This is a genomic window from Agrobacterium sp. D14 (assembly GCF_001526505.1).
In the GTDB taxonomy this organism is placed as follows: domain Bacteria; phylum Pseudomonadota; class Alphaproteobacteria; order Rhizobiales; family Rhizobiaceae; genus Agrobacterium; species Agrobacterium leguminum.
In genome coordinates this window covers 57,672-114,909 of the sequence record NZ_ASXX01000068.1, presented here as the reverse complement: position 1 = coordinate 114,909, position 57,238 = coordinate 57,672, and the positions used below count along the sequence as shown (strand labels likewise).

At 61.8% G+C, this 57,238-nt stretch carries 54 protein-coding genes and 1 pseudogene (2 of these 55 only partly in view); 32 read left to right on the top strand and 23 right to left on the bottom strand.

Annotation, left to right across the window (positions count from 1 at the left end):
* Positions 1–81, bottom strand: the 5' portion of a protein-coding gene (locus tag L901_RS24985) for a LysR family transcriptional regulator (protein ID WP_020811089.1). 879 nt of this gene lie to the left of the window's left edge; the window shows 81 of its 960 coding nt (coding positions 1–81); it begins with the start codon at positions 79–81; the stop codon falls past the left edge of the window.
* Between the two features lie 157 nt (positions 82–238).
* Positions 239–634, bottom strand: coding sequence for a cupin domain-containing protein (locus L901_RS24980; protein WP_059761005.1), 396 nt, complete (start codon positions 632–634; stop codon positions 239–241).
* A gap of 304 nt (positions 635–938) precedes the next feature.
* On the opposite strand from L901_RS24980, the gene L901_RS24975 reads away from it, so the two are divergent.
* The 11 genes from L901_RS24975 (at position 939) to L901_RS24925 (ending at position 12,599) form a co-directional block, all read left to right on the top strand.
* Positions 939–1,961: a substrate-binding domain-containing protein gene (locus L901_RS24975; protein WP_003522041.1), complete on the top strand. Its 1,023-nt coding sequence runs from the start codon at positions 939–941 to the stop codon at positions 1,959–1,961.
* A 100-nt stretch (positions 1,962–2,061) separates the two neighbouring features.
* On the top strand, positions 2,062–3,555 hold the full coding sequence (locus L901_RS24970; RefSeq protein WP_059761003.1) for a sugar ABC transporter ATP-binding protein: 1,494 nt from the start codon (positions 2,062–2,064) through the stop codon (positions 3,553–3,555).
* Positions 3,552–4,496 carry an ABC transporter permease gene (locus L901_RS24965; protein ID WP_059761001.1) on the top strand — a complete coding sequence of 315 codons (945 nt, stop codon included), beginning with the start codon at positions 3,552–3,554 and terminating at the stop codon, positions 4,494–4,496. The genes L901_RS24970 and L901_RS24965 overlap by 4 nt, the downstream gene beginning before the upstream one ends.
* 1 nt (position 4,497) lies before the next feature.
* Positions 4,498–5,466 (top strand): ABC transporter permease, encoded by a 969-nt coding sequence (locus L901_RS24960; RefSeq protein WP_059760999.1) that lies wholly within the window; start codon positions 4,498–4,500, stop codon positions 5,464–5,466.
* A 3-nt stretch (positions 5,467–5,469) separates the two neighbouring features.
* Positions 5,470–6,492 (top strand): LacI family DNA-binding transcriptional regulator, encoded by a 1,023-nt coding sequence (locus L901_RS24955; protein ID WP_020811084.1) that lies wholly within the window; start codon positions 5,470–5,472, stop codon positions 6,490–6,492.
* Positions 6,493–6,525: 33 nt separating this feature from the next.
* Entirely contained in the window at positions 6,526–7,575 is a 1,050-nt protein-coding gene (locus L901_RS24950) for a sugar phosphate isomerase/epimerase (protein WP_059760997.1), read from the top strand.
* A 10-nt stretch (positions 7,576–7,585) separates the two neighbouring features.
* Positions 7,586–8,755, top strand: coding sequence for a Gfo/Idh/MocA family protein (locus tag L901_RS24945; protein WP_059761263.1), 1,170 nt, complete (start codon positions 7,586–7,588; stop codon positions 8,753–8,755).
* 129 nt (positions 8,756–8,884) lie between these two features.
* Complete coding sequence (locus L901_RS24940; RefSeq protein WP_059760995.1) at positions 8,885–9,739, top strand: sugar phosphate isomerase/epimerase; 855 nt, start codon at positions 8,885–8,887, stop codon at positions 9,737–9,739.
* Between the two features lie 149 nt (positions 9,740–9,888).
* Positions 9,889–11,574 (top strand): GMC oxidoreductase, encoded by a 1,686-nt coding sequence (locus L901_RS24935; protein ID WP_059760993.1) that lies wholly within the window; start codon positions 9,889–9,891, stop codon positions 11,572–11,574.
* The gene (locus tag L901_RS24930; RefSeq protein WP_059760991.1) at positions 11,574–12,134 is read left to right on the top strand and encodes a gluconate 2-dehydrogenase subunit 3 family protein; all 561 of its coding nucleotides are present in this window, start codon (positions 11,574–11,576) and stop codon (positions 12,132–12,134) included. The genes L901_RS24935 and L901_RS24930 overlap by 1 nt, the downstream gene beginning before the upstream one ends.
* A gap of 69 nt (positions 12,135–12,203) precedes the next feature.
* On the top strand, positions 12,204–12,599 hold the full coding sequence (locus tag L901_RS24925; protein ID WP_059760989.1) for a cytochrome c family protein: 396 nt from the start codon (positions 12,204–12,206) through the stop codon (positions 12,597–12,599).
* A gap of 58 nt (positions 12,600–12,657) precedes the next feature.
* Here L901_RS24925 and L901_RS24920 read toward each other — a convergent pair whose 3' ends face one another.
* From L901_RS24920 to nirK, 3 genes are all read right to left on the bottom strand, one after another.
* A complete protein-coding gene (locus L901_RS24920) occupies positions 12,658–13,359 on the bottom strand; it encodes a Crp/Fnr family transcriptional regulator (RefSeq protein ID WP_003522052.1) in 702 nt (233 codons plus the stop codon).
* A 150-nt stretch (positions 13,360–13,509) separates the two neighbouring features.
* Complete coding sequence (locus L901_RS24915; protein WP_059760988.1) at positions 13,510–14,427, bottom strand: SUMF1/EgtB/PvdO family nonheme iron enzyme; 918 nt, start codon at positions 14,425–14,427, stop codon at positions 13,510–13,512.
* A 109-nt stretch (positions 14,428–14,536) separates the two neighbouring features.
* Complete coding sequence (gene nirK / locus L901_RS24910; RefSeq protein ID WP_059761261.1) at positions 14,537–15,679, bottom strand: copper-containing nitrite reductase; 1,143 nt, start codon at positions 15,677–15,679, stop codon at positions 14,537–14,539.
* Positions 15,680–15,915: 236 nt separating this feature from the next.
* Between nirK and L901_RS24905 the strand changes: the two are divergent.
* Positions 15,916–17,147 (top strand): annotated as a pseudogene (locus L901_RS24905) (NnrS family protein).
* 83 nt (positions 17,148–17,230) lie between these two features.
* Here L901_RS24905 and L901_RS24900 read toward each other — a convergent pair.
* The 8 genes from L901_RS24900 to L901_RS24865 all read right to left on the bottom strand — a co-directional run bounded on the left by L901_RS24900 (position 17,231) and on the right by L901_RS24865 (position 23,902).
* Complete coding sequence (locus L901_RS24900; protein ID WP_059760986.1) at positions 17,231–17,764, bottom strand: DUF2249 domain-containing protein; 534 nt, start codon at positions 17,762–17,764, stop codon at positions 17,231–17,233.
* A gap of 78 nt (positions 17,765–17,842) precedes the next feature.
* Positions 17,843–18,148, bottom strand: coding sequence for a DUF2249 domain-containing protein (locus L901_RS24895; RefSeq protein ID WP_059760983.1), 306 nt, complete (start codon positions 18,146–18,148; stop codon positions 17,843–17,845).
* Positions 18,149–18,291: 143 nt separating this feature from the next.
* Entirely contained in the window at positions 18,292–20,190 is a 1,899-nt protein-coding gene (locus L901_RS24890) for a nitric oxide reductase activation protein NorD (protein WP_059760980.1), read from the bottom strand.
* A gap of 16 nt (positions 20,191–20,206) precedes the next feature.
* Positions 20,207–21,019 (bottom strand): CbbQ/NirQ/NorQ/GpvN family protein, encoded by an 813-nt coding sequence (locus L901_RS24885; protein WP_059761259.1) that lies wholly within the window; start codon positions 21,017–21,019, stop codon positions 20,207–20,209.
* 64 nt (positions 21,020–21,083) lie between these two features.
* A complete protein-coding gene (locus L901_RS24880) occupies positions 21,084–22,430 on the bottom strand; it encodes a nitric-oxide reductase large subunit (protein WP_059760978.1) in 1,347 nt (448 codons plus the stop codon).
* A gap of 24 nt (positions 22,431–22,454) precedes the next feature.
* The gene (locus L901_RS24875) at positions 22,455–22,907 is read right to left on the bottom strand and encodes a cytochrome c (RefSeq protein WP_046800955.1); all 453 of its coding nucleotides are present in this window, start codon (positions 22,905–22,907) and stop codon (positions 22,455–22,457) included.
* Positions 22,908–23,073: 166 nt separating this feature from the next.
* Entirely contained in the window at positions 23,074–23,364 is a 291-nt protein-coding gene (locus L901_RS24870) for a hypothetical protein (RefSeq protein WP_059760976.1), read from the bottom strand.
* A 4-nt stretch (positions 23,365–23,368) separates the two neighbouring features.
* On the bottom strand, positions 23,369–23,902 hold the full coding sequence (locus tag L901_RS24865) for a cytochrome c oxidase subunit 3 (RefSeq protein WP_059760974.1): 534 nt from the start codon (positions 23,900–23,902) through the stop codon (positions 23,369–23,371).
* 137 nt (positions 23,903–24,039) lie between these two features.
* Between L901_RS24865 and L901_RS26760 the strand changes: the two genes are divergently transcribed.
* Entirely contained in the window at positions 24,040–24,195 is a 156-nt protein-coding gene (locus tag L901_RS26760) for a hypothetical protein (RefSeq protein ID WP_003504656.1), read from the top strand.
* 12 nt (positions 24,196–24,207) lie between these two features.
* Complete coding sequence (locus L901_RS24860; protein WP_059760972.1) at positions 24,208–24,885, top strand: NnrU family protein; 678 nt, start codon at positions 24,208–24,210, stop codon at positions 24,883–24,885.
* Positions 24,886–24,889: 4 nt separating this feature from the next.
* Here the strand turns inward: L901_RS24860 and L901_RS24855 are convergent, their stop codons facing one another.
* Genes L901_RS24855 through L901_RS24845 form a run of 3 tightly spaced genes read right to left on the bottom strand, consistent with a single transcriptional unit; the run spans position 24,890 to position 27,397 of the window.
* The gene (locus tag L901_RS24855; RefSeq protein ID WP_059760970.1) at positions 24,890–25,480 is read right to left on the bottom strand and encodes a UbiX family flavin prenyltransferase; all 591 of its coding nucleotides are present in this window, start codon (positions 25,478–25,480) and stop codon (positions 24,890–24,892) included.
* Positions 25,477–26,991: a UbiD family decarboxylase gene (locus tag L901_RS24850; RefSeq protein ID WP_059761257.1), complete on the bottom strand. Its 1,515-nt coding sequence runs from the start codon at positions 26,989–26,991 to the stop codon at positions 25,477–25,479. The genes L901_RS24855 and L901_RS24850 overlap by 4 nt, the downstream gene beginning before the upstream one ends.
* 55 nt (positions 26,992–27,046) lie before the next feature.
* Positions 27,047–27,397, bottom strand: coding sequence for a DUF488 domain-containing protein (locus L901_RS24845; protein ID WP_003520958.1), 351 nt, complete (start codon positions 27,395–27,397; stop codon positions 27,047–27,049).
* A 149-nt stretch (positions 27,398–27,546) separates the two neighbouring features.
* Here L901_RS24845 and L901_RS24840 point away from each other — a divergent pair, with 149 nt between their 5' ends.
* From L901_RS24840 to L901_RS24775, 14 genes are all read left to right on the top strand, one after another.
* Entirely contained in the window at positions 27,547–28,062 is a 516-nt protein-coding gene (locus tag L901_RS24840; protein ID WP_059760968.1) for an SCP2 domain-containing protein, read from the top strand.
* A complete protein-coding gene (locus L901_RS24835; protein ID WP_059760966.1) occupies positions 28,053–29,030 on the top strand; it encodes a peptidase U32 family protein in 978 nt (325 codons plus the stop codon). The genes L901_RS24840 and L901_RS24835 overlap by 10 nt, the downstream gene beginning before the upstream one ends.
* Before the next feature lie 5 nt (positions 29,031–29,035).
* Positions 29,036–29,974, top strand: coding sequence for a U32 family peptidase (locus L901_RS24830; RefSeq protein ID WP_059761255.1), 939 nt, complete (start codon positions 29,036–29,038; stop codon positions 29,972–29,974).
* Positions 29,971–30,354 (top strand): hypothetical protein, encoded by a 384-nt coding sequence (locus tag L901_RS24825; RefSeq protein WP_059760964.1) that lies wholly within the window; start codon positions 29,971–29,973, stop codon positions 30,352–30,354. Before L901_RS24830 ends, L901_RS24825 begins: the two co-directional genes overlap by 4 nt.
* A gap of 147 nt (positions 30,355–30,501) precedes the next feature.
* Positions 30,502–31,485 carry an ABC transporter substrate-binding protein gene (locus L901_RS24820; RefSeq protein WP_059760962.1) on the top strand — a complete coding sequence of 328 codons (984 nt, stop codon included), beginning with the start codon at positions 30,502–30,504 and terminating at the stop codon, positions 31,483–31,485.
* Positions 31,486–31,490: 5 nt separating this feature from the next.
* The gene (locus L901_RS24815; protein ID WP_059760960.1) at positions 31,491–32,300 is read left to right on the top strand and encodes an ABC transporter permease; all 810 of its coding nucleotides are present in this window, start codon (positions 31,491–31,493) and stop codon (positions 32,298–32,300) included.
* Positions 32,297–33,049 carry an ATP-binding cassette domain-containing protein gene (locus L901_RS24810; RefSeq protein ID WP_059760958.1) on the top strand — a complete coding sequence of 251 codons (753 nt, stop codon included), beginning with the start codon at positions 32,297–32,299 and terminating at the stop codon, positions 33,047–33,049. The genes L901_RS24815 and L901_RS24810 overlap by 4 nt, the downstream gene beginning before the upstream one ends.
* A complete protein-coding gene (locus L901_RS24805) occupies positions 33,046–34,233 on the top strand; it encodes an NnrS family protein (RefSeq protein WP_059760956.1) in 1,188 nt (395 codons plus the stop codon). Before L901_RS24810 ends, L901_RS24805 begins: the two co-directional genes overlap by 4 nt.
* Before the next feature lie 201 nt (positions 34,234–34,434).
* The gene (gene napE / locus L901_RS24800; protein WP_031234042.1) at positions 34,435–34,620 is read left to right on the top strand and encodes a periplasmic nitrate reductase, NapE protein; all 186 of its coding nucleotides are present in this window, start codon (positions 34,435–34,437) and stop codon (positions 34,618–34,620) included.
* A 7-nt stretch (positions 34,621–34,627) separates the two neighbouring features.
* Positions 34,628–35,128, top strand: coding sequence for a ferredoxin-type protein NapF (napF, locus tag L901_RS24795; protein WP_059760955.1), 501 nt, complete (start codon positions 34,628–34,630; stop codon positions 35,126–35,128).
* Complete coding sequence (locus tag L901_RS24790; protein ID WP_003520944.1) at positions 35,121–35,408, top strand: chaperone NapD; 288 nt, start codon at positions 35,121–35,123, stop codon at positions 35,406–35,408. The genes napF and L901_RS24790 overlap by 8 nt, the downstream gene beginning before the upstream one ends.
* Complete coding sequence (gene napA / locus L901_RS24785) at positions 35,383–37,887, top strand: periplasmic nitrate reductase subunit alpha (protein ID WP_059760952.1); 2,505 nt, start codon at positions 35,383–35,385, stop codon at positions 37,885–37,887. Before L901_RS24790 ends, napA begins: the two co-directional genes overlap by 26 nt.
* On the top strand, positions 37,857–38,348 hold the full coding sequence (locus tag L901_RS24780; RefSeq protein WP_065655264.1) for a nitrate reductase cytochrome c-type subunit: 492 nt from the start codon (positions 37,857–37,859) through the stop codon (positions 38,346–38,348). The genes napA and L901_RS24780 overlap by 31 nt, the downstream gene beginning before the upstream one ends.
* Positions 38,349–38,350: 2 nt before the next feature.
* Positions 38,351–39,046, top strand: a complete 696-nt coding sequence (locus L901_RS24775) for a cytochrome c3 family protein (RefSeq protein ID WP_283956568.1) — start codon at positions 38,351–38,353, stop codon at positions 39,044–39,046.
* 35 nt (positions 39,047–39,081) lie between these two features.
* On the opposite strand, the gene L901_RS24770 is transcribed toward L901_RS24775, so the two are convergent.
* A complete protein-coding gene (locus L901_RS24770) occupies positions 39,082–39,942 on the bottom strand; it encodes a LysR substrate-binding domain-containing protein (RefSeq protein ID WP_020811049.1) in 861 nt (286 codons plus the stop codon).
* A gap of 255 nt (positions 39,943–40,197) precedes the next feature.
* On the opposite strand from L901_RS24770, the gene L901_RS24765 reads away from it, so the two are divergent.
* From L901_RS24765 to L901_RS24755, 3 genes are all read left to right on the top strand, one after another.
* Entirely contained in the window at positions 40,198–46,128 is a 5,931-nt protein-coding gene (locus L901_RS24765) for an Ig-like domain-containing protein (RefSeq protein WP_059760950.1), read from the top strand.
* 107 nt (positions 46,129–46,235) lie between these two features.
* On the top strand, positions 46,236–47,987 hold the full coding sequence (locus L901_RS24760; RefSeq protein WP_059760948.1) for a type I secretion system permease/ATPase: 1,752 nt from the start codon (positions 46,236–46,238) through the stop codon (positions 47,985–47,987).
* A gap of 2 nt (positions 47,988–47,989) precedes the next feature.
* The gene (locus tag L901_RS24755) at positions 47,990–49,294 is read left to right on the top strand and encodes an HlyD family type I secretion periplasmic adaptor subunit (RefSeq protein WP_059761251.1); all 1,305 of its coding nucleotides are present in this window, start codon (positions 47,990–47,992) and stop codon (positions 49,292–49,294) included.
* 194 nt (positions 49,295–49,488) lie between these two features.
* On the opposite strand, the gene L901_RS24750 is transcribed toward L901_RS24755, so the two are convergent.
* The 6 genes from L901_RS24750 to L901_RS24725 form a co-directional block, all read right to left on the bottom strand.
* The gene (locus tag L901_RS24750; protein WP_059760947.1) at positions 49,489–51,402 is read right to left on the bottom strand and encodes a PhoX family phosphatase; all 1,914 of its coding nucleotides are present in this window, start codon (positions 51,400–51,402) and stop codon (positions 49,489–49,491) included.
* 127 nt (positions 51,403–51,529) lie between these two features.
* Positions 51,530–52,243, bottom strand: coding sequence for a 4'-phosphopantetheinyl transferase (locus L901_RS24745; RefSeq protein ID WP_020811044.1), 714 nt, complete (start codon positions 52,241–52,243; stop codon positions 51,530–51,532).
* Between the two features lie 84 nt (positions 52,244–52,327).
* A complete protein-coding gene (dhbA, locus tag L901_RS24740; protein WP_059760945.1) occupies positions 52,328–53,083 on the bottom strand; it encodes a 2,3-dihydro-2,3-dihydroxybenzoate dehydrogenase in 756 nt (251 codons plus the stop codon).
* A gap of 13 nt (positions 53,084–53,096) precedes the next feature.
* The gene (locus L901_RS24735) at positions 53,097–53,966 is read right to left on the bottom strand and encodes an isochorismatase (RefSeq protein ID WP_059760943.1); all 870 of its coding nucleotides are present in this window, start codon (positions 53,964–53,966) and stop codon (positions 53,097–53,099) included.
* A gap of 95 nt (positions 53,967–54,061) precedes the next feature.
* Complete coding sequence (locus tag L901_RS24730) at positions 54,062–55,687, bottom strand: (2,3-dihydroxybenzoyl)adenylate synthase (protein WP_059760941.1); 1,626 nt, start codon at positions 55,685–55,687, stop codon at positions 54,062–54,064.
* Between the two features lie 18 nt (positions 55,688–55,705).
* Positions 55,706–56,881, bottom strand: coding sequence for an isochorismate synthase MenF (locus L901_RS24725; RefSeq protein ID WP_059760939.1), 1,176 nt, complete (start codon positions 56,879–56,881; stop codon positions 55,706–55,708).
* 81 nt (positions 56,882–56,962) lie between these two features.
* Here L901_RS24725 and L901_RS24720 point away from each other — a divergent pair, with 81 nt between their 5' ends.
* Positions 56,963–57,238 carry the beginning of an amino acid adenylation domain-containing protein gene (locus L901_RS24720; protein WP_082710823.1) on the top strand. 4,173 nt of this gene lie beyond the right edge of the window, so only the first 276 of its 4,449 coding nucleotides appear in the window; the start codon lies at positions 56,963–56,965; its stop codon lies off the right edge, out of view.

The window sequence follows — 57,238 nt, the reverse complement described above, 5'->3', positions numbered from 1 at the left end:
GCTGCCTTCCTCGACAATGACCAGAAAGGTCCGCAGCAGGTTCCAGTTCAGATGCTGGATGCGGGGGGCATAACGTGACAACGATGCGTTCCTCGAATGAATTGCGGTTGCATCTTATAGCTATTTTTGCCGGCGAAAAACGTCCACCGGCTGCAAAGAGTGGCGCTTTTGGCCGGGGACGCGATTTTATTCTCCGGCGGGCCTGCGGAAAGCGGCCCGCCACGTCGGCGCGGCCGCGTCAGCCGCGATATTGGTCATCCGTCACCTGTTCCATCCAGTCCACCACCTTGCCGTCCTTGACCTCCTGGAGTGCAATATGGGTCATGGCGACATCGGGTGCGGCCCCGTGCCAGTGCCTTTCTCCCGGTGCGAACCAGACGGTATCGCCGGGACGGATTTCCTCCACCGGGCCGCCTTCGCGCTGCGCCCGGCCAAAGCCGGAAACCACAATCAGGGTCTGGCCGAGGGGATGGGTGTGCCAGGCGGTGCGGGCGCCGGGTTCGAAGGTGACCTGAGCGCCCTGAACCCGCTCGGCATCAAAGGGGTTGAAGAGGGGATCGATGCGCACCTGCCCCGTGAACCATGCCTCGGGGCCTTTCGCCGATGCCCGTGTTCCTGCGCGCAATATTTCCATTGGTCGTTCTCCTGATGGCTGACTCGAGGCGATTTGAAGCGGGAATCCTCCCATTGTCCACAGTGAAATGAAAACCGACATGATCTGCCGGCCAAGGACGCTTTCCGAAGCTCCGCGCCGCGCTTGTCCCGGCCCATGTCTCGATTTTTCAAGCCTTTTCCGCAGGTCGGAACTGCTCATCCGCCGCCGTTCCACGCCCTTGGATAAAAATCATTCTCGGGATTGACTCATTTATGAAAACGGTTACATTCGCAGATGTAAACGGTTTCATTTGTTAAAAACCGTGCTTGGAGGAGCAAATTTCATGTTTAGACATTTGATGGCTGCTGCCGCGATGGTGCTGGCGGCGGGCACGTCGGCGCATGCCCAGGAGCAGAGCTTCAAGATCGGTCTTTCCAATTCTTTCGTCGGCAGCGAATGGCGCACGCAGATGATCGAAGAGGCTCAGGCTGCCGCCAAAGCGTGGGGCGAAAAGGGCGTCAAGGTTGAGGTTGTCGTTCAGAGCGGCAACGTCGATGTGCAGGGGCAGATCGGCCATATCCGCAATTTCATGAACCAGGGCGTCGATGCGATCCTCATCAATCCCGGCAGCCCGACGGCCTTCGATCCGATCTTCGCGCAGGCCAAGGCGCGCAATATTCTCGTCATCGCAACCGACGCCGAAGTGTCCTCGAAGGATGCGCTCTATGTCGGCATCGACCAGAAGGCATGGGCGGCGCAATCCGCGCAATGGCTTGCGGATGCGCTGAAGGGCAAGGGAAGCGTCGTCGCCATCAATGGCATCGCCGGCAACCCCGCCAACGAAGCCCGCGTCGCCGGTTATCGCGAAGTGTTCAAGAAATATCCTGATATCAAGGTGCTGAACGAAGCCAATGCGAGCTGGGATCAGGCGCAGGGCCAGCAGGCCATGCAGAACCTGCTTGCCACCTATCCCGATATCAGCGGTGTGTGGGTGCAGGACGGCATGGCGGACGGCGCATGGCGCGCCATCGAAGCCGCCGGCAAGACCAAGGACATTGCCGCGACCGGTGAAATCCGCAAGGACTTCATGACCCGCTGGGAAAAGGAAAAGTTCAATTCCGGCGCTTCGGTCAATCCTCCGGGCGTCATGGCCAGCGCGCTCAACGTCGCTGTCCTGAAGCTGCAGGGCAAGGAATTCAAGGACGGCATTTTCGGCGGCACCTATGGTAACGCGATCTATATTCCGATCCCCTTCGTCAGCAATGACAACCTTGCCGACAACATCAAGGCTGCCGATGGCAAGCCGGGCTACTGGTCCGTCACGGCAACCGTGACGCCGGAACAGGCCGGCGAGTTCTTCAAGTAAGAGCCGTTTCGGGTCGGCGAACGCCGGCCCGAACCAGAATTTCGAGTGCGGACCGGGCCTTGGCCGGCCGCCTGTGACAAGCATTATTCGGGGACATGCGATGGCGAACGCTTTGGAAGCGGCCGGCATAACGAAGAATTTTGGCGCCGTGCGCGCGCTTTCCGACGGCAGGCTGACGGTTGGTCGCGGTGAAATTCACGCGCTGCTGGGCGCCAATGGCTGCGGCAAGAGCACGCTTTGCAAGATCGTTGCGGGCGCGGTCGCGCCGACCAGCGGCACGATCCGGTTCAACGGTGCGGAAGTGCGCTTCAAAAGCCCGCGGGACGCCGAAAATGCCGGTATTGCGCTGTTTTATCAGGAACTCAGCCTCGTTCCGCAGCTTTCGGTCGCCGATAATATCTTTCTCGGCCGCGAGCCGAAACGTGGTATCTTTGTCGACGGCAAGGCGCTGAAGGCCGAAGCGGCGAGACTGATCGCGCTGTTTGACGGCGTGGCTGGCGAAGGGCTGGAGCCGGATGCTATCGTCGGCAATCTGCCGCCCGATCAGCGCCAGCTCGTCGAAATCCTCAAGGTCTTCGCCCAGAATGCCAGCCTGATGATCATGGACGAGGCGACGGCGGCGCTCGATGGTCGCCAGTCCCAGCGCTTTTTCGAGATACTCCGGGCCAAGAAAGCCGAAGGTGTCTCCACCATCATGATTTCCCATCGTCTCGATGAGGTTTTTGCCGTCTGCGACCGCATCACGGTCATGCGGAACGGCGCGACGATTTCCGAACTCGATACTGCAGCGACCACCCGCGAAGCCGTCGTGCACGACATGGTCGGCGATGTTCGGGCCGCTCCTGCCCGTCAGAACGGGTGTTCGGCTGCTGCGCCGAGCCTGAAGCTGGCGGATGTGGCGGGTGAGGGCGTTCGCGGTGTCTCTCTGGAAGCCTATTCGGGCGAAATCGTCGGTCTGGCTGGTTTGCAGGGGCAGGGCCAATCGGCCCTGCTGAAAGGCCTCTTCGGCGCGAACCCATTTGCTGCCGGCCAAATCCGGTTTGAGGGTCGTGAAATCACCATCGGCAAGCCTTCGCAGGCGGTTCACAGTGGTTTTGCCTATGTCTCTGGCGACCGTGGCCGTGACGCTTCCCTTCAGGGTCGGTCGATCTTCGAAAATCTCGTCGCGGCGCTGATGGTGCGCGAGAAGATGCGGCTGGTCCGTCCCGCGACGCTGAAGCCGCGCGTGCAGAAGGTCGCGGACGATATGAAGACGAAGTTCGCCGGCCTGGATATGCCGATAGGCACGCTTTCGGGCGGCAACCAGCAGAAAATCTTCATCTCCCGCTGGCTCGCCACCGCGCCGAAACTGCTGCTGCTCGACGATCCGACCAAGGGCATCGATCTCGGCGCGAAGGCCGATCTCTTCGCCCTGATGCGGCAACAGGCCGATGCCGGCGCGACCATCCTTCTTTATTCCTCGGAGGATGCGGAAATCCTCGAATATGCCGACCGCATTCTTGTGTTCAACGGTGGACGCATTTCTGCGGAACTGACCGGAGCCGACATGACATCCGTAAACATGACCCGCGCCGCCTATGGAGATGCCGCATGAGCGCCTCCGGTTTTCTGCGCAGGCAGCCATGGGTCATCACCCTCGTCGTACTGGCGCTTCTCATCGCCGTGAACACGTTTCTGCAGCCTTCCTTCGTTCAGCCCTCCGTGCTGCAATCGAACCTGACGACGTTTCTGCCCCTGATCCTGGTCGCCATCGGCCAGACCTATGTCATTCTGGCGGGCGATATCGATCTGTCGGTCGGCAGCATCGTGGCGCTTGCCAATGTCGTCACCGTCAGCGTCATCGCAGCACTTGGCGGCACGACGGGTGCCGTCTTCGCTGGCATGGCGGCGGGTGTGGCTGTCGGGCTGCTCTGCGGACTGGTCAATGGCCTCTTCATATCCGGCCTGCGCTTTCAGCCGATCGTCACCACCTTCGCAACCGGTATCATCTTTGCCGGGCTGGCGATCTGGGTGCTGCCACAGGCGGGTCTTCCGGTGCCGGAAGCCTATTGGCAGACCTATTCCGGCAGCTTCATCGGCTTGCCCTTCGTGCTGTGGGTGCTGATTGGGGGCATCGCCTTCACCCTCATCGTGTCGCGCATTCCCTTCCACACCCACCTTCTCGGGGTGGGCGGTAATCGCACCGGGGCCTTCCAGACGGGGCTGCGCCTTTCGGGCATCCGTATCGGCGCATATATGATCTCCGGCCTGTTCTCGGCGCTGGCGGCGCTGTGCCTGACGGGGGAGACGGCCTCGGGCGACCCTCTGCTGGGCGCAAGTCTGGCGCTCTCCTCCATCTCTGCCGTGGTTCTGGGCGGCACCGCACTTTCGGGCGGTTTCGGCAGCTCGACAGGGTCGATTGCCGGCGCGCTGGTGCTCGGCATGATCGGCAATGTGATTTTCTTTGCGGGCCTGCCCTTCGAGTACCAGACACTGGTGCAGGGTTTGATCGTGCTGACGGCGCTGGCCGGCGGCGTTCTGGTGACGAGGCGTTGATATGACCAATCCCGGCTTGCAACTCAAAACCCTCCTTACCGATCCCCTGACCATCGCGATTGGCGCATCGGTCTTCCTGCTGCTGATCGGCGAATTGCTGTCGCCCGGCTTCGCGCAAGGGTCGCAGATCGTGCGGCTGCTGACGATTGCAGCCATTCTCGGCATCGTCGCGGCGGGCCAGAACCTCGTCATCCTCGGCGGGCGCGAAGGCATCGACCTTTCCGTCGGCGCGATGATCTCGCTCGGCGCCGTCCTTGCCGGCAATATGATGAACGGCCAGAATGCCGGCATTCCGCTCGCCATTCTCGTTGCGGGCGGCATTCCCTTCCTGATCGGCCTCATCAACGGTCTCGGCATCACCTTTGTGCGCATTCCGCCGCTGGTCATGACGCTCGGCATGACGGCGGTGATCCAGGGCGGGCTGGTTGTCTATTCGCAGGGCGTTCCGTCAGGCGCGGCAGCACCCCTGCTGGCGGGCTTCATCAACCGTCCGCTCATCTTCGGCATCCCCGGCGTGCTTTTCGTCTGGCTTGGCATTGCCGCAATCATGCTGTTCGTGCTGCGCCGCACCGCCTTCGGTTTCGCTATCTATGCCATCGGCTCCAACGAGCGGGCGGCGACGCTCACCGGATTGCCCGTCTCTTTGATCCGCACGCTGCTTTACGGCCTTTCCGGCCTGTTTGCCGGGCTGACCGGCGTCTGCGTGATCGGTTACACCGGCACGTCCTTCATCTCCGTCGGCGACCAATATGTGCTTCCGTCGATTATCGCGGTCGTCATCGGCGGCACCTCGCTTGCCGGCGGCGCGGGCGGATATGTCGGAACCATGGCCGGGGCAGTTGCGCTCACCATTCTGCAAAGCGTACTGATAACGCTCAACCTCGATGTATGGGCACGGCAGATCATATTCGGTGTCACGTTGCTAGCGCTGATGCTGCTTTATGGCCGCCAAAAGCAGTTGCGTGTGTGACAGATGAGCAAAGACCAAGGTTCGAATATCAGGGAAGTTGCAGCTCTCGCGGGCGTTTCCATCGCGACCGTATCGCGGGCGTTGCAGCAACCCGACAAGGTTCGCCCGGAAACCAGAAAGAAGGTTTTCGACGCCGTCCGGCAGGCCAACTTCGTTCCCAATGCGCAGGCGGCAAGCTTCCGCCGCCAATCCAACAACACCGTCATCCTTCTCGTTCGCGATATCGGCAACCCGTTTTATCTCGAAATCTACAAGGGCGTTGAGGAAGCGGCGGGCGAAGCGGGCTTCAAGGTGCTGATGGGCGATGCCCGCAACGACGAGAACCGTGTGGCGACCCATATAGACATGGTACGCCAGAAACATGCCGACGGCCTGATCCTGATGACCGGCCAGTTTCCCGCCGAGCTTCTCGATCAGGGCGACGCGTTGCCGCCGATCGTCATCGCGTCGGAAACGGTGCCCGGCCTCGCGTTGCCGACCGTCAAGGTGGACAACCGCGCCGCCTCCAAAAACGCCATGCGCCACCTCATCGAGGCGGGACATCAAAGGATTGTGCATCTGGCCGGCCCGGTTCCGGAAAGTCTGGCGCAGGAGCGTTTCGATGGTTATCGCGCGGCACTTGCCGAAGCGGGCATCGCTTATGCCGACGAACTTGTGGTGACGGGCGATTACAGCATCGAGGCCGGCCGTCAGGCGATTGGCAGCCTTCTTGAAGGCGGTATTGCCTTCACCGCGATCTTCGCCTCGAGCGACCAGATGGCGATTGGCGCGATCAGCGAGTTGCGGGCGCGTGGCGTTTCGGTTCCGGCCGATGTCTCCGTCATCGGCTTCGACGATATCATTTTCGCCAATGCTTTCGAGCCGCCGCTGACGACGGTGCGCCAGCCCCGCCAGGAAATGGGCCGCAGGGCCATGGCGCTGATGGTGGACCGGCTGAACGGTAAACGCACGGCCGAGACCATCGTGCTGGATACGGAACTGGTGGTGCGCGGCTCGGTCGCGCCCTGCCGCCCGCCGCATCGGTAGCGGCCAGACTGTGAATGCAAGGAGTGTAAGGACATGAAGACGATCAAAGGCCCGGCGATTTTTCTCGCGCAATTTGTCGGGGACAAAGCCCCCTTCGACACGCTCGACAATCTCGGCCAATGGGCGGCTTCCCTCGGTTACAGGGGCATTCAGGTGCCGACCGATCCCAGGCTCTTCGATCTTGAGAAAGCCGCTGCATCCAGGACCTATTGCGACGATATCAAGGGTCGTCTGGCGCAAATGGGTATCGAGATCACCGAGCTTTCGACCCATATTCAGGGCCAGCTCGTCGCCGTTCACCCGGCCTATGACGAAATGTTCGACGGTTTTGCACCCGCCGAACTGCGCGGCAAACCCAGGGCGCGGCAGGAATGGGCGGTCAACCAGCTGAAATATGCGGCGAAAGCCTCGCAGCATCTCGGCCTCAAAAGCCACGCCACCTTCTCCGGCGCACTCGCCTGGCCCTTCGTTTACCCCTGGCCGCAGCGCCCGGCGGGTCTTGTTGAAATGGCATTTGCGGAGCTGGGCAAACGCTGGACCCCCATTCTCGATGCCTTCGAGGAGAATGGCGTCGATCTCTGCTATGAGCTGCATCCGGGTGAGGATCTGCATGACGGCGTCACCTTCGAGCGCTTTCTTGAAGCCACCGGCAATCACCCGCGCGCCAACATCCTCTACGATCCCTCCCACTTCGTCCTTCAGGCGATGGATTATCTCGATTTCATCGACATCTACCACGAGCGTATCCGCGCCTTTCACGTCAAGGATGCCGAGTTCAATCCGACTGGTCGCTCAGGCGTTTATGGCGGCTATCAAGGCTGGGTCGACCGGCCGGGCCGTTTCCGCTCGCTCGGCGACGGGCATGTCGATTTCGGCGCGGTGTTTTCCAAGCTCACCCAATATGACTTCGATGGCTGGGCGGTGCTGGAGTGGGAATGCGCGCTGAAGCATCCGGAAGACGGCGCTCGTGAGGGTGCGGGCTTCATTGAAAACCATATCATCCGCGTGACCGAGCGGGCCTTCGACGATTTCGCCAAAAGCGGTGTCGATGATGCCGCCAACCGCCGCCTTCTCGGTCTCTGAAAGGAACATCATGTCCTCCACGACAGCAAAATTCGATAGTCGCCGCATCCGCCTCGGTATGGTTGGCGGCGGTCAGGGCGCCTTCATCGGGGCGGTGCATCGCATCGCGGCCCGGCTGGATGACCGTTACGAACTGGTGGCCGGTGCGCTTTCTTCCGATCCCGCACGTGCAGCCGCTTCGGCGACCCTGCTCGGCATTGCACCGGAGCGTTCCTATGCCTCGTTCGAGGACATGGCGGCGGCCGAGGCTGGGCGCGAGGACGGTATCGAGGCGGTCGCCATCGTCACCCCGAACCACCTGCATTTCGCCCCGTCCAAGGCCTTTCTCGAAGCCGGCATCCACGTCATCTGCGACAAGCCGGTTACCGCGACGCTGGAGGAAGCGAAGGCGCTGGCCGAGATCGTCAGGGCATCCGACAGCCTGTTCGTCCTGACGCATAATTACACCGGCTACGCGATGCTGCGGCAGATGCGGGAAATGGTGGCGAGTGGCGACATCGGCAAGTTGCGCCACGTTCAGGCCGAATATGCGCAGGACTGGCTGACCGAGGCCGTTGAAAAGACCGGCGCAAAGGGCGCTGAATGGCGCACGGACCCCAACCGTTCCGGCGCGGGCGGGGCAATCGGCGATATCGGCACGCACGCTTTCAACGCCGCCGCCTTTGTGACGGGTGAAATCCCAAGCAGCCTTTATGCCGATCTGACGTCTTTCGTTCCGGGCCGGCAGCTGGATGACAGCGCCAATATTCTGCTTCGTTATGCAAGCGGCGCAAAAGGCATGCTCTGGGCGAGCCAGATCGCCGTCGGCAACGAAAACGCCCTGTCGCTGCGGGTCTACGGCGACAAGGGTGGGCTTGAATGGCACCATCGCGTCCCGGACGAGTTGTGGTTCACACCTTACGGCGAGCCGAAGCGTCTGATCACCCGCAATGGCGCGGGTGCAGGCGATGCCGCCAACCGTGTCAGCCGTGTGCCGTCAGGGCACCCGGAAGGATATCTCGAGGGTTTTGCGACGATCTACCGCGAAGCCGCAGATGCAATCATCGCAAAGAGGGAGGGAAAAACGGCCGCCGGGGATGTGATTTATCCCGGCATAGAGGACGGCCTTGCGGGTCTCGCATTCATCGATGCGGCCGTCCGGTCCAGTCGGACCTCGTCCTGGGTCGGGATCGACATCTAGCTCACCCAATATCGGGGACGGACGACGCAGGGCACAGGAGGCGGTGCCCGGCATGACCCGGCCAGACGGCTGGGAAAGGCGTGGGCACACGTGTCGTCATATTGATCAAACGGAAAGGGAGTTACGCGTTTGAAAACGTTCAAGTCAAAATTCGCTGGCATGGCATTCGTCGTCGGACTGGCGGCCGGTTTCGCAAATCCGGTTTTTGCCGATGACAGCAAGGTGCTGCCGATCGCCGCGCAGATGTACACGCTGCGCAATTCCGGAACGCTGGAGGAACAGCTTGCCATTCTCAACCGCGCCGGCGTTTCCGCCGTGGAAACGGTGGACATGCAGAAGGTCAGCGCCGGCGAACTGAACACATTGCTGGAAAAGCACAAGATCAAGGTCATTTCCTCGCATGTGCCGATCGACAAGCTGCGCGGCAATCTCGATGCGGTCATCACCGAGCAGAAGGCTGTCGGCAACCCGGTCGTGACCGTGCCGTTCCTGAAGCCCGAAGACCGCCCGAAGGACGCCGCCGGCTGGACCGCCTTCGGCAAGGAGCTTGGCGGTTACGCGGACAAGCTTTCCGCGGCGGGCCTCTCCATGGCCTATCACAATCATGATTTCGAGATGGTCAAATTCGACGGCAAGACGGCGCTCGAACTGCTGCTCGACGCGGCAGGCCCGAAGCTGCAGGCCGAAGTCGATGTCGCCTGGGTGGCGCGCAGCGGCAATGATCCGGCCGAATTCCTCGGTACTTTGAAGGGCAAGGTTTTTGCCATCCACGCCAAGGACAACGCGCCTGCGGGCACGGCGGAAAATGAGCGCGGTTTTGCCACACTCGGCACCGGTGTTCTCGACTGGAAAACGATCCTGCCGGCAGCCAAACAGGCCGGCGCAAAATGGTTCATCCTTGAGCATGACCTTCCGCTCGATGCCGAAGCTGTCGTGACCAAGGGCAACGTGTTCCTCAACGAACGCCTGCCGACCATTCAGTAAACACTGCCAGTAAAACCAGAACCGCTCCCCGGCGGCCGGTTTCGGCGGGGAGCATGAGGTTCGACAGACGCATGACCAGTTTCCGCCGCGTCGCGACGGGAAGCGCTTTGCCCTGTCGTTTTTTCCAAGCTCACATCGGAGGAGTTATCATGGCAAACAATCATTATGATGCGATTGTTGTCGGCTCGGGCATCAGTGGAGGCTGGGCCGCAAAGGAACTCACGCAAAAGGGCCTGAAGGTCCTGATGCTGGAGCGCGGCCGCAATATCGAGCACGTCACCGACTATCAGAACGCCGACAAGGAAGCCTGGGATTATCCCCATCGCAACCGCGCCACGCAGGAGATGAAGGCGAAATACCCCGTTCTCAGCCGCGACTACCTGCTGGAGGAGGCAACGCTCGGCATGTGGGCCGATGAGCAGGAAACGCCCTATGTCGAGGAAAAACGTTTCGACTGGTTCCGTGGTTACCATGTCGGTGGTCGCTCGCTGCTCTGGGGCCGCCAGACCTATCGCTGGTCGCAGACCGATTTCGAGGCCAATGCGAAAGACGGCATCGCCGTCGACTGGCCGATCCGCTATGAAGACGTCTCCCCCTGGTATGACTATGTCGAACGCTTTGCCGGCATTTCCGGCAGCCGCGAGGGGCTGGATATTCTCCCCGACGGTGAATTCCTGCCGCCCATTCCGCTCAATTTCGTGGAGCAGGATGTCGCAAGCCGGCTGAAAAAGGCGTTCAAGGGCACGCGCCACCTCATCAATTCGCGCTGCGCCAACATTACCCAGGAACTTCCCGATCAGGAGCGCACGCGCTGTCAGTTCCGCAACAAGTGTCGGCTGGGCTGTCCCTTCGGCGGCTATTTCAGCACGCAGGCCTCGACCCTGCCTGCGGCGGTCGCCACCGGCAATCTGACGCTCAGGCCTTTCTCCATCGTCAAGGAAATCTTGTACGACAAGGACAAGAAGAAGGCGCGCGGTGTCGAGATCATCGATGCTGAAACCAACCTGACCTACGAATACACCGCCGATATCATCTTCCTCAACGCCTCGACGCTGAACTCGACATGGGTGCTGATGAATTCCGCCACCGATGTCTGGGAAGGCGGCCTCGGCAGCAGTTCGGGCGAACTCGGCCATAACGTGATGGACCACCATTTCCGCATGGGCGCGACAGGCCAGGTGGAAGGTTTCGAGGACTTCTATTTCAAGGGCCGCCGTCCGGCGGGCTTCTACATTCCGCGTTTCCGCAATACCGGCGATGACAAGCGAAAATATCTGCGCGGTTTCGGTTATCAGGGCTCCGCCAGCCGTTCGCGCTGGGAGCGGGAGATCGCCGAACTCAATATCGGCGCCGATTACAAGGAGGCCCTGACCGAGCCGGGCGGCTGGACCATCGGCATGACCGCCTTCGGCGAAATGCTTCCCTATCACGACAACCGCGTGAAGCTGGATCATGACAAGAAGGACAAATGGGGCCTGCCGGTCCTCTCCATGAATGTCGAGATGAAGCAGAACGAACTCGACATGCGCGAAGACATGGTCAATGACGCCGTCGAAATGTTCGAGGCGGTCGGCATCAAGAACGTCAAGCCCTCGCGGGGCAGTTACGCCCCCGGCATGGGTATTCACGAAATGGGAACGGCCCGCATGGGGCGCGACCCGAAAACCTCCGTCCTCAACGGCAACAACCAGGTCTGGGATGCACAGAATGTCTTTGTCACTGACGGTGCCTGCATGACCTCGGCCTCCTGCGTCAACCCGTCTTTGACCTACATGGCGCTGACGGCGCGTGCCGCCGATTTTGCCGTTTCCGAACGCAAGAAGGGGAACCTGTGATGAACAGACGCGAACTGCTGAAACTGATAGCCATTGCCACCGGCCTTCCGCTGATCGGCGTGGATGTCCTCACGGCTGCCGAAAACGCCACCAAGCCCGCCGGCGCTACCCATGTCTTCACCCCGGAGGAAATCCGCTTTCTGGACGAGGTGGCGGAAACCATCATTCCCCGCACCTCCACGCCGGGTGCGAAGGATGCTGAAGTGGGAGCATTCATGGCCGTCTATGCGGCCGATTGTTATACCGACGAACAGCGGACGCTCTTCCTTTCGGCGATTTCCGATATCGAGAAGCGCAGTCAGGCCGAACACAAAAAGGCCTTTCTGGAGCTGACGGCAGAACAGCGGCAGGCGCTGCTTGCCGCACTGGACAAGCAGGCCAAGGCGGAACAGACGCCGGCAAAGCCGCACGCCTTCACGCTGGTCAAACAGTTGACACTGCTTGGTTTCTTCACCTCGAAGATCGGCGCCACGGAAGTTCTCGTTTACGACGAGATTCCCGGCGGTTTCGAAGACCGCGTTCCCTACAAGAAGGGCACGCCCGCCTGGGGCACGACCTGAAGAGAGAACTGTTGGCCCGTCCGCATTTGCAGACGGGCCACACTCAAGCGGCAAGACAAGGATGACACGATGCGTAAGACACTCATCATCGCGGCGGCTATGCTGACCGCAAGCACCGTTCCCGCTCTTTCGGAGGGCGATGTTGCCAAGGGAGAGGCGGTGTTCAAACGCTGTTCCGCCTGCCACGCCATAGGCGAGGGCGCGAAAAACAGGGTCGGCCCGCAGCTTAACGGCATCATTGGCCGCGCGGCAGGCGGCGTGCCTGACTATAGTTATTCGGCTGCGATGAAAAAAGCGGGCGAGGACGGTCTCGTCTGGACACCGGAAGAATTGCGGGATTTCCTGAGCGCGCCCAAAAAGAAAATACCCGGCAACAAGATGGCGCTGGCGGGCATCAGCAAGCCGGAAGATCTGGACAATCTCATCTCCTATATCGAAAGCGCCGCTTCGAAGCCGGCTGAGTGAGAGCAGCGCGGTTACACGGTGGAAGTAAAGCTCCTGGCGAAGGTCAGGCGCCTGCGCGCTAGACTTGGCTCGCTTCGCCCTCCGCCAGCTGAGCAAGGCCTGGCAGATTGCAGACCAGAAGCTTCTGCCGCCCGCCCTGCACCAGCCCCTTGCTCTCCCAACTGCTGAGGATGCGGGAAACGGTGTGCAGTGTCGTGCCGGTCATTTCGGCGATATCCTGACGCGAGATCGGAAAGTCGATGCGGATACCGTCCAGCTCCTTGCGGCCCGCCTGTTGGGAGAGGCGCAGCACGGCGTGGGCCACCCGGCGCTCCACTTCCTGCGTCGACATTTCGCGGATGCGCGTATGGGCTTCCTCGAGGCGCTGGCCGATGGTCTGCATGGCGGAGACGGCGAGATGCGGGTTCTGCTCGACGAATTGCGGCCAGAGGTCCGTCTGCCAGGAGAGTATGACGCTTTCGGCAGCCGTCGTGGCGGTGCCGGGATAATCCGACCTTTGCAGCGCCCGGGCAAAACCGAAGAGATCGCCGGGATGCACCACGCGCACGATGATCTGCTGGCCGTCATGGGTCACCTGCGTCACCTTCAGGCGGCCGTGAATGAGCAGGAAGAAATGCGTGGCCGGCTGGCCCTGCTCGAAAATGGCTTCGCCCGGCGGCACCAGCCGGGATGTGGCGTGGGTCAGCAGTCCGTCCAGCTCATCGTCGGCCATCTTGGCAAACAAGGCCAGCGACCGGATGACGCTTCGGTCAATCTTCACTTGCACCCTCTCCGGTGATTGGCCGCCGCCCTGGTTCCCGCAATGGGCACCCCGGGTGTCGGCCTCTTCTGTATCCTCACAATACAGCACTATCACGGGCCGAAGAAGATCAAATGATATGAATCAACCGATTGTTTTTATTGACGATTATCAAGAAAACAGAGTGGTTGCGCCAAGCTTTTCGAGAAGCGGCGCATACCAGCGCGTATCCCTCACCAGCCGGAAGCCGAGATTGTCCGGCGGCACGCCAACGGCGCAGCCGCCGCTTTTCGGGTTTTTGACGAAGGCGCTCATCGCCGCCCGGTGTTTTCCCGAAGTGACGGGAATGCCGCAGGAGGCGACGCTATCGATCGCCTCACCATCCTTGCCGAGCGTCACACGGTGGCTGCAGCTGGAGGTCCATTCCCATACATTGCCGCCGAAATCGGCAAGGCCATATTCGTTTTCGCCGAAGCTGCCATAGGATTGCGGAACGGGGTTGCCCGAGGCCTTGCGGCTGGTCTGCCGCTCATAGTCCGCCAGCCAGCGCAAAGCGGGGTTTTCACTATCCGCAGCCACACCGAGCGTCTCATCCGGGAAAAGCGAGCCGGCGGCGAAGGCCAGTTCAGCATCGCTTGGCAGGCGCCAGACAGTGCCTGTCCGTTCGCTCAGCCACGCCGCATAGGCGCGGGCGTCATCCTGGCTGATGCCGGTTGCCGGTATCGCGCCGCCGACGGGGGCGGCAAAGCCGGGTTCGGGTTGCTGGCAGCTGCCTTCCGCCACGCAGCGCGCATAATCCGCGCTCGATACCTGATATTTCATGATCGTCAGATTTTGCCGCATCGTCACGTCGACCATCGGGCCATCGACGGCATAACCATTGCGGAAATATTCGCCCTCTGCCCGGTAGGTGAAATGTCCGGCGGGCACAGTGACGACCTGCGGTGCCGTCATGGCGGCGCGTGGATCGGCGCCGCTGCGGATGATCCCGGACTGAAAACCGATGGCCGTCGCCAGCAGCGCGGCAAGCGAGAGCGGCAAAAGAAGCGAGACGGCATTTGGGAAATGGCTGTTGCCGGGAATGCCCATGGGAACCTGCCTGCGTCAAGAAGACGCCAAAGTTCGGACCTGCTTTCAGGCCGCATAGCAGAAGGGGGAGCGCGCCGCGACCGCTGGCGGCGGCGCGCTCCCGTTTGTGTCAGATGCTCGAGGGGGCGAGCACCGCCTGCATCAGGTTGTTGTTCCACTCACCCGTCACCTTGAAGTGCGCGGCCGCGCCCAGTTCGAAGGCTTCGATGAGGTTGTGGTTGACATAGGCATAGATGCCGGGCTGTTCGAAGGTATAGAAGGCCGCGCCCGCCGTGCCGCCGGGGATGAACCAGGTTTCCTGGTCGAGATCCGGCGGGTTGCGGAACTTGCCCGTCGCCCAGACATAATCGCCATGGCCACCGATGAGGTGCGGACGGGTATCACGGTTCGCCTGCGAATGGACGATCAGCACCTTCTCGCCAACGGCCGCCTGAAGGGCGTGTTCCCCCGTCAGGGCGCCGACTGCGCCGTTGAAGACGATGTGGCTCGGCGTCAGCTTGCGCATCACCTCCAGCGTGTCGGCCATGGCGTCGCCGGCGCTTTCATATTTCTTGAAATTGCCGTTCTCGTCGCGGGGAATGTAGAAGTCCTGCTCGCCGACATAATAGACCTTATCATAAACAAGCTCCTTGCCGTGGCCGTCCGTCAGGCCCTCGCGCGGCAGCACCATGATCGCGCCATTCATGCCCGAGGTAACGTGCCACGGCACCATGCCGGGAGGTGCGCAGTGATAGACGAAGACGCCGGCCTTGGTGGCCTTGAAGCGCAGGATCGCCTTTTCACCGGGGTTGACGATGGTGAGCCCGCCGCCGCCGAGCGCGCCGGTGGCCGAGTGGAAATCGATATTGTGCTGCAGCTCGTTGCTATCGGGGTTGATGAGGGTCAGTTCGACATAGTCGTCCTGATGCACCACCATCAAGGGGCCGGGAACCGAGCCGTTGAAGGTCATGGCGTGGACCTCGGTGCCCTTGTCGTCGAGAACCATCTTCTGCTCTTTGATCGTCAGCGTGAACTCGACGATCTTCGGTCCGCCTTCGGCTTTCTGCGTGTGGGCATGCACGAAGGGCGGCTTGACGAGATCAACCTTTACGCGAGGAAGCACTGCAATCTCCGCGCTCGTCAATGGCTTGGCTACGGCCTTCTTTTCCTCTGCCGCGCTCGCTGCCGATGGCATGATGACGGGAGCTATAGCCCCTGCAAATGCTGCGCCTGCGAGAATATTACGCCGTGTGATGTGGAAAGTTTCCGTCATCATTTTTCTCCTATCCCTCTTGGGGCAGAGCATGTTTCGCTCTGTCACAGCATTTGTAGCGGAGGGGCGGAAATACAATTTGAGATGGAGCAAACTTCGCTTTCGGCACCCTGCGACATTTTGGCAGGCGGCTGAAGGCCGGTGAGGAAGTGTCGCGCCGCCTCTTTGCCTGTTCGCAAAGAAGCCAGACGGGCTTGGGTCTAGACATATGTCAAGACCAAGCAAGGAGCATTATAATGAGTGGCAGCGAAACCGTTCTCACCGAAGGGCGCAGCCGGCCAAAGGGCGGCATTCCAAGAGGGCTGGCGCGCACCGGCCCGGTTATCTTTTCTTACGGCTTCCGGCCGTTTTTCCTCGGCGGCGCTTTCTGGGCCATCGTGGCGATGGTGTTGTGGATCGCAGCCCTTTCCGGCTTCATCGACCTTGGCGGGGATTACGGCGCGCCGAACTGGCATGCCCATGAGATGCTGTTCGGTTTCGCTTCGGCAGTGCTGGCGGGCTTTCTTCTAACGGCCGTGCCGAACTGGACGGGGCGGCTGCCGGTGTCGGGCAAACCGCTGGTCTGGCTGTTTGCGCTCTGGTGCGCGGGCCGGCTTTTGCTGCTTGTGCCGGATAAGGTGGGCGTGGTCACCGCCGCAGCCGTCGACGGGCTTTTTCTGCCGGCACTTCTGGCGATCTGCGCGCGCGAGGTCATTGCCGGGAGCAAATGGAAGGATCTGAAGGTGCTGTGCGGACTACTGGCGCTTTCCGTCGCCAACATCGTATTCCACGTTGCGGCGATTGGCGGCGATCATAGCCAGATCGCGACCCGCCTTGCGGTCTCGGCCTATACGGTTCTTGTCATCATCGTCGGTGGCCGCATCGTGCCGAGTTTTACCCGCAACTGGCTGAACCGTTTCGGCCGCACGGATTTTCCAGTCCCCTATAACGGTTTCGACACCGCAGCCATCCTGCCGGTATCGCGGCGCTGGCCGTCTGGACAATAGAGCCCGAGAGCATCGTGGCCGTGCCAACGGCGCTTCTGGCGGCTTTCATGCATGCCGTGCGTCTTATCCGCTGGCGCGGCTGGACGACATGGCCGGAGCAGGTGCTGGTGGTGCTGCATGTGGCCTATGCCTTCATTCCCGTCGGTTTCATTACCATAGCGCTGGCGGCTCTTGACGTCATGGACACGCGTTCCGTCCTGCATGTCTTCACCGTCGGCGTCATCGCCTGCATGATGCTTGCGGTGATGACGAGAGCGAGCCTTGGCCATACCGGACGCAAGCTCGCGGCCAGCAGGGTCACCATCGCCGCTTATGTGGCGCTGATCGCTTGTGCGCTGCTGAGACCGGCAGCCGAGTTCTTCCCCGGTGCGATGATGCATCTTTATGCCTGCTCGGCGATCCTCTGGATCGTGGGCTTCGGTCTCTTCTGCGTTGAATATGGACCGATCCTGATGCGCGAGCGCAAACCGTTGAAAGCCTAGAAGGCTTTCATTGCCACACCGCCAAAACGAAACGCCCCGGAAGCAATTTCCGGGGCGTTTCGTTATCTGGGATACCCGATGGTTTAATGTGCGCCCGCACCGGCGCGGATAAATATACGAAACGCCGTGCGCGCCTCGTCGAAATTGCCGGCCCATTGGTGCCCCCGGGCCAGAAGCTCCGGGTAAAGAAAGGTCGGCTCCTGCGGCATCAGCACGAAGATCACGGCGCCCGGCGGAAGACGGTCGAGTGCTGTAAGCGTACGGGTCGCCTGGCCTTCGGTCGTCTCGTCGCTGAGATCGAGATAGATGATCGGGTCGGGCCATATCTGCGGCTCCTCGGCATTGCCCGCAAGCGCCGGCGAAACGGAAATCTGCTCGGCTTCACTGGATTGCGGCGTAAACAGCACTTCCCAGTCGCCGCCGCCGATTTCCCTAACCTGATGGTCGAAACCGCGCTCGGCCATCACCTTGAACAGCGGGACGGGCCGGAAGGTGGCGTATAATCGCAGCGCCTCACCCGGAGCAAGCCCGGCCACGGCTTCCATGATGGCCGGAAAGGGCTCGCCGCCGCTCAGCAAAAGCGGCCGGACATCGAGTTCCCTGATCGTTTCCGTCATTGCATCACCTCATCTGTCGGCTGGCGGCGGCAGGGGCCGGCCGCCAGAGGTCTTTTCACCATGCCGCTGGCGCTGAGGTCAATGCTCGGAACCGCAGCAGCATTCGCAGCCGGACATATCGTCCTCGGAACCTTCGGCCTGTTCTTCAAGCCGGCCGATATCGAGACGCCAGACGTCCGGGCCCTGTTCGAGATATTCCCAGCCGAATTCACCGGGGAAATTGGTGGCGAGCTGGTAAAGCAATGGACGGGGATCGTGATCGCTGGTGATCTGCAGCGATTGCCCTCGAGCCAATGCGCCGAGCGCGCCGAAAATGCGCGGATGGCGTTCGCGATGCGGAATGATGCGCACATCGATATTGGTTGCTGTTTGGGCTTCGGACATAGGCTGGCTCCACGGCCGCGGAAGGAATGATGTCCGGCGGTGCGGCCGGCCGGCGGACTGGAAAAACCTATCCGCCGTGCTGTTGGGAGACATTGTCGCCGCGCAAACAAACCTGAGATTCGTCAGGTCCGTCTGCGCGACAATCAGCCGGCAAGGCTGCGATAGATCGCCGGCAGCGCCGATGGCAGCTTGGCGATCCTGCTGACGATGGCATAACCGTTTTGGCCGAACATGGCCGGAATATAGGATTGCGCCTTGCTGTCGACGGTCACTCCGAAGACACTGACGCCCGAGCGCCGCGCCTCGGAAACCGCGCGGCGGCTGTCCTCGATGGCGAAGCGGCCCTCATAGTGATCGACATCGTTCGGCTTCCCGTCCGTCAGCAGCAGAAGCAGCTTGCGGCGCTCCGGCCTCTCATGCAGCTTGGCGCTGGCGTGGCGGATGGCGGGGCCGATGCGGGTGTAGAAGCCGGGCTTCAGCGCCGCGATGCGCCGCTCGACAGCGTGGCCCATCGGCTCATCGAAATCCTTCACCGTTTCCACCCGCACCCAGGAGCGGCGGCGGGAGGTGAAGGTCAGGATGGCGTGACTGTCGCCGCAGGCGGAAAGCCCGTGGGCAAGCACCAGCAGGGCTTCCTTCTCCACATCGAGAACCCGGCGGTTGTCGAACCAGGCATCGGTCGATAGCGACACATCGACGAGGATCGTTACGGCAAGATCATGCGCCTGCGGGCGGCTTGCCATATGAATGCGGTCGCTGCCCTGTCCTCCGGCGGCGATATCGCTTCTGGCGCGAACCACGGCGTCAAGATCGAGATCATTGCCGTCAAGCTGGGCGCGCAGCATCTCGTGGCGTGGCCGCAGCACCTCGAATTGCCGCCTGACCCGGCGGATGAGGCTTCTGGTGTCCGGGTCGGGTTCCGGTGCCGTCTCGGCGTCTTTCGCCGGACCGGCGATGACCCGGCAATGATCGGCGAGATAGATACCGCTGCGATAATCCCATTCGGGATAGGTCAGCTCCGCTGTCAGCGGGGTATGGTTCAGTGCTTCAGGCGGCAGGTCGAGATCGAAGCGGAAGCGGGCGGAAGGCCGCCCCTTTCTTTCACCCAGCGTCATATCGTCAAGCTCGTCCGCCGCGCTGCCGTCGGCATCGTCGCTATCGTCACCCGGACGGTCGACATTGACCATCTCGGCCATGGCGAGGATTTTTTCGAAACGGTTGAGGATGAAGGGGCTGCGTTCGGTCTGGCGGTTCTCGGTCTTTTCGCGCACGGCGATATGGCGGGCGGCTTCCGCGCCCTGCGGCGCGGCGCCCGCTGCCGGCTGGTCTTCGCTCTGCCTGGCCTCGGATGTTTCGCGCAGCAGCGTGTCCGGCCACAGCGGCACCGGCAACATCGGCAGGTAGCGCGGCGGCGCCTTGGCCGGAAAGCCGGCGGGTGGCGCAAGGCCCTCGATCCCTGCCGCATCGGCGAGCATGGAAAGCACCCGTTGTTCCACCTGTTGCTCCGCCTGCGGCAGCGGACGTTTCTGCCGCACCGCGAGCATGGCGGCGCAAAGCCGGCGATAACGGGTCTTCATTCCGGGGAAGGCATGGATGACGGCTTTTGCCAGTTCTGTGGCGCGGTCGAGCCGGGCAAGATCGTTGCGAAGCGGGTCGGCGGCCATGACTAGTTCAAGCGGCATCATCGCCATGGCGGCGGCGAGCCAGAGATAGAGATCGCGGTTGAGGCAGCGGTCGGGAAACAGATCGAGTACGGGCGGTAGCATCAGCGTGGCATGATCACGTCCGGGCTGGGTCAATTTTTCCTCGCCAAGACCCATGCGCTGGCGCAGCCTCAGCCGGTGCGTGGAGGTGCGGGCGCGGGCCGGGGCGATCTGCACCGCATGTTCACCGCCAAAACCGCGGAAACAGATGGCCAGTACGGCCTGCATATCCTCCAGTTTCACGGCATGATCCGGGAAGCGCAGCCATGTGCCGGTTTCGCCGATCAGTCTGTGCCAGGCGCGGCCGACGGTTTCTTCCAGTTCCAGAAAGTCCAGCATGGTTTATCCTCACTGCCTATCGGATGATCGCATCCGCCACTTGATGCAGCGCGGCCTTCACATCCGGCTCGTCGGTCAGCGGTTCGATCATCGCCGCGCGCACGGCCTGGCGGGCGGGAAGGCCGGTATCGATGAGGCTGGCGCAATAAACGAGCAGGCGGGTGGAAACGCCCTCTTCCAGATCGTGGCCTTTCAGGCCGCGCAGCCGGTGGGCGAGCTCGACGAGCGGCTCGACATCGCGCGCATCCAGCCCGCTTTCATGCGAAACGACGGCGATTTCCTGCTCCTTGGGCAGAAAGTCGAATTCAATGGCGACGAAGCGCTGGCGGGTGCTGGGTTTCAGGCTCTTTAAAAGGTTCTGGTAGCCGGGGTTATAGGACACGACAAGCATGAAGCCGGAGGGCGCTTCCAGCACTTCGCCGGTGCGTTCCAGCGGCAGGATACGGCGGTCGTCGGTGAGCGGATGCAGCACGACGGCCACATCCTTGCGCGCTTCCACAATCTCATCGAGGTAACATATGCCGCCCTGGCGCACGGATCGCGTCAGCGGGCCGTCCATCCACACGGTTTCGCCGCCTTTCAGCAGGTAACGACCGGTCAGGTCGGCGGCGGCAAGATCGTCGTGGCATGAAACGGTGGAAAGCGGCAGGCCGAGTTTCGCCGCCATATGGCTGACGAAACGGGTCTTGCCGCAACCTGTCGGGCCTTTCAGCAGAAGCGGCAATTGCCGCACCCAGGCGCTTTCGAACAGCGCGCATTCATTGCCGAGCGGGGTGTAGAACGGCGTGTCCGGCAAAGGCTGCGGCGCGGGGCGGAAAATCGTATTCATGGTCATCTCCATGGTTGATGGTAAGGACCGGCTCTCCGGGGGAAAAGGAGAGCCGGTCCGTTTCTCATTCGGCGGGCTGCACGAGGCGGGCGACGTCACCCTGTTTCTGCTTGCCCGGCACTAGGGCTGCCCAGATGAACATGATTGCCGAAATGAGAACTGCGAAACCGGAGCCGAGGCGGATCCAGTAGAAGATCGCCAGCTGGTCCTGCACATCCATGAAGCTTTCGCCCATGACCCGCTGAAGCTGGATCTGCACCACGCCGGCAAAGGTCAGCGCGAAGGTCATGACCGACATGGCCGTGCACATCACCCAGAAGCTCGTCATCGAAAGCCACTGGTTGTAGGGCGCGCGTTTCTTCATTTCCGGCACGGCATAGGCCATCATGGCAAGGTTCAGCATCACATAGGCGCCGAAGAAGGCGAGGTGGCCGTGGGCGGCGGTGAGCTGCGTGCCGTGGCTGTAATAGTTCACCGAAGACAGCGTGTGCAGGAAACCCCAGACGCCGGCGCCGAAGAAGGCCATGACCGAGCAGCCGATCGACCAGAGCAATGCCGCGCGGTTCTCATGCTTGCGGCCGGCCTTCCAGGTCATGACGAAGGTGAAAATGACCATGGTGAAGAAGGGGGCCACTTCCAGCGTCGAGAACAGCGAGCCGATCCACTGCCAGTAACCCGGTGCGCCGATCCAGTAATAATGATGGCCGGTGCCGAGGATGCCCGAGAAAAGCGCAAGGCCGACGATGACATAGAGCCATTTTTCCACCACTTCGCGGTCGATGCCGTTGAGCTTGATCATCAGGAAGGCGAGGATCGAGGCCATGATCAGTTCCCACACGCCTTCCACCCAAAGATGGATGACGTACCACCAGTACATCTTGTCGAGCGCGAGGTTCATGGGGTTATAGAAGGCAAACAGGAAGAAGATCGCCAGACCCCAGAGGCCGAAGAGCAGGATGTTGATAACCGTGGTCTTGCGGCCCTTCAGCGCCGTCATGGTGATGTTGAACAGGAACATCAAAACGACAAGCACGATGCCGACCTTGATGGCGAAAGGCTGTTCGAGGAATTCGCGGCCTTCATGGATGCGGAACATATAGCCGACCACGGCGACGGCGGCGGCCACAAGGAAGATCCAGAACTGCGCGATGGCGAGTTTGGGGCTGTAAAGCTCCGTTTCCGTCTCTTCCGGCAGAAGATAGAAGGTCGAGCCCATGAAGCCCATCAACAGCCACACGACCAGCGCATTGGTGTGGATCATGCGCACGATGTTAAAGGGCAGAAGCTCGGAAAGCGTGTTGGGCAGCACGTAGATCGTGGCGGCGACGACGCCGAACAGGATCTGCGCCACGAACAGCCCGATTGCGCCGTAAAAATACAGCATGGCGACTTTTTGCGTCTGGTATTTCATCTCGTCATCTCCTTGCCGTCAACCTCAACCCGCATCGTTCGGCGGCCAGTTCTGCGTCTTGATCCGGCTCGTCCATTCGAGGAAGTCGACGAGGTCATCGAGTTCCTGTTCGGTGAGATTGAACTGCGGCATCTGGCGCCGGCCCTCGATGCCGGTGGGCTGGGCGGCCATCCACGCCTTGATGGAATCGCGCGCCGTCTCCTTGTCTTCCACGCCGCCATAGCGCTTCCAGACATTGCCGAGTTCGGGCGCGAAATACGCGCCTTCGCCGAGCAGCGTGTGACAGTTGATGCAGGAGTTTTTCTCCCACACATGCTTGCCGCGCGCGACGCTTTCCGTCAGCGTGCTTTCATCCGTCGAGGTGGTGCGCATGTAATAATGGCTATGGGCGGTCAGCCCGACGAATATGGCGAAGAAGAAGATGGAGCCGCCGTAAAAGACGTTTCGCGCTCCTGTTTTGGTCAGGCGTTCTGCCATGCCAATGGTCCTTTCCATCCGGAAGACCGCTTATGCGGACTGGCTTGATCGAACCCTCATGCCGGGATTTGCCAGCAGGCTTCGGGTCTCACCCCCTTCTAGTCGTTGGCCGCCGGCGTTCTTTGCCATTTGGCAAACAAGTGGAGAGGTGGTGTGGTCCGTCTCTTCAGAGCGACAAAATGCCCTGCAGGAACGCCCGCAACAGGGCTGCGGCGGCAAAGATGGCCGGCCATGCCAGAAGTGCTGTGCGCAGCAGGCCACGCTCTTCGCGAAAGCCGAGAAAATCGTCGATGACGCGTCTGGATTTCAGGAGCGCGAAAAGCAGCATCAGGCAGGCGGCGGCGACCGGCGGCAGAAGTGCTGCCTTCCAAGATGTCACGACGGCCGTACCGGCGAGGACGAGAATGGCGAGTGCTGCAAAACTGCTTGCAAGCTGGCGGGAGGTGCGGTGGATCATGATGTCAAACCAGATAAATAACGGGGAAAATGACGATCCAGACGAGATCGATCACATGCCACAGCGTCGTCACCAGCGTGACGTTCTCGTTTTTCGGGAAGACTGCGACGAGAAACAGCAGCACGGCCACGAAGACGACATGCAGCAGGTGGAAGCCGGTGAGAAGGAAATAAAGCTCGAAGAACGCGCCATAGGCGGGATCGGAGGCGAAGGCGATTTCGGTGGAATATTCATAGAGTTTTACGCCGACGAAAGCGAAACCCAGCAGGCCGGCAAGGACAAGCGCCCGTCGCTTGCCCGGGAGCGCGGTGTGATGGCTGGCCGCTACGGCCGCCTGCCAACCGCTCGCCAGCAAAATCAAAGTGTTGAGGCCGGCAAGCTGCGGCTGCAGATGCTGACGCGCGGCAGTGAAGGCCTCGGGATTGAGGGCGAAGGCGATGATGAATGCGCCGGTCAAAGCACCGAAGGCGGCAAGTTCGCTCCAGACCAGAATCCACAGGAGCAGGTTTCCGCTTTCCTCTTCCGTATTTATCGCCATGGTCTTGTCCGCAATTGTAAAACAGCAAGCCACGCTTAGGCGTCCTCAAACCCCGCTTCTTTGCGGTCGGTCAAAGAAGGGAGTGCGCAAAGTCCTATTGTCCTGACAAAGCGCAACTCTGGAAAATGGAGCTTCCCATGAACGACGCACAGGTCGGGCTGATTGTCGCAACCCCCGTTATCATTGGCTTTGCGGTGCTGTTGTACCGTATGGGAGTGCTGCAGCGCATGGGCGCGGTTTCCGCCGTGCTTGCCTCCGTGGCCATTGCTTCGGTGCTGTTCCTGAACCAGTGAGAAGACAGTCGCATGCTTGAACTTGTCGCCGCTCTTTCGCTTTTCGTGGCGCTGCATTCCATTCCCGCCGTACCTGCCGTGCGCGGCCGGCTGATCGCGGCCATCGGCAGGCCCGCCTATTTCGGGACTTATTCCGTCGTCTCGCTTCTGACGCTGGGCTGGGTATTTTATGCCGCGCTATCGGTCGATTACATTCCGCTCTGGGATGTCGCGCCCTGGCAGGCGCATGTCACCTTTCTGGTAGCGCCGATTGGCCTGTTTTTCGTGCTGGCCGGCCTTTTCAGCGTCAATCCGCTCTCCATTTCCGTACGGCAGGGGCAAGAGCCCGGGGCAATCGTGCGCATCACGCGGCACCCGGTACTCGTCGGCTTTCTGTTCTGGTCGTTGGGGCATGTCGTGCCGAATGGCGACCTGCGCTCCGTCATCCTGTTCGGCGGCTTTGCACTGTTCTCACTCGGCGGAATGGCCATGACCGAGAAACGCGCCCGGAAAAGGCTGGGGAATGCGTGGAACTTGGCGGCTGCCGGAAGCGCTACGATTCCCTTCGCGGCGGCTCTCACAGGCAAAACCCGCATAGCCGTGGATGGGCCGATGCTGCTTGCGGCAGCGCTGACGGGGTTGACGGTGTGGTGGCTGCTGGCCGGCGGCCATGCCATGGTCTTCGGCGCGGACCCCATGGCCCATCTCTGATCGCTTAGGGCGCCTTCACCATATGCGGTTGCCATATTGGCGCCTGCGGCGCGGAAGCGATGCCGAGCTGATCGATGGCGCGGGCGGCGAGCTGGTCGACAATATCGTCGACGCTTTGCGGTCTGTTGTAAAAGGCCGGCACCGGCGGCATGACGATGGCGCCAGCCTCCGTCACTGTGCACATGTTGCGCAGATGGATGAGATGCAGCGGCGTCTCGCGTGTCATCAGCACAAGTTTCCGGCGCTCCTTCAGATGCACATCGGCGGCCCGGGTAAGGAGATTGTCCGAAAGCCCGGTTGCAATGGCCGCGAGCGTCCGCATGGAGCAGGGGGCGACGATCATGCCGGCCGTCGGGAAAGAGCCGCTTGCAATCGCCGCGCCGATATCGTCGATGGAATGATTGACGCCGGCGAGCGAAAACATCCGCCCCATGGCTTGCGCCCCTTTCTCATGCAACACGGTGCGTCTGGCGGATTGCGACAGGACGAGATGGATTTTGACGCTTTTCATCCCGGCAAGGCGCTCGATAATACGCAGGGCGATGCCGGCGCCCGAAGCGCCGGTGACGCCGACCACGACGCGGCATGGGGTCATGGCTGTTCTCCAAGGCCGAGATCGCGCCACATCAGATCGACTTTCGCGATCACGTCAGGCGTCATGGACAGCACGCGGCCCCATTCGCGCTCCGTCTCCGGCGGTAGCTTGCGGGTGGCGTCCAGCCCCATCTTGCCGCCGAGACCGGCTTTAGGAGAGGCGAAGTCGAGATAATCGATTGGCGTATCGTCGATGATCGTCGTATCGCGCGAAGCATCGAAGCGGGTGGAAAGCGCCCAGATGACATCCGCCCAGTTGCGCACATCAATGTCGGGATCGACCAGAATGATGAGCTTCACATAGTTGAACTGCGGCAGCATTGACCAAAGGCCCATCATCACCCGCTTTGCCTGTCCCGGGTAACGCTTGTCGATGGATGCGACCATAACGCGGTAGGAACACGCCTCCGGCGGCATCCACAGATCGACGATTTCCGCAAACTGCTTTTTCACGAGTGGCAGAAAAATCTCGAGCATGGCTTCGCCGAGAACCGAAGGCTCATCCGGTGGCCGGCCGGTATAGGTGGAAAGATAGATCGGATCGCGGCGCATGGTGATTGCCGAGAGCGTCATGACCGGGAAGGATTCGACCGAATTATAATAGCCGGTATGGTCGCCATAGGGGCCTTCGAGTGCCGTTTCCGTTGCCGAAACGGTGCCCTCCAGCACGATTTCGGCATTGGCCGGCACCGGCATCGGCACGGTTAAAGCTTTTGCGATGCGGCTTTTCGAGCCGCGCAGCAGGCCGGAGAAGCCAAGCTCGCTGATATGGTCGGGAAGCGGCATCACGGCGGCGAGAATGGTGGCAGGATCGGCCCCAATGGCGACGGTAACGGGCATATCCAGCCCGCGCGCCCGCCACAACCGGTGGTGATGCGCGCCGCCGCGATGCGCCAGCCAGCGCATGATCACCCTGTCCGGCCCCAATAGCTGCATGCGGTAGATGCCGACATTGATATCGTCGGGATCGTCAGGCGAACGGGTGATAACCAGCGGCCAGGTGATGAGCGGGGCCGGCTCGCCCGGCCAGCACCATTGCACCGGCAGGCAGGCAAGATCGACCGCATCACCCGTCAGTACCTTTTCCTGCACCGGCGCGCGCGAGACGTTTCGTGGCCGCATGGAAAGTGCTGCTCTCAGAAGAGGTAGCTTACCCCATGCCTCGGCCATGGATTTCGGCGGCTGCGGCTCGCGCAATTCGGCGAGCTTTCGTCCAAGTGCGGGCAGGCCGCCGGTCTCCAGCCCCAACCCCCATTCGATGCGCTGCCGCGTGCCGAACAGATTGGCAAGCAGCGGTATCTCCCGCACCTTGCCCTCATGGTCGACAGGTCGCTCGAACAGCAGCGCGGGTCCGCCATCGGCGAGCACGCGGCGGTGGATTTCGGTGATTTCGTGCACCAGCGATACCGGCTGGCGGATTCGCCGCAGCTGCCCACGCTCTTCCAGCAGCCGGATGAAACCGTGCAGATCGGCGGTGCGGATGGGTCTCGTTTCTGTTTCTTCGTCTCTCATGCCGCCTGTTTGCAGGCGCCAGTGCGGCATGTCCTTGCGCTGCCGCAAATGCGGCTCAGTGCGAACGAAGATAGTCGGCGAGAACCAGGGCGTGGTTGTGTTCGGTATCGTGGGCGGCATAAAGCAGCGTGACCCGGCCCTTCGCCATCAGCTCCTTCATGTGCGCTACGGCATCGGGATTGGCGGAAAGCTCCTCATGATAATGCCGGGTGAATTCCTCAAAGCGAGACGGCATATGGGAGAAGTTCTTGCGCAATTCGTTGCTGGGCGCGATTTCCTTCATCCACAGGGAAAGCTTTGCGTTTTCCTTGCTCATGCCGCGTGGCCAGAGCCTGTCCACCAGAATGCGCGCGCCGTCATCGTCGCTGGCGGGTTCGTAAATCCGTTTGACCCTTAAATCGGACACGGGCGGCCTCCTTCGCTTGGCAAGTGAATGATTTATAGCGGCTTTTGTGAAGGCGCACCCGAAAATTTCCCTGTCTTTGCGTTCGCTCAAACCGCCACCCGCGCGCTGCGGTTAGGTTGCCGCCCGCAACTGAGCCGACAGGACCTTTCATGAGACCTTTTCCCGCCGCCATCGCTCGCCCCATGAATTTTCTGCCCATTGCCGTGGTGCGGCGAGCGACGGCGGCGATGCTGGCGCAGATCATGAAACGGCACCCGGATATGTTCGTCCGGCTCGGCGAACATCGTGGCAAGCGCTACGCCTTTCTGCCCGTCGATCTCCCCTTCGCCTTCATGGTCGAGCCGGCAGGTCCCGTCATCACCGTCAGCCGCAAGGCCCGCCTGCCCAAGACGGACGCGGCGGTCGAGGGACCGCTTTTCATGCTGCTTGCGTTGATGGAGGGGCGGCAGGATGCCGATGCGCTGTTCTTCTCGCGCGATCTGAGCGTCACTGGCGATATGGAGGCGATGCTGGCGCTGCGCAATGCGCTCGATGATAGCGGCATCGATCTGCCGCGCGATCTCGGTGCATTTGCCGGACCTTTCGCGCCAATGGTAACGGGCCTTGCGAACCGCCTGCGCGGCCATGTTCTATCCGAAACACGGGGAGGTGAGGCATGGAACTGATCTGTCCCGCGGGAACGCCCGCCGCCTTCCGCGAGGCCGTGGATGCCGGTGCCGATGCCGTCTATTGCGGGTTTCGGGATGAAACCAATGCCCGCAATTTCCCCGGCCTCAATTTTTCCCGCGAGGAACTCGCCGAGGCCATCGTTTACGCGAAAAAGCACGGCGTCCAGACCTTCGTGGCGCTCAACACCTTCATGCGCGCCGGGCATGAGGATATCTGGTATCGCGGTGCGGCCGATGCCGTGAAGGCGGGAGCGGACGCGCTTATCCTTGCCGATTTCGGCCTGATGGCGCATGTGGCGGAACATCATCCGCAGCAGCGCATCCACGTCTCGGTGCAGGCCTCCGCCTCCAATGCGGACGCGGTGAATTTCCTCGTCGATGCCTTCGGCGCGAAACGCGTGGTGCTGCCGCGCACCCTGACTATCCCCGACATCGCCCGGCTGGCGCGGCAAATCCGCTGCGAGATCGAAATCTTCGTGTTCGGCGGTCTCTGCGTCATGGCGGAGGGGCGCTGCTCGCTATCCTCCTACGCCACAGGCAAGTCACCCAACATGAACGGCGTCTGCTCACCGGCAAGCCATGTCCGCTACCGGCAGGACGGGCAGGAGCTGGTGTCGGAACTTGGCGATTATACCATCAACCGTTTTCCCGCCGGCGAGGCGGCGGGTTACCCGACGCTGTGCAAGGGCCGTTTCGAGATCGCGGATGACAGGTCCTATGCCTTCGAAGATCCGGTGTCGCTTGATGTAATGGACCAGATCGATGCCTTGCGCGAGGCGGGCGTCAGCGCGCTGAAGATCGAGGGCCGCCAGCGCGGCAAGGCCTATGTGGCGGAAGTGGTTTCCACCCTGCACCGGGCGCTTGCCGCCGGTGCTGAGGAGCGCGGCAGGCTGCTTTCCCGCCTCCGGCTCTTGAGCGAAGGCCAGCGTACCACCGTCGGTGCTTATGAGAAACGCTGGAGATGACGGCGATGGCAAAACCCGCAAAAACCACATTGGCGCTCGGCCCGGTCCTCTATCTCTGGCAGGGCGAGAAATGGCGCGATTTCTATTTCCGCATCGCCGATGAAGCGCCCGTCAGCCATGTCTATCTCGGTGAAACCGTCTGCTCCAAACGGTTTCATTTCACCGAGCCGCATCTCGCCGACGTGATCGAGCGGCTGGAGAGTGCGGGAAAACAGGTGATCCTCTCGACGCTTTCGCTGGTGACGCTGGAGCGGGAAAGCCGCCACCTGCGCGGCCTGATCGCCGATAGTCCCTATCCGGTCGAGGCGAACGATCTTTCCGCGCTCGGCATGTTGCACGGCACGCCGCATGTCGTCGGCCCGATGGTGAATGTCTATAATGCCGCGACCGCGCGGTTGCTGTCGTCTCGCGGCGCGAGCGCCATATGCCTGCCGCCGGAACTGCCGATGACCTCGGTGGAGCGCATCGTGGCGGAGACACCTGATGTGGACTTCGAAATCTTCGCCTTCGGCCGCCTGCCGCTCGCCATTTCGGCGCGCTGCGCCCATGCCCGCGCCAAGGGCAATATCAAGGATAATTGCCAGTTCGTCTGCGGGGACGATCCGGATGGATTGCCGGTACGCACGCTCGACCGGCAGTCGTTTCTGGCGCTGAACGGCGTGCAGACCGTGTCGCATACCTGCCAGTCGCTGCTTGGCGAATTGCAGGATCTGGCCGCCGCCGGCATTTCCCGCTTCCGGCTGTCGCCGCAGGACTGCGACATGGTTGCGGTGGCGCAAATCCATGACGATGTTCTGGCCGGCAGGCGGGAGGCGGAGGACGGTCTTGCACGTCTCGGGCAAATCTATCCGGACGTGCCCTTTTCCAATGGTTTTCACCACGGGCAGGAAGGGGCGGCCTGGATCGCCCGCGCCCGCAACACAGCGTATGGGGTGAATGCATGACGACGAACGGGCAAAGTGAGCAAATGCTGCCCGCAGCGGCGCCGGGCGGAGCGGATATCGCGGCGGCAATCCATCTGGTGCGCGACATTGTCTTGCAGAGTGCGCTTGATTGCGGCTGCCGCGACAGGGTGCACGAGGCGCTGCGCGAACTCGAGGATTTCGAGCGCCAGCGCAATATCGTCAAGCTTCTGGCCGCCGCCCGCGAGGAGCGGCGCAAGATCGCGCTCCTGACCGAGATGCTCTGCGATTTCGCAGAAGACGACATGGTGGATCAAGGCGTGGTTGAAACCGCAAGCCTGATGTTTCTCGATATCGCTGCCGCCGCTCAGGAGGGCTCGCGGCTCCTGCGGGACGCGCTCTCACTCAAGAAGGGTGAATAATCCCTGTTTTCGGCTCTGTTTGATCCTGCGCAAAGAGCGGGCGCTTGCAAAATGTCATTTCCGGGGTGGTGACGCGCCGGGACCGGAAAACGGTCTGAGCGAGCGTCAGGTGCATTATGGCGCTTCCGGCGCGAAAGGATCAGGACCATGGCCCATCTCACCCGTCGTCAGGCTCTTTCGGCCTTTTCCGGGCTCGCGGTCGCGACACTTGCCGCACCGCATGTTGCGAAGGCGGAAGCGCCGCTCACCTTTTATGGCCCTCCGGCCGCGCCCTCCGCCGTGCTGGCCCATGCGGTAAAGGGCGGATTCCTGAAGGATGTCGCACCCGGAGCGGTCTTCAAAGCCTGGAAAACGCCGGATGAAATGCGCGCCGCCGTCGCCTCCGGCTCCATGGGGGCGGTGGTGATGCCGAGCTACGGCGTCGCCAATCTCCACAATCGCGGTCTCGGCCTCGGGCTGTTGAACGTGCTGACCACGGGCCTGCTCTATATCGTTTCGAAAGACGGGACGTTGAACTCCCTGCAAAGCCTTTCCGGCAAGACCCTCGCTTTGCCGTTCAAGAACGACATGCCCGATTTCGTGCTGCGCCGCCTTGTTGCCGAAAACGGCCTGAAACCCGGCGACATCAAGCTGGAATATGCCGCTTCGCCGCCGGAAGCCGTACAATTGCTGCTGACGGGACGGGTGGATGCCGCCCTGCTGAGCGAGCCGGCCGCGACCGCCGTGCTCATCAAGGCGAAATCGTTTTTCATGACCGTCCATCGCACCATCGATATTCAGCGGGAATGGGCGAAGGTGGCCGGCAAGGCTGAAATTCCGCAGGCTGGCCTCGCCTTGACATCGGCGGTCCAGCAAAAACTCGGCAGGGCCGGCATCGAGGCTTTGCAGGGCGCCATGGAGACGGCGCTTGCCAGCGCCGCGGCCGATCCAAAGATGGCGGCCGATGCGGCCGCCGATGCCTTGGGTTTCACGCCGGAAATCATCGCCGCCTCCTTTCCGACAAGTCATCTGTGCGCCCTGAAGGCGAGCGCTGCGCGCGCCGATCTCGAGGCGTTTTACGATGAGCTTGCCAAGGCCGACCCGGCAATCATCGGCGGCCGGCGGCCGGATGACGGGTTTTATCTGGTGTAGCAGGCATGAACCGCATTCTCGAAAGTCTTGGCTGGATGGGTCGCTATCTGTGGGCGGGCTGGGCCGGGCTTTCAGGCATTTTCTGTTTTCTCGCCGCCTGGCAGGCCGGGCATGAGATTTATGGCTCCTTCATCCTGCCTTCGCCGGGTGAGACCTTCGCGGCAATGGGGCTTCTGGCGGCGCGGCCGGATTTCTTCGCCATCCTGTCACAGAGCGCCGTCAGGGCCCTGACCGGCTTTGTCATCGCCGCCGGCATCGGCACGGTGGCGGGCGTGCTGGCGGGTTATTCCTTTGCGGCCATGCGGTTGATGAAGCCTGTTGTCACCGTTCTGCTCGGCGTGCCGCCCATCGGCTGGATCGTGCTGGCGCTCATCTGGTTCGGTTCGTCCGGCGGCACGGCTGTCATGACCGTCATCATCGCCTCGGCTCCCGTGTCCTTTGCCGGTGCGCTGGAAGGTGTCGCCAAGCGGGACCGTCAGCTGGAGGTGATGGCGCAGGCCTTCGGCGCTCCATGGTTTTACCGGCTGCGCACCGTCACCATGCCGCATGTGCTCTCCTACCTCTTCCCGGCCTGGACGACGACGGCCGGAAGCGCGTGGAAAGTAACCGTCATGGCCGAGCTCCTTTCGAATTCCGGCGGCATTGGCGGCGAACTGGCCACCGCACGCGCGCTGTTCGACATCGCACAGGTCAGCGCCTGGCTCACCATCACCGTCGCGCTGGCGCTGCTGACCGATTACGGCGTGCTGCATCTGCTGCGGGAGGCGCTGGAACGCTGGCGCGCTGCCGGGCTGCCATGGGGTGTCAAACGATGAGCGACCGTTCCATCCTGCGTTTCGAACATGTCGGCCACGCCTTTCTCGGCCGCAGCCTGTTCGAGAATTTCGATCTCGGCATAGCGCCGGGGGAAACCGTGGCGCTGCTCGGCCCCTCCGGCAGCGGCAAGACAACGATTTTACAGATCGCAGCCGGTATCATCGATCCTGTTCGCGGCCGCGTGCACCGCCATTATCGCCGGCAGGGTCTGGTGTTTCAGGAGCCGAGGCTTTTGCCGTGGATGACATTGATCGACAATATTGCCTACGGCCTTGCGGCGGCCGGCATGCCGAAACGGGAGCGGCGCGAAAGGGCGGGCCTTTTTGCGCTGGAGGTCGGTCTGGAGGTGGCTGATTTCGGCAAATATCCGGTGGAACTCTCCGGCGGCATGCGCCAGCGCGCCGGCGTGGCGCGGGCGCTCGCCGTGGAACCGGACATGCTGTTTCTGGATGAGCCCTTCAGCGCCGTCGATGTCGGCCTGCGCCGTCATTTGCAGGAGCTTCTGGTGAGCGCCGCCCGCCGGCGCGGTTTTTCCACCCTTCTCGTCACCCATGATCTTCATGAAGCGTTGCTGGTGGCCGACAGGCTGATCGTGCTCTCCGGCGTCGATGGCCGAGTCATTGCCGCGCATAAGCCCGCAGGTTCGCCGGGCCGGCGCATGGCGCGTGCGGTTTTCGACGAAGCGGAACGCCTGTCCGAGAGCCCGGCCTTCGCCGAACTGTTTTCGGCAAAGGAGCGGGTGCGATGAAGCAACCCCCCATCCTTTCCGAAGCCCTGCGGCTGTTTTTCCCTCTGGCCGCCCTGCACGGCGCAGGCTGGCCCTTCCTGTGGATCGTCATCGGTGGTTATGCCCTGCCTTTTGCCGATGCGGTGCCTGCATCGCAATGGCACGCCCATGAAATGATCTTCGGCACCTATGGCATGGCGCTTGTCGGTTTCCTTGGCTCGGCGGTGCCGGAATGGACGGATACGAAGCCGGCGCAGGGACGAACGCTGCTTCATCTCGCCGGTCTCTGGCTGCCGGGCCGCCTTATCGGCTTTCTCGGGATGGAGGCAGGGAGCCTGTTTGCAGGTTTTTTCGATCTCGCCTTTCTGCTCGCGCTCTGCGTTCTCATCGGCAGGGCGATGCTGGCGCGGCGCACGGCGAAGCACCTGGCGTTCCTTATCTGGCTTCTTCTGTTTACGGCGGCTGAAGCGGGTGTGCGTTATGCCTGGTGGAGCGGCGATCTCGAACTTGCATCCCGCTTTCTGGAAGCGGCGCTGTGCATTTTCACCGTGCTGTTTTCACTTTCCGCCGCGCGTATCAATGTGGTCGTCATCAATCTGGCGCTCGATCCGGGTGGCGAGACCACGCCTTACCGGCCGCATCCCGGCCGCCAGCATATGGCAGGCGCCATGGTGACGCTTTACATGGCGGCGAAGCTTTTCTTTCCGCAGAGCGATGTCTGCGCCTGGCTTTCGCTTGCGGCCGGTGCCGCCTTTTTCGACCGGCTGGCCGAATGGTTCATCGGGCGCGCCGTCTTCAAGACCGAAGTGCTGTTGCTTGGCCTCGGCAACGCCTTTGCGGGCGCGGGTTTTCTGGCGCTCGGCGCGACACGGCTCGGTTTTCCCGTCACGCCCGCCGCGGGGCTGCATCTGCTGTCGGTCGGGGCGCTGGGATGCGCCATCATGGCCGTCTTCATCATTGCCGGGCTGCGGCATACGGGCCGCAATCTGACGCATCTGCCATGGCAGGCGCATGTGGCCGCCCTTCTGATGGTGATGGCCGGTCTGGTCCGCATCCTGCCGGAATTCGATTTTGCCGCAACATTATCACCCTATCACCATGGCCTCAGCTCCGTTTTGTGGGCGGCGAGCTTCGGGGTCTGGTTGCAGGGTTTCCTGCCTTTCATGCGCGCGCCTGGCATCGATGAGGCGGGCGCATGCGGATGAGAGAGACCTTGTCCAGCCGCGACGACATCACTGTTCCAGCGAATTTGTTTATTTTTTCGGCAAAAGCACACTGTGAAATCAGTGGCTTAGAGGAGGGATATTGATGAATGTTAGTTTTGATAAATAATCAATAAAATCAAATGGTTGAACATATTTTCTTTTTGGTCGATTATCACTCCAACCGAATAGGGAAACGCGAATATGCCTAAAATAGTCGCGCCTCAACACGCAGATGAAAAGCCGAGCCGCACGAAGGAACTTGTGACCTTCGCCGTTCTGGCCTTCGGAATCTGGCCCATTCTGGCGGTCGGATTTGTCGGAGCCTATGGCTTTATCGTCTGGATGTTCCAGATCATTTACGGCCCGCCGGGGCCGCCCGGCCATTGAGGGCGAGATGATGATGGAAGTCTCTCTCAGCCGGCGCGATTTCCTGCGCGGCGGACAAAAAAATAGACCACGCATCTGTCCCCCCGGGGTCGCGTTGAGTGACCTCGCCGCGTGCAGCGGTTGCGCAAAATGCGTCGAGGCCTGTCCCACCGGCATCATTGTCATGGCGGACGGTTTGCCTTCGGTGGATTTCTCCGTCGGGGAATGCACCTTCTGCGGCAAATGCGCGGAGGCCTGTCCCGAACCGGTCTTTGCCGCCCCCGCGGCGCAGCGCTTCGATCATGTCATGGCGATCGGTGAGCGGTGTCTCGCCTTCGGCAATATCGATTGTCAGGCCTGCCGCGATGCCTGCCCGACCGAGGCTATCCGGTTTCGGCCCCGCCGTGGCGGCCCCTTCGTTCCGGAACTGCTGGAAGATGCCTGCACCGGTTGCGGGGCCTGCGTGTCCGTCTGTCCCGCCAGTGTGATCGAGATCAAAGAGAGAGCCACGGAGATGCAATATGCCTGAAAATACAGGCCGGTATCATGTTTCAAGCGCCGTGGTGGCGGTGATGCCGCAGATGCGGGACGCCGTGCTGGCAACGCTTTCAACGCTCGACAATGTCGAGGTTCATGGCGAGGGCAACGGCAAGATCGTCATCGTCATAGACGGCACGAGCACCGGCATGCTGGGCGATACGCTCACTTATATTTCGACACTCGACGGTGTGATTGCCGCCAACATGGTTTTCGAACACGTCGACACAGAGGAGACAAGCGGCGATGAGCAGCGAACTGACGCGGCGTGATCTATTGAAGGCCCATGCCGCCGGCATTGCGGCGGCAACGGCGGGCATTGCGCTGCCGGCCGCCGCCCAGCCGGTGCCGGGCGGGGTTTCCGCATTGCAGATCAAGTGGTCCAAGGCGCCCTGTCGTTTCTGCGGCACGGGCTGCGGCGTCATGGTCGGCGTCAAGGAAGGCAAGGTCGTCGCCACCCATGGCGACATGCAGGCGGAGGTCAATCGCGGCCTCAACTGCATCAAGGGCTATTTCCTGTCCAAGATCATGTATGGCAAGGACCGCCTGCAAACCCCGCTTCTGCGCAAAAAAGGCGGCGTCTACGCCAAGGACGGCGAGTTCGAGCCGGTGAGCTGGGATGAGGCCTTCGACGTGATGGCGCAGCAGTGCAAGCGGGTGCTGAAGGAGAAGGGACCGACGGCCGTGGGCATGTTCGGCTCGGGCCAGTGGACGATCTTCGAGGGCTATGCGGCGACCAAGCTGATGCGCGCCGGCTTCCGCTCCAACAATCTCGATCCCAATGCCCGCCACTGCATGGCGTCCGCCGCTTACGCCTTCATGCGCACCTTTGGCATGGACGAGCCGATGGGCTGTTACGATGATTTCGAACATGCCGATGCCTTCGTGCTCTGGGGTTCGAACATGGCGGAGATGCATCCGATCCTGTGGACGCGCATTGCCGACCGGCGTCTGGGCTTCGACCATGTGAAGGTGGCGGTGCTTTCGACCTTCACCCATCGCAGCATGGACCTTGCCGATATTCCGATGGTCTTCAAGCCGGGTACGGATCTCGTCATCCTCAATTACATTGCCAACCACATCATCAAGACCGGGCGCGTCAACGAAGACTTCGTGAAGAACCACACGAAATTCGTGCGCGGTGTCACCGATATCGGTTATGGCCTGCGGCCCGACAATCCGGTGGAGGTGAATGCCGCCAATTCCGCCGATCCGACCAAGACCGAAGCGATCGATTTCGAGACCTTCAAGGAATTCGTCTCCGAATACACGCTGGAAAAGGCCGCCGCCATGACCGGTGTGGAAGCCGGCTTCCTGGAGGAGCTGGCCGAGCTTTATGCGGACCCGAACCGCAAGGTCATGTCGCTGTGGACCATGGGTTTCAACCAACATGTACGCGGCGTCTGGGCCAACCAGATGGTCTACAACATCCATCTTTTGACCGGAAAGATTTCCGAGCCGGGCAACAGCCCATTCTCGCTCACCGGCCAGCCTTCGGCCTGCGGCACGGCGCGCGAGGTGGGCACCTTCGCCCATCGCCTGCCGGCCGATATGACGGTGACCAACCCGGAACACCGCAAACATGCCGAGGAAATCTGGCGCATCCCGCACGGCATCATCCCGGAAAAGCCGGGTTACCACGCCGTGCAGCAGGACCGCATGCTGCATGACGGCAAGCTGAATTTCTACTGGGTGCAGGTCAACAACAACGTTCAGGCCGGTCCCAACACCAAGAACGAGACCTATCAGGGCTATCGCAACCCGGAAAACTTCATCGTTGTTTCGGATGCCTATCCGACCATCACGGCCATGAGCGCCGACCTCATCCTGCCCGCCGCCATGTGGGTGGAGAAGGAGGGGGCCTATGGCAATGCCGAGCGGCGTACCCATGTCTGGCACCAGCTTGTCGAGGCCTCGGGCGAGGCGCGTTCCGACCTCTGGCAGCTGGTGGAGTTCTCCAAGCGCTTCACCACGGATGAGGTGTGGCCGGCGGAGATACTGGACGCCAATCCCGCCTATCGCGGCAAGACGCTGTACGAGGTGCTCTTCAAGGACAGCGATGTCGGCAAGTTCCCGTTAAGCGAGATCAACGGCGAATACGAAAACCAGGAAGCAAAACACTTCGGCTTCTATCTGCAAAAGGGTCTCTTCGAGGAATATGCCGCCTTCGGGCGCGGCCACGGCCACGATCTGGCGCCCTACGATGCCTATCACGAGGTGCGCGGCATGCGCTGGCCGGTGGTGGACGGCAAGGAAACGCTGTGGCGTTACCGCGAAGGTTACGACCCCTATGTCAAACCGGGCGAGGGCGTGAAATTCTACGGCAACAAGGACGGCAAGGCGGTCATCATCGCTGTGCCCTACGAGCCGCCGGCGGAATCCCCGGATGCGGAATTCGATACCTGGCTGGTGACGGGCCGTGTGCTGGAGCACTGGCATTCCGGCTCCATGACCATGCGCGTGCCGGAACTCTACAAGGCTTTCCCGGGCGCCCGCTGTTTCATGAATGCCGACGATGCGCGCAAGCGCGGGCTCAATCAGGGCGCGGAAATCCGCATCGTTTCGCGCCGTGGCGAAATACGCTCCCGCGTGGAAACACGCGGCCGCAACCGCATGCCGCCCGGCGTCATCTTCGTTCCCTGGTTCGATGCCAGCCAGCTCATCAACAAGGTGACGCTCGACGCAACCGATCCCATCTCCAAGCAGACGGATTTCAAGAAATGCGCAGTCAAGATAGAGCCGGTCGCATGATCAGGAAACACGGATGGATGATCGCCGCTTTCGTTGTTGCGACGGTGGCGACGGGGGCCGTTGCGCAGATGGTGCCGGAATTGTCCGGCCCGCGCGGCGATGCCATGCAGACCGAACCTGCGAAACCCCTGCCGAAATGGGTGATCGACGATTTCAGGCGCATGCGCGCCTATCCGGAGCAGCCGCCGGTCATCCCGCATTCGATCGACGGTTATCAGCTTTCGGTCAATGCCAACCGCTGTCTCTCCTGTCATAAGCGCGAATTCACGCAGGATTCCGGCGCGCCGATGATCAGCGTCACCCATTACATGACGCGCGAAGGCCAGATGCTGGCGGATGTTTCACCGCGCCGCTATTTCTGCACCGCCTGCCATGTGCCGCAGGCCGACACACGGCCGCTCGTGCCCAACACCTTTCAGGACATGAGCGAGATGGGCGTCAAACCGGCGGGTAGCGAATGATGATCGCCCGTGTGAAAAAACTTCTCGCCTGGATATGGGCGGTTCTGACCACGCCGGCCGGCACGCTGAGCCTTGCCTTCCTAACCCTTGGTGGTTTCGTCGGCGGGGTCATGTTCTGGGGCGCCTTCAACACCGCGCTCGAAATGACCAACAAGGAAGCCTTCTGCATTTCCTGCCATGAGATGCGCGCGAATGTTTATGAGGAACTGACGCGGACGGTGCATTTTTCCAACCGTTCCGGCGTGCGCGCCTCCTGTCCGGACTGCCATGTGCCGCATGAGTGGACGGACAAGATCGCCCGCAAGATGCAGGCTTCGAAGGAGGTCTGGGGCAAGATTTTCGGCACCATCGATACGCGCAAGAAGTTCCTCGACAAGCGGCTGGAACTTGCCCAGCACGAATGGTCGCGCCTGAAGGCCAATGACAGCCTGGAATGCCGTAACTGCCATTCCTCCGCCGCCATGGATTTTACCAAACAGACACAGCGCGCCGCCGATATCCATTCCAAATATCTGCTGACGGGCAAGGCCACCTGCATCGATTGCCATAAAGGCATCGCCCATGAATTGCCCAATATGGAAGGCATAGACCCCGGCTGGAAAATGCCGCCGGCACTCAACGACCAGCCGGGGCCGACGGCCTCTGCCGTCGACGACCTGCGGCGCGCGATGACGGATGTGCACCGGAACGTGTTCTGACTATTGCGGCGACGGGGGCCTTCGTCGGGCCGCAATCAGGCCCGGCCGGCTTCTTCGATGAACCGGCGCACCAGCGGCAGATGCCGCCTTTCGGCAAGGCAGATCGCATATTCGTCGATGAGTTCACTGGCGTCGCGCAGCGACACGAAGGAAAGGCGCGCATCATGGCCGAATTCCAGATCGGCGACCACGCCGCATCCGACCCCGTTGGCGATGGCCTCGCGCACGCCCTCGCGGGAGGAAATCTCGATCACCGGCTGGATGGAAATGCCATGATCGGCAAGGTTCTTTTCGAAGATTTCGCGGGTGCGGGATCCCCGCTCGCGCATGACGAAGGATAAGCCTTCCAGTTCGGCCATGAAGACACCCTCACGTTCCGCTAGCGGGTGGGTGGTGGGCACGCACAGGCCAAGCCGCATGCTAAGAAATTTGACGCCATAAAGACGCGGATCGTCCGGTGCGCGGGCGGTGATGGCGACGTCGGCGCGATAGTCGATGATCTGTTCCACTACCCGCGCTGAATTATCGACCGAAAGGGAGAAGGTGAGCTGCGGCCGCTCGGCCTTCAGTCGCGAAAGGATCGGCAGTGGCAGGACGGGACCGTCTGCGGCGACCCGCAAATGTCCGCCGGCAAAACCAGTATCGCCGCGCAGGAAGGCCTTGGCCTCGTTCTCCGCCTGAAACAGGCGCGCGGTAATTTCGAACAGGCGCTCGCCCTGCGGGCTGAGGCTTACCCCGCGCGGTTTTCGTTCCAGAAGGTTGACGCCGCTGATGGCTTCCAGCTCCCGCACATGAGCCGAAAGGGTCGATTGGCTGATCGCCATGTCCCGCGCGGCCTGAGAAAAGCCGCCCGATTGCGCGACGATGTGGAAGGCCTTCAGCTGCGTGGTCGACATGGGATCCTGTTCTGCCGCCGGCCGACATGAAAGGCGCCGGTGCGATTGGACTATCGGCGAAAATGCTGACAATTCCATGACGTTAGCGGGAGAACTTCATTAACCCCGTGACAAAACCGATGGGCGACATCGGAAATCGCTATGGCGCGTTTACGATTTGTTAGGAATTCGTCATCGGGGCGTTAGTCCCGGCCTCTAATCGTGCCGCCCATGGCCCCTTCGGCCACCCCGTTTCACGTTAAAAAGGCCAAAGAGATGACGACCACCCAAAACTCGATCGCCAATCCCATCGAAACCTCTTCCGACTGGCTGCTGACCATTCCACGCCTGTCGCAAAATCAGGGCATTCTCGTTTCGCCGAACGGTACCGGCATGGCGACCTCCTACAGCCTCGTCTACGACGTTTATTTCCCGAAAAACGATTCCACCGGCTGGATGCCCCTGCTGCAGACCGACCTTACCAACCTCAGCGACGGCGATATTTTCGGCAAGGCAAGCGGTGACAGCTATGGCCTCGGCATCAGCAGCGATTATCGCGGCACGGCCAAGCTGGACGCCTGGAACCGTATCGGTCTGACCATTGAAACGGACGCCAGCGGCGCGGTTTCGATGAAGAAGTACATTAACGGCGAATTTATCGCCGACCAGAAGATTGCCGCATCCAGCGCTGGCCGCTTCGCCATCGACATTTCCAAGGGCTTCCTGATCTTCTCCGATGAGGACGGCGAGACCTCGCCCGGCTATCTCAGCAATTTCCTGTTCCTCAAACAGGTTTTGACAAGCGAGGAAATGTCCTATCTCGGCGAGGCCAAGGCCTCCGGCATTTTGCCGGTCGAGATGAAGTCCGAGGCCGAAAAGGTCGGTGTCCTCGAAGTCGGCTTTGCCCAGGGTTCGGCCGCGCCGGTCATGGGTTCCGGCAAAGTTACCGGCAGCGGCACAACACTTGAATTCAAGACTCCGGCCCAGGCCGGCATTCTCGCCATCGGTGAAAAACCCGCCGTCGATCCGGTCGCTGTCGTCAAGACCTCCGCCATCAAGGACATGATGGTGACGCCGGATGCGGCCAATGCGACGATTGACCTGTCGAAGCATTTCTCCGGTGAAAAGCTCACCTTCACCGTCCAGAACAGCAAGAACGAGACGGTCAGCGCGGTGCTGAAGGACGGCAACAAGCTGGTGCTCGATTTTGCGGCTCTCGGCCATTCCGATATCCGCGTGACGGCCACCGACAGCGCCGGCAAGAGCATCACGGATGATTTCCGCGTGCGCGTCGCCGGTCCGAACGCCTATACCATTGCCGTCTTCCCCGACACGCAGGACTATACCTCCAATGACGGCATCAAGCACCTGTTCGGCCAGATGACGCAATGGCTGGTCGACAATCGCGATAGCCACAAAATCGTCTTCATGAGCCATGTCGGTGATATTACCCAGAATAATAAACCCACCGAATGGGACATAGCCGAACCGGCGCTGCGCAAGCTCGACGGCAAGGTGCCTTACGCGCTGCTGCCCGGCAACCACGATCAGGCGAATGGCGGAACTGCCGCCGACCATAGCTCGGTCGAACTGGACCGGCGCTTCTCGGCGGAAAAGCAGGCCGCGACCAATCCCGGTGTCTTCGGCGGCGCCTACGATCAGGAACAGGCCGCCGCGCGCAACACCTACAGCACCTTTACCGCGCCTGATGGCACCAAATGGCTGTCCATCTCGCTCGAATTCGGCCCGCGCGACGACGTGATCCGCTGGGCAGGCGATGTCATCGAGAAATTCCCCGATCACCGCGTCATGCTCGCCACCCATTCGCTGACGAGCTATGCGACGCGTCAGGACAATCTGGCCCTGCCGCTTTACGACGAAGGCGCGGGTTACGACTATGGCATGCGCACCGATCAGCGCGGCGCGAATGACGGCGAATATGTCGCGCGCGCCCTGCTGTCGCGTTATCCAAACATCGTCATGACCTTCTCCGGCCATATTTTCGGCGACGGCGCGGAAACCGACATCACCTACAACCAGTATGGTGAGCCCGTCTTCCAGTTCCTGGTCAACTACCAGAACGGCGTGTCGCGTGAAATCACCGGCAACGGCATCGAATCCCGCGGCAATAATGGCGGCAACGGCGCAATGCGCCTGATCACCATCGATCCGGACAATAACCGCATCACCACCGAAACCTATTTCACCGCCTTCGACGACTATCTCGACGGTTACCGCACCAAGCCGGAACTCGACCGCGACGGTCTCACCGGTTATTATCGCGGCCATCAGGAAGTGTTCGAGAATGTCTACGTCGGCAAGGGCAAGGCGCGCGCCATGGCCGAGGCCGGCGACGATATCCTCGCCGATGCCGTTGCCGGCGCGTCTTCCGCCAGTGTAGCCCTGTCCGGCGCGAAATCCCTGCGGGCAGGCGACATTCAAAGCTTCGTCTGGACCGACAGGAATGGCGATATCGTTGCCGAAGGCAAGGAAGCGGTGGCCGATCTCGCTCTCGGCAAGCACAAGCTGACGCTGACCGCCACGGATGTGAACGGTATCAAGACCAGCGATAAGATCGATGTTCTGGTGCGCGGCGACCGCACCCTGCTCATTGAAAACTTCAACGATGGCAAGGCCGAGGGCTGGGCCACCGATTTCGGCGCTGCCGATGGCAATACCGGCCGCTTCCTGCTGAAGGGCACGGTGTTTTCCCGTCCGACAGCGACCGCCGGTCTTGCCGCCCCCGAGGCAGCACTTTTCGACCAGAGCGATGCTACCGGCAACAAACTCGTCTATATCGGCGCTCAGTCGGCGACATGGAGCGACTACGTATTCGAGGCGACGCTGACGCAGCTCGATAACGATGCGATGGGCGTCTACTTCTACTATAAGGACGCGAACAACTATTACCGTTTCGCCATGGACGGCGAAACGAACCGTCGCCAGCTCGTCAAGGTCGCCGACGGCAAAGCGACCCTGCTTGCCGAGGTCAACGAAGGCACGCCTTACAATATGGAGATTCCGCTGACCGTTGCTGTGGTCGGCGGCGCCATCAACGTCTTCCTCGGCGACAAGAACGTCTTCGGCGGCCCTGTCATGGATGCGAACGCTCCGCTTTCCGGCGGCACTGTCGGCGTCTATTCCAGCGGCCAGCGGGCTTCGGTCTTTGACGATATTGTCGTCACCCGCGCCGTCACGACCGCGAAAGCGGGCATCGACCAGAGAGCCTATGACGTCGATGGCGACGGCAAGGCGTCCGTCACGCTCGACGCGTCGGGTTCTTTCGGGCCGGAGCAATTGACCGGCTTCGTCTGGACGGACCTCAAGGGCAATGTCGTCGCAACCGGCAAGAAGGTCGATGTCGCTCTCGATACGGGCGTTAACAAGCTGCTGCTTAAGGTTACGGCTGCCAATGGTTCCGTTTCGACGGATCGCATCGACGTCACGGTCGTGGACCGGACGAAAATCCTCGTCGCCGAGGATTTTTCGTCGGCCGAGGCGATGGCTCGCTTCAAGATCGTCGACGAGGGTGAATTCGGCGGTATCGGAGCGGATGGCAAGACCTCCGAATGGTTGATCTCCAACGGCAAGCTGCTCCAGACGACGGAACTTGCAAGCCGTGAACTGACCTGGACCGGTGCAACCGCTCCCGACTATTACAAGCGCGGATGGAGCCCGATGGGCGACGGTGTCAACGTGCTGCGTCTCGGCACCTACGCCCTGTTCAACGATCCGGCGGCGCTTGCATGGACGGATTATGCCATAGAGGCGACGTTCCAGACACCGGACAAGGACGGCCTCGGTTTCCTGTTCCGCTACAAGGACAGCAAAAACTACTACAAGCTGGAACTGGATGCCGACGGCATTCTCGACCGTAAACCCGGCAATGGCGCCGGCAGCATCTTCAACCTTGTGCGCATGAAGAACGGTATCGAGGAAATTCTGGCGCAGGTGCCGGGCAAATACGAGTCGGGTCAGGCGATGAAGCTTCGCGCCGAAATCGTCGGCGACAAGATCACCGCCTTCCTCAATGACGAGGCGCTGTTTGCCTATCCGATCGGTGACCGGGGACTCGATGCAGGCACCTTCGGCCTTTATTCCTGGGGCAATGCCGGCCTGACCTTCGATAATCTCACCGTTGTCGATCTTAAATCCGGTCTCGACGCGGGCAAGACCCTGACCGGCACGGCCGGCCACGACATGCTCCTCGGCACAGCCGCCGACGAGACCATCCTCGGCCACGGCGGCAATGACGAGCTTCAGGGTTTTGGCGGCAACGACCGTCTGGATGGCGGCGAGGGTGACGATGCGCTCTCGGGCGGTACGGGCAATGACGCGTTGTCCGGCGGCGCCGGCAATGACGAACTGTGGGGCGATGCCGGCAACGATATGATCTCCGGCGGCCTCGGCGACGATTTCATCGAGGGCGGCAAGGGCAATGACCTCTTGATCGGCGGCGATGGCTCGGACAGATATCGTTATGGACGCGGCGACGGTTCCGACGAGATCCTCGAGACGGCCTCGGCCTCCGGCGCAATCGACCGGCTGTCGCTGCACGATATCACCAGAAGCGAAGCGGTGCTGCGCAAATACGGCCAGTCCGTGGAAATCGAGCTGGCGGATGGCGAAAAGCTGACTTTGCGCAACCAGCTTGCCGATGGCGGCATCGAAAGGCTGTCTTTCGCAGATGGCAAGGTTTTGAACCGCGACGATATCGTCAAGGCTCTCGTCAATCGCGGCCCGGCGGCAGCGAATGATCGGCTGGCGGCGGTGAACGAGGACGCGCCGTCCGTCCTCATCACCTTTGCCACTCTGCTCGGCAACGACCGCGACGCCGATCTCGACGGCCTGACGGTCACCGGCGTCTCGGGGCCGGTCGGCGGCATGGCGGTGCTGGAGGAAACCGGCATCCGCTTCACGCTTGCGGCCGATTTTAACGGTGAGGCGGCCTTCCGCTACAGTATCGCCGATGGCCGCGGCGGCTCCAGCGAAGCGACGGCCGCCTTCACGGTCAAGCCGGTCAACGATGCGCCCGTCGTCTCGGCCGCCGCTGTCGTAACGGATGAGGACAAGGCCGTCAGCGGCAAGCTCGTCGCCGCCGATATCGACGGCGACAGGCTCGCCTTCGCCCTGAAGGGCGATGCCGTCAACGGCGCCGCCCGGATCGATGCGGAAACCGGCGAGTGGACCTATACGCCCAATGAGAATGTCAACGGAACCGGCAGCTTCACCGTCGTCGTTTCCGACGGCAAGGGCGAGGTGACGGAGAGCATCGTCACCGTCACCATCAAGCCGGTCAACGACGCGCCGGTCACGGTCGCCGATGCGGTTAGCGTGGGAGAAAAGGATCGCGGCGTCTTCGATCTCGTGGCCAATGACACCGATGTCGAAGGTGACCGCCTGACCCTGGTCGGCGTTGCGGTGACGGCCGTGGCCGGTCTTGCCCTGACGAAGGAGCAGGCGGCGGCAGCCTTCTCCGTGGTGGACGGCAAGCTCGTGGTCGATCCCTCCTCGGCCTTTGCTAAGCTGGAAGATTATGAGCAGGCAACCGTCTCGCTCACCTATACCGTGCGCGACGCCAATGGCGGTGAATCGACGGGCGCCACCACCGTCACCGTGGATGGTTATACCGAATATAACATTGTCGAAGGCGGCGATGGCGATGACGTGCTGATCGCAACCGGCGGCAAGGATATGATCGAAGGCGGCGCCGGCGATGACAGGCTGTCTGCCGGCGGCGGCAACGACATGGTGGATGCCGGCGACGGCAATGACCGGGTTATCGCCGGCGACGGCCACGACGATGTCTATGGCGGCGAAGGCAATGACGTGCTGATGGGCGGAGCAGGTATCGACGTGCTTTACGGCGACGGCGGCAATGACGAGATGAGCGGCGGGTCTGGCAACGACGTGCTGGCCGGCGGCTCGGGCAACGATGTGCTGACCGGCGGCAGCGGCGCGGATACCTTCGTCTTTACGGCCGGCACCGGCCGGGATGTGGTGACGGACTTCCAGGCCGGCGCAGACGGCAAGGATGTCGTCATGCTCTCCAAGGATGTCTTTGCCGACTATCAGTCGCTGATCGCCTCCGGCGCCTTCACCGACGGTGAAAACGGCGCGGAGATCGCCTTCAAGGACGGCTCGACTGTCACCTTCGATGGCGTGAAGACCGAGCAGTTCGTCATCGACGACTTCCGCTTCGCCTGAACCGCAAAGGGCGCATCCTCCGGGATGCGCCCTTTTCTCGTTCGCGGGCGGTTGTCACGGGCGTGTCATCGCCGGTTGCCGCCGCCACGATCTCAACGGATAGTAAAATGCGTTATCGTTCCGCCAATAATAATGTTCGCCAGGTCAAGGGCGTTTTCGCCGGCTGCGCCGGTGCTTTCATCGGCATCGGCCTGATGAGCGCTCTGGTCAATATTCTTTATCTCACCGGCTCGCTGTTCATGATGGAGGTCTATGACCGCGTCCTGCCGAGCCGCAGCCTGCCGACACTGGTGGCGCTGTTCGCCATCGTGGTGGTGCTTTATGCGTTTCAGGGGCTTTTCGATGCGGTGCGCGGGCGTTTGCTGGTGCGCATCGCCGATCGGCTCGATCAGCTTTTGTCCTCCCGGGTTTACGATGCGGTGATTGGCCTGCAATTGCGCATGCCGGTGAGCGGCCGTCAGGCGCAGCCGCTTCGCGATCTCGACACGATCCGCTCTTTCCTGTCGGGAAGCGGGCCGACCGCGCTGTTCGACCTGCCCTGGCTGCCTTTTTACATTGCCATCTGCTTCGCATTCCATTTCTGGCTCGGCGTCACGGCGCTTGCCGGCGCCGTCATTCTCACCGTGTTCACGCTGATGACCGAGCTGGTCTCCAAGCGTCCCGTGGAAGAGGCCGCACAACATGCTTCCCGGCGCAACAGGTTGATCGAAGCCACCCGCCGCAACGCCGATATCATCGCCGTCATGGGCATGGGCGCGCCGCTACGGGATCGCTGGCAGGCGGATAATCGCGCTTATGTGCGCGAGCAGCGCTCCGCAAGCGATATCGCTTCCGGCTTCGGCGTGGCGAGCAAGGTGCTGCGCATGGTTCTGCAATCCGGCATTCTGGCCGTCGGGGCCTGGCTGGTCATCAACGAGCAGGCGACGCCCGGCATCATCATTGCCGGTTCCATCCTGTCCGCGCGGGCGCTTGCGCCGGTCGATATCGCCATCGCCAACTGGAAAGGTTTCATCGCCGCCCGGCAAAGCCGCCGCCGGCTTGAAAAAACTTTGGCGTTGCTGCCGGAGGCCGCGATGCGCATGGACCTGCCCGCGCCGCAGGCGCTGCTGTCGGTCGAGCGCGTCAGCGCCATTCCACCGGAGACGGCGGAGCCGGTTCTGCAGGATATCGCCTTCACGCTTTCGGCCGGCAGCGGCCTTGGCGTGATCGGGGCGAGCGGTTCCGGCAAGAGTTCGCTGGCGCGCCTGCTTGTCGGCCTGTGGCGGCCGCTCAAAGGCTCCGTCCGGCTGGACGGTGCGACGCTGGAGCAATGGCCGGCCGAGGCGCTGGCGCGCCACATCGGTTATATGCCGCAGGCGATCGAATTGCTGGACGGCACCATTGCCGAAAACATCGCCTCCTTCGACCGGCAGGCAAGTTCGGACAAGATCATCGCGGCGGCGCGCGCGGCGCGCATTCACGATCTCGTCGTCAGCCTGCCGGATGGTTATTCCACCGAAGTGGGCGAGACGGGGCGGCAATTATCGGCGGGGCAAAAGCAGAGGATCGCCCTTGCGCGGGCGCTTTATGGCGACCCTTTCCTCGTCGTGCTCGACGAGCCGAATTCCAACCTGGATTCCGAAGGTGAGGATGCGCTGACGGCGGCGATCCTCGGCATTCGCGAGCGCGGCGGCGTAGCCGTCATCATCGCCCACCGCCCAAGCGCGCTTCTGGCCGTGGACAAGGTGCTGATGCTCGCCGATGGCCGCCAGCAGGCTTTCGGTCCGAAGGAGGAGGTTCTCGCCAAGGTGCTGCGGCCGGTCGGCGGCGCGGCGGGCGCCCTCAAGGTCGTGCAGGCCGTGGAAACAGGAAAGGCATGAAGATGGACGAATGGCAGACACTCAAACGCTCGATCCGCAGCCACCTTCTCGTTGGCGGGCTCGGCTTTCTCACGCTGACGGGCCTGCTTGGCGGCTGGGCGGTTGGCACCGAGATCGTCGGCGCGGTCATCGCGCAGGGTTCGCTGGTGGTGGAAACCAGCCTGAAAAAGGTCCAGCATCCGGTCGGCGGCGTCGTCAGCGAATTGATGGTGCGTGATGGCGACCGGGTGAAGGCCGGGGATGTCGTCATGCGCATCGATGCGACGATGACGCGGGCCAATCTCGCCATCATCGTCAAAAGCCTCGATCAATTCATCGCCCGTAAGGCGCGGCTGGAGAGCGAGCGCGACCGGGCCGGCAAGGTGGTGTTCCCGCAGGTCTTGCTCGACCGGAGCGGCGATGCCGAGATCGTCGCGATGCTGGACGCAGAACAGCGTCTTTTCGAAACCCGCAGGGCTGTTCGCGAAAGCAAAAAACGCCAGCTCGAACAGCGTGTGCAGCAGCTTCGTGATGAGATCGCCGGCATGGACGCCGAACGCGCGGCGAATTTTCGCGAACAGGGCATGGTCGACGAGGAGTTGATCCGCTTTCGTTCCCTGCATGAAAGAGGCCTGATGGAAAAAAGCCGCCTCAGCACGCTGGAGCGTCAGGCCACGGATATTGACGGCGATATCGGCCGGCTGATGGCGGGCATTGCCGGGGTCGAGGCGAAGATAAGCGAAACCGCGCTGCAAATCCTTCAGATCGACGAGCAATGGTCGGAGGAGGTCGGTTCCGATCTGCGTGAGATGGACGCCCGCATCGGCGAATATGTCGAACGACGGGTGGCGGCCGAAGACCAGTTGAAACGTGTCGATATTCTCGCGCCGCAGGATGGCGTGGTGCATCAATTGGCCGTGCACACCGTCGGCGGCGTCATCGCGCCGGGCGAACAGATCATGATGATCGTGCCGGAGGTGGACAAGCTGGTGGTGGAGGCCAAGGTTGCGCCGCAGGATATCGACCAGATCTATTACGGCCAGGCGACAAACCTGCGCTTCTCCGCCTTCAATCAAAAAACGACGCCGGAAATCACCGGAACGGTGGAGCGCATTTCGGCTGACGTGACAGTGGATCAAAAAACAGGCGCCAGCTATTACGTGGTGCGCGTCGCCACCTCGCCGGAGCAGATAAAGCGGCTGGGCGAATTCAGTTTGATGCCCGGCATGCCGGTGGAAGCCTTTATCACGACAGGCGAAAGAAGCGTGCTTTCCTATTTCCTCAAACCGCTGCTGGATCAGGCCAACCGCAGCTTCCGCGAGGTTTGAGCTTCCGGCTTGCCGGTCGCCTAGGCCCGCCCTGTGTTACAGGGCGGGCCGAAATGGGTTTTGCGGCAGGCCGGAACGGCTTTCGAAGCGGCCTTCCATTGAAGCAAAAGAAAACGCCGTGCATCCTAACGCACGGCGTTTTCTTTTATCGAACCGGACCGCGATCTTCCGCGGCCCGGAGCTTTTGCGAGAGATCAGCCGATCTTCACATTGTCATCGCGCTTGATGGCGATGAGGGCCGAGCGCGGCAGCTTGCCTTCGCCATCCGGGAAGGGAGCGTCGGGGTGCTGGATGCCGACGAAGTGGGTGCGCTTGTCGCCGGACCATGTCTGGCCGGTGACTTCGGAACCCTTCGGGGCGGTGAGGAAGCGCTCGATACGGCCGGTGGCCGGGTCACCCGCCAGCATCTGGTTGTTGCCCTGGCCGGCGAAGTTGCCTTCATTGCTGTCTTCGCCATCGGTCTGGATCCAGAGGAGACCGGTCGAGTCGAACATCATGCCATCAGGCGAGTTGAACATGTTGCCTTCGTTGATGTTCGAGGAGCCGGCAAAGGCGTCCTTGTGAACTGAAGGGTTGCCGGCCATGCAGAACAGGTCCCACTTGAACTTGCCGTCCGCATGGTCGTCATTTTCCGGATACCAGCGCACGATCTGGCCGTATTCGTTCTTTTCGCGCGGGTTGGCGGCATTGATGGCCATGGCGTCGCCGCCGGCATTGGCGCGCAGCTTGCCATCCTTCATTTCGCCGCGGCGGCTGTTGTTGGTCAGCGCGCAATAGGCTTCGATGGCGACCGGGTTGATGGCGACCCATTCCGGGCGGTCCATGGTCGTCGCGCCCACCTTGGAAGCGGCCTGACGGGTGAAGACGCAGATTTCATCGATCTTCATGCCGGTGGTCTCAGGTGTGAGAGCCACCCACTCGCCGGCGCCGTCATCGGCGAATTTGGCGACGTGAAGCGTGCCTTCGTCGAGCAGCTTCGAGGTGTCGCCGCCCGGCACGTAAATGCCGTTGGAGACGAATTTATAGAGGAACTCGCCACGCTCGTCGTCACCCATGTAAACGACCACACGGCCGTCACGGGCGATCACCACGGCGGCGTTTTCGTGCTTGATGCGGCCAAGCGCAGTGCGCTTGATCGGGGTGGAGGAGGCATCCGAAGGATCGATCTCGACCACGTAGCCTGCGCGGCGCGGCTCGTTGGGGTTCTTGGCAACGTCGAAACGCGCGTCGAATTTCTCATAGGCATAACGGGTCTCGGCGACGATGCCATAACGCTTGTAATCGTCAGGCAGCTTGAAGGCGGCGTCGGTGGTGCCGAAATAGCCGTTGAAATTTTCTTCGCAGGTGAGGTAGGTGCCCCAGGGCGTGCGGCCGGCGCCGCAATTGTTGAAGGTCCCGAGACAGTCGATGCCCTTCGGGTCAGCGGCAGTCTTGACGAGGTCGGAACCGGCGGCCGGGCCGGAAAGCTTCATCGGCGTATTGTGGTGGATACGGCGGTTGAAGGGGCTGTCGAGAACGATCTTCCAGCCGTCCTTGTCTTCCGCGACTTCCATGACGGTGACGCCCTGCATGTTCTGCAGGATTTTCACGTCGTCGGCCGTCTTCGGGTTGCCCTTGTCAGTGTGCGGAAGGTTGATTTCGGGGTTCACATATTCATGGTTGACGGCGATCAGCTGGTGGCTGCCGACCACAAAGAGTTCCATGCCGTCGGTGTTTTCACCGAAGACCTTGTCGGAGTTTTCAACGCTGACGCCCTTGGCGGGGTCGAGATCGGGAACGTTGGAGAACAGCGGCTGGCCCCATTTCGCCAGCGGTTTCCAGTTATAACCTTCCGGGACATGGATGGTGTTGTCGGTGGCGGCGGCAACCGGCTTGAAGGGGAAACGGCCGATGGCGGCTTCCTGCGCTTCGGCCGAAGTGCTGCTCATCAGGTTGCCGAGCGTGCCCATGGCGGCCGCGGCCGAACCGAAGGCAAGCACGCCGCCCAGAAAGCCGCGGCGGGAAATCGCGGTTTCGACAACGCGGTCGAAATCGGTTTCGGCCGGCGGCGGGTTCTGCAGTTCGTCCCACTCGTCCCAGGACAATTTGCTCGTATCGATGTCGGTCATAGTCTGTCTCCACCGTTGCTTGTTTGGAATCATTCCAGCAAGGTGCCTACCGTCCCAATATTTCATGCGGATGACGGAAAGAGCAGTATCGACGGTCATTTTCCCTGCGCCGGGGCCGCTTTTTTCGTCAGCGCCCGATCAGGATGCGGGTGACGAGAAAGCCGTCAAAGCGGCAGAAACGGAAGGGGATCTCCGTTCCTCTGCGCCATTCGCCGCCTATGTCGGCGGTCAGCCGCAGCGAGGCCGAGCCGTTGTCGTCGAAGCCGGATAATTCCGCCGCCTCGAAAAAGAAAAACCGTTTCACTGTCGGATAAAGCGCCTTGAACAGGCTTTCCTTGGCCGAAAAAATCAGACCGGTCATGAAGGGGTCTATGGCGTTGCCGAGGCTGTGGCGTTCATTCGCCGTCAGGGCCTGCGTGGCGATATCGCAGGCCTCCTCCTCGGTCAGGAGCCTTTCAATATCGATGCCGATGCCGCGGAACCGCCCGGAAGAGCCGGCAAGGGCAATCGCCCGCTCGTGGCTGTGGGAAATCGCGCCGATCACGCCTTCGGGCCAGAGGGGCGCGCGGTCCTCACCCATGCCGGGAAAGGTGGAGCGGCCGGTGAGGCGGCGGATGGCCTCGGCCGCGCATCTGCGCCCGGCGATGAATTCCGCCTTGCGTCTGGGCAGGGCGCGTAAAAGCTGCGGCGGCAAGGGAGGGACCTCGCCGCCGCAACCCTCATCGGCGCTGTAACGAAGGGTGACGCAATGGCAATCGTAGCTGTCGTCCGGCCAAGGCCAGATGGCCTCCGGTGGATCGCCGGAGACGGCTTTGCGATGAAACGCCGTTGCAATGGCCATGTCCGTCACCTTCATCCAGCGGCCTAGATCATGATGTGAGCGGGATGGCGAAACCGCTCACGCTTTTCGCCCTCCCGCTCCCGTTCAGGCCGCAAGCGTTGCGCCGCCATCGACGACGATCTGCTGCATCGTCACATGGCCTGCCTGATTGGAGGCGAGGAACAGCACCGTATCGGCGATATCGTCCGGCCTCGCGATCTTGCCGAGCGGAATGCCGAGCTTGAACTGCTCGGGCAGGCCGGCGACCAGCCGGTCCTTGCCGGAAGGATCGCTCAACATGCCGGCAAGCATCGGCGTATCGGTGGAGCCAGGTGAAACGACATTGCAGCGCACGCCATAAGGCGCAAGCTCGAGGGCGGCGCAATGGCTGAGGCTGACCAGCGCCGCCTTGGAAGCGCAATAGGCCATCATGCCGATGCGCGGCACAACGGCGGCATTGGAGCCGACATTGACGATGGCGCCTCGCCGCTGCCGCTTGAAGGTGCCGCTCCATTGCCGCAGCATATAGAACGGCCCGGCGGCGTTGACATCCATGCAGGCTTTCCAGTCCGCCGGCGTCAGGCTTTCGCTGTCGCCGAGCCGCAAGATGCCGGCGGCATTGACCAGAATATCGAGCCCGCCCCATTCGCTCTCTATCGCCTTGCAGGCCGCCTCCACTGCCGCCGAATCGGTGATGTCGAGTGCGATCTGGCGGAAGGGGGCCCCCACTGTGTCGGCCAGAAGGTCGAGGCCGATGACCTCGGCCCCTTCCTCGATGAAACGTTCGGCGATGCGGCGGCCGATGCCCTGGGCCGTGCCCGTTACCAGCACGCGCCGTCCGGTAAATCTCTGTTGCGTCATCTTGTCCGTCCGCTCAGGCTGCGAGCCGCTTTTCGTCGATCAGCGCCCACCAGGCGGAGAGTGTCGGCACACGGGCAAGCTCATCGAAGCCGACGGTGACACCGCGCTCCTTCAATTCGCCGGCAAGCTTCATCACCTGCAGCGAATCCAGCCCGTAGAAGATCAGGTTTTCATCGGGGTCGATATCGCTTTCATCCTCCACCATCTGCAGGACGCGGGCTTTCAGCCATTCGCGGGTGCCGGTGGCCTCGCCTGCACCGACAAGGCTTGCGGTGTCGATCACCACGCCGCAGCGCGTCGCCACATATTGCAGCGCCATGCGGTGTTCGGCCTCGGAAAAATCGGCGACGCCGTCACCGATCATGAAGGGCTGAATATCCTTCATGAAGGCTTCCACCGCCGTCATCATGCAGCCGATATGGGCGTAAACGCCGCCGACGATGATCTGGTCTCGGCCCCAGCCTTTCATGCGCTCAGCAAGGTCGGAACGCTGGAAGGCGCTGTAGCGCCATTTGGTCAGCACCACGTCGTCGGGTGTCGGCGCGAGCTTGTCGACCACCTTCTGCAATTCGGGATCGACGACGGTGAGACCCGGTCCCCACATGTCGTTCAGGAGCGCGCGGTCGCCCGGCGGCTGGTTATGCGGCTGGGCGGTATAGATGACCGGCACGCCGTTCTGAACGGCCCATGCCTTCACCTTGGCGAGATTGTCGATGAGGGTGGTCATCAGCTTGCCGTCGGTCTGGTAGAACCGCAGGAAATAACGCTGCATGTCGTGGATGAGAAGCACGGCGCGTTTCGCATCGGGCTGCCATTTTGTCTTGTTGGCCGGAAAGCTCGCGGCGACCGGCATCGGATAGTCGGAAATGGTGGGGATCGTCATGATGACCTCGGTTTTTTGCTGCGCCGGCTCGGGCGGCGCGTAATCTTTGGAATGGGGACGCCCTTTTGAGCGTCCCTTTCGGTTGGCGCTGCGTGTCAGGCGCTGATGGCGACGGGGGCTGTCAACAAATCGCGAAGGCGCTTCTTGTCGATCTTGCCGACGGCGGTGAGCGGCATGGCCTCGATGAAGCGCACGCGGTCCGGCAGCTTGTAATCCGCGACGCCGAGACCGGCGAGATGCTGGCGGATGGCCGGCGCCTTGAGCGCGGGATTGCGGGATACGACGAAGACGCAGCTTTTTTCGCCGAGAAGCTCGTCCTGCATCGCCACCAACGCGGCATGGGTGACGTCCGGATGCCGCAGGATCAGGTTTTCCACCTCTTCCGAGGCGACCTTTTCGCCGCCGCGATTGATCTGGTCCTTCACCCGGCCAACGACCCGCAGATAACCTTCGGGCGTGCGCTGCACGACATCGCCGGAATAATAGAAGCCGTCCTTGTCGAAGACCCGGGCGCTATGTTCGGGCGCGCGGTAATAGCCCCGGAACGTGTAGGGGCCACGGGTCGCCAGCATGCCGGCTTCGCTCTCGGGCACGTCGTTGCCGTCCTCATCGACGATGCGGATTTCGTCGTCCGGGCTGATCGGCCGGCCTTGCGTGGTGAAGACGATATGGTCGGGGTCACCGAAGCGGGTGTAGTTCACCAGGCCTTCCGCCATGCCGAACACCTGCTGCAGGTCGCAGCCCAGCACCTCCGGCACCTGGCGGGCGAGCGCTTCGGCGAAGCTTGCGCCCCCGACTTGCAGGAGTTTGAGGGATTTCAGCCGTTCGCGATGGGCGGGAGCCGCCTGCAGCCACAGCGCCACCGCCGGCGGCACCAGCGGCACAATGTCGACGCCGTGTTTTTCGATCAGATCGAAGCAGGCGAGCGGCTCCGGATTGGCGGCCATGACCACCGCACCGCCGGCGTAGAACACACCGAGCGCGCCGGGCGAACTCATCGGGTAATTATGCGCCACCGGAATGGCGCAGAGGAAACGGGTCTGCGGCGAAAGTTCGCAAATCTCCGCGCTGGCCCGGGCGCTGTAGTCGTAGTCGTTATGCGTCCGGGGGATCAGTTTCGGCGTTCCGGTGCTGCCGCCGGAAAGCTGGAACAGCGCCACCTCATCGGCCGCCGAAGGGGCGTAAGCCGGTGGATTTTCGGCCGGGGCTGTCAGCTTCTGCTCCAGACTGCGCTGCGGATCGGTTTCGCCGAGCAGCAGGGTCACGGCAAGCTTTGGAGAGGCCGCCTTCAGCGCCTCCAAAAATGTGTCATCGGCGAAAAGCTCGTGGCTGCGCGAGGCGATCACCAGCTTCGGCGCGATCTGCTCCGCATAGGAGGTCATTTCCAGCCGGCGATGGCTGAAAAGCGCGTTGACGGGGGCGGCGCCGATTTTGACGAGCGCGAAAAAGACGAGATAGAACTCGGCTATGTTCGGCAATTGCACCAGCGCCGTATCCCCCCTGCCGATGCCTGCGGCGGAGAGATGTCCAGCCAGATTGGAGGATTGCCGGTCGAGATCGGCATAGCTGAAACGACGGTCGCCGCAGATCAGCGCTGTGGCGTCCGGCCGGCGCTCCACCTGTTCGGCGAGAATGCCGCTCAGCGGCCGGTCGATCCAGTAGCCGCGTTCGCGGTATCGGCGAACGAAATCCTCGGGCCAGCGTTGGAATTCGATTGTCATGGTTTGTCCCTGGAAAAATTAGGCCGCAAGACCGCAGGCGTTCAGCATGGTCTTGAGCTTGGTCTGCACCTCGGCCCATTCGGATTCGGGCTCCGAGGCCTCCACGATGCCCGCGCCGGCGAAGAGCCGCACGGTTTCCCGCTGCACGGTGCCGCAACGGATCGTCACCACCCATTCGCCATTCCCTTGCGAATCCGTCCAGCCGACCATGCCGGTGAAGAGGCCGCGCTCGAAAGGCTCGACGAAGCGGATGAGGCGATGGGCGCGCTCGGTGGGGAAGCCGCAGACGGCTGGCGTCGGGTGCAGCAGGCAGGCAAGCTGCAGCGCATTGGTTTCCGGATCGGCGAGACGGCCTTCGATGCGGGTCGAAAGATGCCAGAGTGCCGCCGTGTTGATGAGGGAGGGTTTTTCGGGAACATCGAGTTCCGCGCAGACCGGCGAAAGCAGCGAGCGGATATCCTCGATGACGAGGCTATGCTCGTAATGGTCCTTTTCCGAAGCCGAGAGCCGATCCGCATTGGCCTTGTCCGCCGCCGGATCGACCATGCGTTTTGCCGATCCCGCCAGCGGGTTCGAGATGATTTTCTCGCCCTGCTTGCGAATCAGAAGTTCCGGGCTGACGCCGATCAGGTCGCCGCCATCGGGCAGCGGAATGCGGAACTGGTAACCTTCGCGGTTCTGTTTGGCGAGGCTCGCCAGCAATCTTTCGACATTGACCTCGGAGGCGAAAGTCAGTTCACGCATGACGGAAAGCACCGCCTTGCGGACTTCGGAATGGCGGAAATTGACGATGGCGTGTTCGACGGCGTGCTTGAAACCGCTCTCGTCCGGCAGGCTGTTCTGGCCGACAAGGGCGGGCATGGCCGAATCGGCGACGATCGGTTCCGCACCCTTGGAATTCCATTCATAGTTGTATGGAATATACAGGCATGAAGGTTCGCTGACATCGAAGGGGATCGCGCCGATGGCGATGGGGTTCTCCTGTCCCTCCCGCTGCGCACGCTCGAAGGCGCCGGCCAGTGCCTGCTGCAGCGGGCTGGCAATGTCTTCGCCGCCCCGGGCGGGAATCGCTATCTTTTCGCGAATGCCCTTGGCGCGCAATTGCCCGCTGCCGGAAGTAAACAGAAATTCTCTATTAAATTCAGTAATTTCGTCGGATTCGACGTCATTCGTCCTGAGTGCTCCCGTTTTCATGGGATGCCTCCTGTGCGAGTGGTTGACGATGGTTTATACTTGAGTATGCTAATCATGTTTTGTCAACCGGTTCAAATTCACATGCTAAATTTAACCCCCATGCAGGTGGCCTATTGGGTCGGCCGCGAGGCGGATGGAATACTCGGGAAAGTTACGCCGCATCTCTACCTCGAATTCGACGGGCAGGCGGTGGATGCGGAAAAACTGGCCGTTGCCGTGGAAAGGCTCTGCCGGCGTCACCCCATGCTGAGCCTCAGGATCGATGCTGAAGGCCATCAGTCCGTCGATCCTGCCGGCCGGCCGCTCCGCCTCGATGTGGAGGACATGACCGCGCTTGATTCGGAGGCGCTTGCACGC

Bases quoted from the DNA above. Each gene is read 5' to 3' on its own strand.
- L901_RS24980 (WP_059761005.1), bottom strand. From the start codon at position 634: ATGGAAATATTGCGCGCAGGAACACGGGCATCGGCGAAAGGCCCCGAG.
- L901_RS24975 (WP_003522041.1), top strand. From the start codon at position 939: ATGTTTAGACATTTGATGGCTGCTGCCGCGATGGTGCTGGCGGCGGGC.
- L901_RS24970 (WP_059761003.1), top strand. From the start codon at position 2,062: ATGGCGAACGCTTTGGAAGCGGCCGGCATAACGAAGAATTTTGGCGCC.
- L901_RS24965 (WP_059761001.1), top strand. From the start codon at position 3,552: ATGAGCGCCTCCGGTTTTCTGCGCAGGCAGCCATGGGTCATCACCCTC.
- L901_RS24960 (WP_059760999.1), top strand. From the start codon at position 4,498: ATGACCAATCCCGGCTTGCAACTCAAAACCCTCCTTACCGATCCCCTG.
- L901_RS24955 (WP_020811084.1), top strand. From the start codon at position 5,470: ATGAGCAAAGACCAAGGTTCGAATATCAGGGAAGTTGCAGCTCTCGCG.
- L901_RS24950 (WP_059760997.1), top strand. From the start codon at position 6,526: ATGAAGACGATCAAAGGCCCGGCGATTTTTCTCGCGCAATTTGTCGGG.
- L901_RS24945 (WP_059761263.1), top strand. From the start codon at position 7,586: ATGTCCTCCACGACAGCAAAATTCGATAGTCGCCGCATCCGCCTCGGT.
- L901_RS24935 (WP_059760993.1), top strand. From the start codon at position 9,889: ATGGCAAACAATCATTATGATGCGATTGTTGTCGGCTCGGGCATCAGT.
- L901_RS24930 (WP_059760991.1), top strand. From the start codon at position 11,574: ATGAACAGACGCGAACTGCTGAAACTGATAGCCATTGCCACCGGCCTT.
- L901_RS24925 (WP_059760989.1), top strand. From the start codon at position 12,204: ATGCGTAAGACACTCATCATCGCGGCGGCTATGCTGACCGCAAGCACC.
- L901_RS24915 (WP_059760988.1), bottom strand. From the start codon at position 14,427: ATGGGCATTCCCGGCAACAGCCATTTCCCAAATGCCGTCTCGCTTCTT.
- nirK (WP_059761261.1), bottom strand. From the start codon at position 15,679: ATGACGGAAACTTTCCACATCACACGGCGTAATATTCTCGCAGGCGCA.
- L901_RS24900 (WP_059760986.1), bottom strand. From the start codon at position 17,764: ATGACGGAAACGATCAGGGAACTCGATGTCCGGCCGCTTTTGCTGAGC.
- L901_RS24895 (WP_059760983.1), bottom strand. From the start codon at position 18,148: ATGTCCGAAGCCCAAACAGCAACCAATATCGATGTGCGCATCATTCCG.
- L901_RS24890 (WP_059760980.1), bottom strand. From the start codon at position 20,190: ATGCTGGACTTTCTGGAACTGGAAGAAACCGTCGGCCGCGCCTGGCAC.
- L901_RS24885 (WP_059761259.1), bottom strand. From the start codon at position 21,019: ATGAATACGATTTTCCGCCCCGCGCCGCAGCCTTTGCCGGACACGCCG.
- L901_RS24880 (WP_059760978.1), bottom strand. From the start codon at position 22,430: ATGAAATACCAGACGCAAAAAGTCGCCATGCTGTATTTTTACGGCGCA.
- L901_RS24875 (WP_046800955.1), bottom strand. From the start codon at position 22,907: ATGGCAGAACGCCTGACCAAAACAGGAGCGCGAAACGTCTTTTACGGC.
- L901_RS24870 (WP_059760976.1), bottom strand. From the start codon at position 23,364: ATGATCCACCGCACCTCCCGCCAGCTTGCAAGCAGTTTTGCAGCACTC.
- L901_RS24865 (WP_059760974.1), bottom strand. From the start codon at position 23,902: ATGGCGATAAATACGGAAGAGGAAAGCGGAAACCTGCTCCTGTGGATT.
- L901_RS26760 (WP_003504656.1), top strand. From the start codon at position 24,040: ATGAACGACGCACAGGTCGGGCTGATTGTCGCAACCCCCGTTATCATT.
- L901_RS24860 (WP_059760972.1), top strand. From the start codon at position 24,208: ATGCTTGAACTTGTCGCCGCTCTTTCGCTTTTCGTGGCGCTGCATTCC.
- L901_RS24855 (WP_059760970.1), bottom strand. From the start codon at position 25,480: ATGACCCCATGCCGCGTCGTGGTCGGCGTCACCGGCGCTTCGGGCGCC.
- L901_RS24850 (WP_059761257.1), bottom strand. From the start codon at position 26,991: ATGAGAGACGAAGAAACAGAAACGAGACCCATCCGCACCGCCGATCTG.
- L901_RS24840 (WP_059760968.1), top strand. From the start codon at position 27,547: ATGAGACCTTTTCCCGCCGCCATCGCTCGCCCCATGAATTTTCTGCCC.
- L901_RS24835 (WP_059760966.1), top strand. From the start codon at position 28,053: ATGGAACTGATCTGTCCCGCGGGAACGCCCGCCGCCTTCCGCGAGGCC.
- L901_RS24830 (WP_059761255.1), top strand. From the start codon at position 29,036: ATGGCAAAACCCGCAAAAACCACATTGGCGCTCGGCCCGGTCCTCTAT.
- L901_RS24825 (WP_059760964.1), top strand. From the start codon at position 29,971: ATGACGACGAACGGGCAAAGTGAGCAAATGCTGCCCGCAGCGGCGCCG.
- L901_RS24820 (WP_059760962.1), top strand. From the start codon at position 30,502: ATGGCCCATCTCACCCGTCGTCAGGCTCTTTCGGCCTTTTCCGGGCTC.
- L901_RS24815 (WP_059760960.1), top strand. From the start codon at position 31,491: ATGAACCGCATTCTCGAAAGTCTTGGCTGGATGGGTCGCTATCTGTGG.
- L901_RS24810 (WP_059760958.1), top strand. From the start codon at position 32,297: ATGAGCGACCGTTCCATCCTGCGTTTCGAACATGTCGGCCACGCCTTT.
- L901_RS24805 (WP_059760956.1), top strand. From the start codon at position 33,046: ATGAAGCAACCCCCCATCCTTTCCGAAGCCCTGCGGCTGTTTTTCCCT.
- napE (WP_031234042.1), top strand. From the start codon at position 34,435: ATGCCTAAAATAGTCGCGCCTCAACACGCAGATGAAAAGCCGAGCCGC.
- napF (WP_059760955.1), top strand. From the start codon at position 34,628: ATGATGATGGAAGTCTCTCTCAGCCGGCGCGATTTCCTGCGCGGCGGA.
- L901_RS24790 (WP_003520944.1), top strand. From the start codon at position 35,121: ATGCCTGAAAATACAGGCCGGTATCATGTTTCAAGCGCCGTGGTGGCG.
- napA (WP_059760952.1), top strand. From the start codon at position 35,383: ATGAGCAGCGAACTGACGCGGCGTGATCTATTGAAGGCCCATGCCGCC.
- L901_RS24780 (WP_065655264.1), top strand. From the start codon at position 37,857: ATGCGCAGTCAAGATAGAGCCGGTCGCATGATCAGGAAACACGGATGG.
- L901_RS24770 (WP_020811049.1), bottom strand. From the start codon at position 39,942: ATGTCGACCACGCAGCTGAAGGCCTTCCACATCGTCGCGCAATCGGGC.
- L901_RS24765 (WP_059760950.1), top strand. From the start codon at position 40,198: ATGACGACCACCCAAAACTCGATCGCCAATCCCATCGAAACCTCTTCC.
- L901_RS24760 (WP_059760948.1), top strand. From the start codon at position 46,236: ATGCGTTATCGTTCCGCCAATAATAATGTTCGCCAGGTCAAGGGCGTT.
- L901_RS24755 (WP_059761251.1), top strand. From the start codon at position 47,990: ATGGACGAATGGCAGACACTCAAACGCTCGATCCGCAGCCACCTTCTC.
- L901_RS24750 (WP_059760947.1), bottom strand. From the start codon at position 51,402: ATGACCGACATCGATACGAGCAAATTGTCCTGGGACGAGTGGGACGAA.
- L901_RS24745 (WP_020811044.1), bottom strand. From the start codon at position 52,243: ATGGCCATTGCAACGGCGTTTCATCGCAAAGCCGTCTCCGGCGATCCA.
- dhbA (WP_059760945.1), bottom strand. From the start codon at position 53,083: ATGACGCAACAGAGATTTACCGGACGGCGCGTGCTGGTAACGGGCACG.
- L901_RS24735 (WP_059760943.1), bottom strand. From the start codon at position 53,966: ATGACGATCCCCACCATTTCCGACTATCCGATGCCGGTCGCCGCGAGC.
- L901_RS24730 (WP_059760941.1), bottom strand. From the start codon at position 55,687: ATGACAATCGAATTCCAACGCTGGCCCGAGGATTTCGTTCGCCGATAC.
- L901_RS24725 (WP_059760939.1), bottom strand. From the start codon at position 56,881: ATGAAAACGGGAGCACTCAGGACGAATGACGTCGAATCCGACGAAATT.